At 63.0% G+C, this 56,284-nt stretch carries 52 protein-coding genes (1 of these 52 cut by a window edge); 33 read left to right on the top strand and 19 right to left on the bottom strand.

Annotation, left to right across the window (positions count from 1 at the left end; genetic code table 11):
* The 3 genes from thrC to ACK59L_RS09270 all read left to right on the top strand — a co-directional run.
* On the top strand, positions 1–1,116 hold the 3' portion of the coding sequence (thrC, locus tag ACK59L_RS09280; RefSeq protein ID WP_058603765.1) for a threonine synthase. Its footprint begins 294 nt before the window's first position; only the last 1,116 of its 1,410 coding nucleotides appear in the window; its start codon lies off the left edge, out of view; the stop codon is at positions 1,114–1,116.
* A 126-nt stretch (positions 1,117–1,242) separates the two neighbouring features.
* Positions 1,243–1,662 (top strand): response regulator, encoded by a 420-nt coding sequence (locus ACK59L_RS09275; RefSeq protein WP_409273161.1) that lies wholly within the window; start codon positions 1,243–1,245, stop codon positions 1,660–1,662.
* Positions 1,663–1,740: 78 nt separating this feature from the next.
* Entirely contained in the window at positions 1,741–2,022 is a 282-nt protein-coding gene (locus ACK59L_RS09270) for a DUF3509 domain-containing protein (RefSeq protein WP_023534040.1), read from the top strand.
* A 126-nt stretch (positions 2,023–2,148) separates the two neighbouring features.
* On the opposite strand, the gene ACK59L_RS09265 is transcribed toward ACK59L_RS09270, so the two are convergent.
* Positions 2,149–3,111, bottom strand: a complete 963-nt coding sequence (locus ACK59L_RS09265; RefSeq protein ID WP_409273168.1) for a TIGR02285 family protein — start codon at positions 3,109–3,111, stop codon at positions 2,149–2,151.
* A 2-nt stretch (positions 3,112–3,113) separates the two neighbouring features.
* Positions 3,114–4,313 (bottom strand): CaiB/BaiF CoA transferase family protein, encoded by a 1,200-nt coding sequence (locus tag ACK59L_RS09260; protein WP_409273159.1) that lies wholly within the window; start codon positions 4,311–4,313, stop codon positions 3,114–3,116.
* A gap of 132 nt (positions 4,314–4,445) precedes the next feature.
* Between ACK59L_RS09260 and ACK59L_RS09255 the strand changes: the two genes are divergently transcribed.
* From ACK59L_RS09255 to ACK59L_RS09205, 11 genes are all read left to right on the top strand, one after another.
* Complete coding sequence (locus ACK59L_RS09255; protein WP_023534041.1) at positions 4,446–4,988, top strand: YaeQ family protein; 543 nt, start codon at positions 4,446–4,448, stop codon at positions 4,986–4,988.
* Between the two features lie 8 nt (positions 4,989–4,996).
* A complete protein-coding gene (gene recJ, locus ACK59L_RS09250; RefSeq protein WP_409273157.1) occupies positions 4,997–6,706 on the top strand; it encodes a single-stranded-DNA-specific exonuclease RecJ in 1,710 nt (569 codons plus the stop codon).
* Between the two features lie 225 nt (positions 6,707–6,931).
* A complete protein-coding gene (locus ACK59L_RS09245) occupies positions 6,932–8,038 on the top strand; it encodes an NADH:flavin oxidoreductase/NADH oxidase (protein WP_409273155.1) in 1,107 nt (368 codons plus the stop codon).
* A gap of 150 nt (positions 8,039–8,188) precedes the next feature.
* On the top strand, positions 8,189–8,872 hold the full coding sequence (locus ACK59L_RS09240; protein ID WP_409273166.1) for a tellurite resistance TerB family protein: 684 nt from the start codon (positions 8,189–8,191) through the stop codon (positions 8,870–8,872).
* A gap of 142 nt (positions 8,873–9,014) precedes the next feature.
* Positions 9,015–10,637: a methyl-accepting chemotaxis protein gene (locus ACK59L_RS09235; protein ID WP_196136927.1), complete on the top strand. Its 1,623-nt coding sequence runs from the start codon at positions 9,015–9,017 to the stop codon at positions 10,635–10,637.
* 5 nt (positions 10,638–10,642) lie between these two features.
* A complete protein-coding gene (locus ACK59L_RS09230) occupies positions 10,643–11,149 on the top strand; it encodes a chemotaxis protein CheW (RefSeq protein ID WP_409273152.1) in 507 nt (168 codons plus the stop codon).
* The gene (locus ACK59L_RS09225; RefSeq protein WP_409273150.1) at positions 11,146–12,411 is read left to right on the top strand and encodes a CheR family methyltransferase; all 1,266 of its coding nucleotides are present in this window, start codon (positions 11,146–11,148) and stop codon (positions 12,409–12,411) included. The genes ACK59L_RS09230 and ACK59L_RS09225 overlap by 4 nt, the downstream gene beginning before the upstream one ends.
* The gene (locus ACK59L_RS09220) at positions 12,408–13,076 is read left to right on the top strand and encodes a chemotaxis protein CheW (protein ID WP_058603757.1); all 669 of its coding nucleotides are present in this window, start codon (positions 12,408–12,410) and stop codon (positions 13,074–13,076) included. The genes ACK59L_RS09225 and ACK59L_RS09220 overlap by 4 nt, the downstream gene beginning before the upstream one ends.
* Positions 13,073–15,376 (top strand): hybrid sensor histidine kinase/response regulator, encoded by a 2,304-nt coding sequence (locus tag ACK59L_RS09215; protein ID WP_409273148.1) that lies wholly within the window; start codon positions 13,073–13,075, stop codon positions 15,374–15,376. Before ACK59L_RS09220 ends, ACK59L_RS09215 begins: the two co-directional genes overlap by 4 nt.
* The gene (locus ACK59L_RS09210) at positions 15,373–16,386 is read left to right on the top strand and encodes a chemotaxis response regulator protein-glutamate methylesterase (protein WP_409273146.1); all 1,014 of its coding nucleotides are present in this window, start codon (positions 15,373–15,375) and stop codon (positions 16,384–16,386) included. The genes ACK59L_RS09215 and ACK59L_RS09210 overlap by 4 nt, the downstream gene beginning before the upstream one ends.
* Positions 16,387–16,437: 51 nt before the next feature.
* Positions 16,438–17,442 (top strand): PleD family two-component system response regulator, encoded by a 1,005-nt coding sequence (locus ACK59L_RS09205; RefSeq protein WP_196136922.1) that lies wholly within the window; start codon positions 16,438–16,440, stop codon positions 17,440–17,442.
* 18 nt (positions 17,443–17,460) lie between these two features.
* On the opposite strand, the gene ACK59L_RS09200 is transcribed toward ACK59L_RS09205, so the two are convergent.
* On the bottom strand, positions 17,461–18,900 hold the full coding sequence (locus ACK59L_RS09200; protein WP_196136921.1) for a hypothetical protein: 1,440 nt from the start codon (positions 18,898–18,900) through the stop codon (positions 17,461–17,463).
* A 224-nt stretch (positions 18,901–19,124) separates the two neighbouring features.
* Here ACK59L_RS09200 and prfB point away from each other — a divergent pair.
* From prfB to ACK59L_RS09165, 7 genes are all read left to right on the top strand, one after another.
* Positions 19,125–20,220 (top strand): peptide chain release factor 2 gene (prfB, locus tag ACK59L_RS09195; RefSeq protein ID WP_110606993.1). Its coding sequence is split into 2 segments (ribosomal slippage): positions 19,125–19,196 and positions 19,198–20,220, totalling 1,095 coding nucleotides; the frame shifts between segments, so codons are not numbered across the junction.
* Between the two features lie 92 nt (positions 20,221–20,312).
* On the top strand, positions 20,313–21,815 hold the full coding sequence (gene lysS / locus ACK59L_RS09190) for a lysine--tRNA ligase (protein WP_409273143.1): 1,503 nt from the start codon (positions 20,313–20,315) through the stop codon (positions 21,813–21,815).
* 189 nt (positions 21,816–22,004) lie between these two features.
* Entirely contained in the window at positions 22,005–22,709 is a 705-nt protein-coding gene (locus ACK59L_RS09185; RefSeq protein ID WP_027913840.1) for a TetR/AcrR family transcriptional regulator, read from the top strand.
* 28 nt (positions 22,710–22,737) lie between these two features.
* Positions 22,738–23,286, top strand: a complete 549-nt coding sequence (locus tag ACK59L_RS09180) for a hypothetical protein (protein WP_409273141.1) — start codon at positions 22,738–22,740, stop codon at positions 23,284–23,286.
* Between the two features lie 124 nt (positions 23,287–23,410).
* Positions 23,411–24,688 (top strand): flavohemoglobin expression-modulating QEGLA motif protein, encoded by a 1,278-nt coding sequence (locus ACK59L_RS09175; protein WP_144965239.1) that lies wholly within the window; start codon positions 23,411–23,413, stop codon positions 24,686–24,688.
* Positions 24,660–25,583, top strand: a complete 924-nt coding sequence (locus ACK59L_RS09170) for an alpha/beta hydrolase (protein WP_409273138.1) — start codon at positions 24,660–24,662, stop codon at positions 25,581–25,583. The genes ACK59L_RS09175 and ACK59L_RS09170 overlap by 29 nt, the downstream gene beginning before the upstream one ends.
* Complete coding sequence (locus ACK59L_RS09165) at positions 25,580–25,906, top strand: hypothetical protein (RefSeq protein ID WP_058639547.1); 327 nt, start codon at positions 25,580–25,582, stop codon at positions 25,904–25,906. The genes ACK59L_RS09170 and ACK59L_RS09165 overlap by 4 nt, the downstream gene beginning before the upstream one ends.
* Before the next feature lie 87 nt (positions 25,907–25,993).
* On the opposite strand, the gene ACK59L_RS09160 is transcribed toward ACK59L_RS09165, so the two are convergent.
* From ACK59L_RS09160 to ACK59L_RS09150, 3 genes are all read right to left on the bottom strand, one after another.
* On the bottom strand, positions 25,994–26,776 hold the full coding sequence (locus tag ACK59L_RS09160) for an OmpA family protein (RefSeq protein ID WP_027913844.1): 783 nt from the start codon (positions 26,774–26,776) through the stop codon (positions 25,994–25,996).
* Between the two features lie 50 nt (positions 26,777–26,826).
* On the bottom strand, positions 26,827–27,240 hold the full coding sequence (locus tag ACK59L_RS09155) for a DUF4398 domain-containing protein (protein ID WP_023534068.1): 414 nt from the start codon (positions 27,238–27,240) through the stop codon (positions 26,827–26,829).
* Between the two features lie 279 nt (positions 27,241–27,519).
* A complete protein-coding gene (locus ACK59L_RS09150; RefSeq protein WP_100852116.1) occupies positions 27,520–27,861 on the bottom strand; it encodes a pilin assembly protein in 342 nt (113 codons plus the stop codon).
* Positions 27,862–28,058: 197 nt separating this feature from the next.
* Between ACK59L_RS09150 and ppc the strand changes: the two genes are divergently transcribed.
* The 7 genes from ppc to ACK59L_RS09115 all read left to right on the top strand — a co-directional run bounded on the left by ppc (position 28,059) and on the right by ACK59L_RS09115 (position 35,276).
* On the top strand, positions 28,059–30,686 hold the full coding sequence (gene ppc / locus ACK59L_RS09145) for a phosphoenolpyruvate carboxylase (protein ID WP_409273135.1): 2,628 nt from the start codon (positions 28,059–28,061) through the stop codon (positions 30,684–30,686).
* A 256-nt stretch (positions 30,687–30,942) separates the two neighbouring features.
* Positions 30,943–31,593, top strand: coding sequence for an adenylate kinase (gene adk / locus ACK59L_RS09140; RefSeq protein WP_058603745.1), 651 nt, complete (start codon positions 30,943–30,945; stop codon positions 31,591–31,593).
* Between the two features lie 166 nt (positions 31,594–31,759).
* Positions 31,760–32,434, top strand: coding sequence for a tRNA (adenosine(37)-N6)-threonylcarbamoyltransferase complex dimerization subunit type 1 TsaB (gene tsaB / locus ACK59L_RS09135; protein ID WP_196136916.1), 675 nt, complete (start codon positions 31,760–31,762; stop codon positions 32,432–32,434).
* A gap of 129 nt (positions 32,435–32,563) precedes the next feature.
* On the top strand, positions 32,564–32,854 hold the full coding sequence (locus ACK59L_RS09130; protein WP_058639542.1) for a hypothetical protein: 291 nt from the start codon (positions 32,564–32,566) through the stop codon (positions 32,852–32,854).
* A 3-nt stretch (positions 32,855–32,857) separates the two neighbouring features.
* The gene (locus tag ACK59L_RS09125) at positions 32,858–33,727 is read left to right on the top strand and encodes a DUF72 domain-containing protein (protein ID WP_409273132.1); all 870 of its coding nucleotides are present in this window, start codon (positions 32,858–32,860) and stop codon (positions 33,725–33,727) included.
* A gap of 29 nt (positions 33,728–33,756) precedes the next feature.
* Positions 33,757–34,590, top strand: a complete 834-nt coding sequence (locus ACK59L_RS09120; protein ID WP_409273130.1) for an oxaloacetate decarboxylase — start codon at positions 33,757–33,759, stop codon at positions 34,588–34,590.
* Positions 34,587–35,276, top strand: coding sequence for an extensin family protein (locus ACK59L_RS09115; RefSeq protein ID WP_409273128.1), 690 nt, complete (start codon positions 34,587–34,589; stop codon positions 35,274–35,276). Before ACK59L_RS09120 ends, ACK59L_RS09115 begins: the two co-directional genes overlap by 4 nt.
* 2 nt (positions 35,277–35,278) lie before the next feature.
* Here ACK59L_RS09115 and ACK59L_RS09110 read toward each other — a convergent pair whose 3' ends face one another.
* The gene (locus tag ACK59L_RS09110) at positions 35,279–35,899 is read right to left on the bottom strand and encodes an energy transducer TonB (RefSeq protein WP_409273126.1); all 621 of its coding nucleotides are present in this window, start codon (positions 35,897–35,899) and stop codon (positions 35,279–35,281) included.
* A gap of 102 nt (positions 35,900–36,001) precedes the next feature.
* On the opposite strand from ACK59L_RS09110, the gene ACK59L_RS09105 reads away from it, so the two are divergent.
* A complete protein-coding gene (locus tag ACK59L_RS09105; protein WP_409273124.1) occupies positions 36,002–36,778 on the top strand; it encodes a class I SAM-dependent methyltransferase in 777 nt (258 codons plus the stop codon).
* Between the two features lie 24 nt (positions 36,779–36,802).
* Here the strand turns inward: ACK59L_RS09105 and ACK59L_RS09100 are convergent, their stop codons facing one another.
* Together ACK59L_RS09100 and ACK59L_RS09095 are read right to left on the bottom strand one after the other, a co-directional pair.
* Complete coding sequence (locus tag ACK59L_RS09100) at positions 36,803–37,882, bottom strand: RHS repeat-associated core domain-containing protein (protein ID WP_409273122.1); 1,080 nt, start codon at positions 37,880–37,882, stop codon at positions 36,803–36,805.
* Between the two features lie 95 nt (positions 37,883–37,977).
* Positions 37,978–38,619, bottom strand: coding sequence for a TetR/AcrR family transcriptional regulator C-terminal domain-containing protein (locus ACK59L_RS09095; RefSeq protein WP_409273120.1), 642 nt, complete (start codon positions 38,617–38,619; stop codon positions 37,978–37,980).
* Positions 38,620–38,791: 172 nt separating this feature from the next.
* On the opposite strand from ACK59L_RS09095, the gene ACK59L_RS09090 reads away from it, so the two are divergent.
* Both ACK59L_RS09090 and ACK59L_RS09085 read left to right on the top strand, forming a co-directional pair.
* Positions 38,792–39,889: an efflux RND transporter periplasmic adaptor subunit gene (locus ACK59L_RS09090; protein ID WP_409273118.1), complete on the top strand. Its 1,098-nt coding sequence runs from the start codon at positions 38,792–38,794 to the stop codon at positions 39,887–39,889.
* A 6-nt stretch (positions 39,890–39,895) separates the two neighbouring features.
* Positions 39,896–42,964 carry an efflux RND transporter permease subunit gene (locus ACK59L_RS09085; protein ID WP_409273116.1) on the top strand — a complete coding sequence of 1,023 codons (3,069 nt, stop codon included), beginning with the start codon at positions 39,896–39,898 and terminating at the stop codon, positions 42,962–42,964.
* Positions 42,965–43,026: 62 nt separating this feature from the next.
* Here ACK59L_RS09085 and ACK59L_RS09080 read toward each other — a convergent pair whose 3' ends face one another.
* Both ACK59L_RS09080 and plsB read right to left on the bottom strand, forming a co-directional pair.
* Positions 43,027–43,713 carry a DUF4197 domain-containing protein gene (locus ACK59L_RS09080; protein WP_058603734.1) on the bottom strand — a complete coding sequence of 229 codons (687 nt, stop codon included), beginning with the start codon at positions 43,711–43,713 and terminating at the stop codon, positions 43,027–43,029.
* Positions 43,714–43,741: 28 nt separating this feature from the next.
* A complete protein-coding gene (plsB, locus tag ACK59L_RS09075) occupies positions 43,742–46,228 on the bottom strand; it encodes a glycerol-3-phosphate 1-O-acyltransferase PlsB (RefSeq protein WP_196125280.1) in 2,487 nt (828 codons plus the stop codon).
* Between the two features lie 245 nt (positions 46,229–46,473).
* Here plsB and ACK59L_RS09070 point away from each other — a divergent pair, with 245 nt between their 5' ends.
* Positions 46,474–46,683 (top strand): cold-shock protein, encoded by a 210-nt coding sequence (locus tag ACK59L_RS09070; protein ID WP_023534051.1) that lies wholly within the window; start codon positions 46,474–46,476, stop codon positions 46,681–46,683.
* 60 nt (positions 46,684–46,743) lie between these two features.
* On the opposite strand, the gene ACK59L_RS09065 is transcribed toward ACK59L_RS09070, so the two are convergent.
* The 4 genes from ACK59L_RS09065 to ACK59L_RS09050 form a co-directional block, all read right to left on the bottom strand.
* Positions 46,744–47,124, bottom strand: a complete 381-nt coding sequence (locus ACK59L_RS09065; RefSeq protein WP_023534045.1) for a hypothetical protein — start codon at positions 47,122–47,124, stop codon at positions 46,744–46,746.
* Positions 47,125–47,141: 17 nt separating this feature from the next.
* Positions 47,142–47,954, bottom strand: coding sequence for a putative RNA methyltransferase (locus ACK59L_RS09060; RefSeq protein WP_409273112.1), 813 nt, complete (start codon positions 47,952–47,954; stop codon positions 47,142–47,144).
* Positions 47,954–49,105 (bottom strand): succinyl-diaminopimelate desuccinylase, encoded by a 1,152-nt coding sequence (dapE, locus tag ACK59L_RS09055; RefSeq protein WP_409273110.1) that lies wholly within the window; start codon positions 49,103–49,105, stop codon positions 47,954–47,956. The genes ACK59L_RS09060 and dapE overlap by 1 nt, the downstream gene beginning before the upstream one ends.
* Positions 49,106–49,294: 189 nt before the next feature.
* Complete coding sequence (locus tag ACK59L_RS09050) at positions 49,295–51,892, bottom strand: glycosyltransferase (RefSeq protein WP_409273108.1); 2,598 nt, start codon at positions 51,890–51,892, stop codon at positions 49,295–49,297.
* 118 nt (positions 51,893–52,010) lie between these two features.
* Here ACK59L_RS09050 and tcdA point away from each other — a divergent pair, with 118 nt between their 5' ends.
* A complete protein-coding gene (tcdA, locus tag ACK59L_RS09045) occupies positions 52,011–52,820 on the top strand; it encodes a tRNA cyclic N6-threonylcarbamoyladenosine(37) synthase TcdA (protein ID WP_145130327.1) in 810 nt (269 codons plus the stop codon).
* Between the two features lie 13 nt (positions 52,821–52,833).
* Here the strand turns inward: tcdA and ACK59L_RS09040 are convergent, their stop codons facing one another.
* The 4 genes from ACK59L_RS09040 to ACK59L_RS09025 form a co-directional block, all read right to left on the bottom strand.
* Positions 52,834–53,244, bottom strand: a complete 411-nt coding sequence (locus tag ACK59L_RS09040) for a SufE family protein (RefSeq protein WP_196136326.1) — start codon at positions 53,242–53,244, stop codon at positions 52,834–52,836.
* Entirely contained in the window at positions 53,241–54,446 is a 1,206-nt protein-coding gene (locus tag ACK59L_RS09035) for an aminotransferase class V-fold PLP-dependent enzyme (RefSeq protein ID WP_409273105.1), read from the bottom strand. Before ACK59L_RS09035 ends, ACK59L_RS09040 begins: the two co-directional genes overlap by 4 nt.
* An 81-nt stretch (positions 54,447–54,527) precedes the next feature.
* Positions 54,528–55,562, bottom strand: a complete 1,035-nt coding sequence (gene dapD / locus ACK59L_RS09030; protein ID WP_027913866.1) for a 2,3,4,5-tetrahydropyridine-2,6-dicarboxylate N-succinyltransferase — start codon at positions 55,560–55,562, stop codon at positions 54,528–54,530.
* 31 nt (positions 55,563–55,593) lie between these two features.
* Positions 55,594–55,941, bottom strand: a complete 348-nt coding sequence (locus ACK59L_RS09025; protein ID WP_409273103.1) for an ArsC family reductase — start codon at positions 55,939–55,941, stop codon at positions 55,594–55,596.
* Positions 55,942–56,284: the final 343 nt, after the last annotated feature.

Below are 56,284 nucleotides of genomic sequence, written 5' to 3'. Positions count from 1 at the left end.
TGGGTGCTTGAGCTGTTCCACGGGCCAACCCTGGCATTCAAGGATTTCGCTCTGCAACTGCTTGGTCGCTTGCTCGACCATGTGCTGGTCAAGCGCAACGAGCGCGTGGTGATCATCGGTGCCACCAGCGGCGACACCGGCTCCGCCGCCATCGAGGGCTGCCGTCGGTGCGACAACGTCGACATCTTTATCCTGCACCCGCACCAGCGGGTCTCGGAAGTGCAGCGTCGGCAGATGACGACGATCTTCGGCGAGAACATCCACAACATCGCCATCGAAGGCAACTTCGATGACTGCCAGGAAATGGTCAAGGCGAGCTTCGCCGACCAGTCGTTCCTCAAGGGCACCCGCCTGGTGGCCGTCAACTCGATCAACTGGGCGCGGATCATGGCCCAGATCGTCTACTACTTCCATGCCGCCCTGCAGTTGGGCGGCCCGGCTCGTTCGGTGGCCTTCTCGGTGCCAACCGGCAACTTCGGCGATATCTTCGCAGGCTACCTGGCACGCAACATGGGCCTGCCGATCAGCCAACTGGTGGTGGCCACCAACCGCAACGACATCCTGCACCGCTTCATGAGCGGCAACCAGTACGTCAAGGAGCAGTTGCACGCCACCCTGTCGCCGTCGATGGACATCATGGTCTCGTCCAACTTCGAGCGTCTGCTGTTCGATCTACACGGTCGCAACGGTGCATCGATCGCCGAGTTGATGGCCAACTTCCGCCAGGGCGGCGGCTTTAGCGTTGAACAGGACCGCTGGACCGAGGCACGCAAGCTCTTCGATTCGCTGGCCGTCACCGATGAGCAGACCTGCCAGACCATCGCCGAGGTGTTTGAGGCGACCGGCGAGGTGCTGGACCCGCACACGGCCATCGGCGTCAAAGCCGGTCGCGAGTGCCGCCGTAGCCTGGATACGCCCATGGTCGTGCTGGGTACCGCACACCCGGTCAAGTTCCCTGAAGCAGTCGAGCAGGCAGGCGTTGGCAAGGCGCTTGAATTGCCCGTGCACATGAGCGACCTGTTCAGCCGCGAAGAGCGTTGCACCGTATTGCCCAATGACCTCAAGGCAGTACAAAGCTTCGTCAGCCAGCACGGCAATCGCGGCAAGCCGCTCTGACCTTGCAGGCTCCGGGTCGGACCGATCCGGAGCCTCAGCGGTTTCAATGGTTTAATTCAGAAAAATCCTATTCTGGCCGATCGTCTTCGCGCCTAGATTAGCCGGTCCTCCCAGCAGGAGCGGCTCATGCAACAGCCCCATGTACTGATTCATCACGTGCGCCCGTCCCACCAGATCCTTCTGCACCAGGCCCTCAATGCCCAGGGCGTGTTCCAGGTGCGGATCTGTGAGGACAAGGCCGAGCTCGACGCATGCCTTTCGAGCGCATTCTCCCCGGATTTATTGATCTTCGACCATGCCATGCCCACCCGCACGGGGACTGCGATGCTCAAGCGGTTACCGCCCGCCTGCCCTGTGCTGTTCGTAGGCCAGGCAGGCGCCCGGCGGCGCAACCTTGCTGAGCAGGCCCGCAGTTTTGGCTTGCACGTCATCGCGGAGTTGCCATGGCCACTGTCTTCCCCAGCCCTGCAAAGGGCGTTGCAAATACTGCCCAGCCCGTCCGAACGTGAAAGGTCGCAGCCCATGGGAGCACTGACGGCGCATTGAACAGCATGGAGGGTTAGAACTTTCCGCTTCGCTTGCAGGTCTGCTCCTTACAACTCATCAAGCAAGCGAGTAATCCGGATGGAACGAATCTGCAGACTGCTCAACCAAGCCCTCACCCCTTACCAGGCGCACTTGGGCCTGGCCGATAGCCACGGTAACCGGCAGTTGACCGTCCACGACCACCTGGCCAGGGTGGTATTGCAACGCACGGTCAGCGAGCGTCAATTGCAGGAGCAACGCCTGCTGGTGGATATGGTCGATGGTCTGCACCGTGATCTGCAGATCGCTGAAGGGCGGCTGCAGCCTTGCGTGATTGCTGCGTTGCAGCAGCGTCAGCAACCTCAGGGAACCTTTGCCTGAGCGAGTCATCAGATTGATCAGTACAGCCGGCCACTGCTTTGCTCCCGCATGGCCACTGCTGTCGCTGGAAGCCCAAGGGCTTTCGCTTGACCCCGGACGTTCTTCCCCAGCGTCCGGGGTTTCTTTTTATCGGGGTTGGGGGTTTGGAAGGCTGGTCGACCCAGCGGTGTGGCGCTCGTCCTGTTCAGGGCGTTCGGGGTGTGCCGCCGCGTGGTCGTTGAAGAAGGCTCGGCTGTGTTCGAGGTAGTCCGCCCGCTGGGCGGAGTCGAGCCAATGCGCATACAGTTTTGGTAGCACCGTCTGGCGCAGCTGGGTCAAGACCTGATCGATGTGGACCATGGCGGCTTGTCCCTGCGGGCTGGCCGAGCAGCCCACATGCAGGAATTGGTAGGGTTTCACACCCTGAACCGGGTGAAATTGGTAGTCAGCCGGCGATCCGCCTTGTTGCTGGATCAGATAGCGAACTTCCGGCCAGTAGCCGAGCACCAGGCGCAGTCGGCCCAAGCGTTGCATCTGCAGCAGGTTGGCGGTGGCCTGGGTGCCGTAGTGCCGGCTGACGGCGGCATCTGGCAAGTTGCTCAGCGTATCGTCGATCACAGCCCCATAACTGCGCTCTGCCACCACGCCAAGGCGTAGCGATGGGTCGCTCAGCAGGCCTTGAAGATCGACCTCATCACCGTCGAGGTGGGGCGCCACCAAGGCGTGGTTCTGCTTGCGCACGACCAGGCCGCTGGTTTGCACGCCCAGCAGCGGGATGGAAAAGCGTACATAGCGGGCGCGCTCGGCGGTCCACAGCAGCATCGGGTCACAGGTAAGGCTGCTGCTGTCCTGCAGCATCTGCAAGCCACGCGCACGATTGACCCGCACGATGCTGTGCGCATATTCGGGCATCTGCTGGATCAGCTGCGGTAACAGCTGGTCGATCACCCCATGACCTTTTTCCGGGCCGTCGGATACGCTGAACGGTGGCAGATCACGCACCAGCCACAGCAGCCGCTCCTGAGCGCTTGAGGGTACGCTGAGCAGTGCAGCCAGTACGGCGCCCGTCCATGCCAACCTGGCGGGGCGCAGGCAATGGGACAGCGACAGGCTCAGACAGCGCCCGCCTGGCGCAGGGCAGCGATGGCGGCCGCATCATAGCCCAGCTGGCCCAGCAGCTCGTCGGTGTGTTCGCCCAGTGCCGGCCCGACCCAGTCGGCAGAGCCCGGGGTGCCGGACAGCTTGGGGACGATGCCCGGCATGCGGAACGCCTTGCCATCGGGCAGACGCGCCTGCAGGAACATCTCGCGCGCCAGGTACTGAGGGTCGCTGAACATGTCTTCAGCCGAGTAGATGCGGCTGGCCGGTACCTGGGCTGCGGTCAGGGCCTGCATCAGCTGTTCCAGCGGCAATCCGTTGGCCCAGCGATCGATGACCCCGTACAGCTCATCGCGGCGCAGGTCTCGCCCGTCATTGGTGGCCAGGCTCGGGTCCTCGGCCAGGTCGCTACGGCCGAGAGCCACCATCAGACGCTTGAAGATCGCATCGCCATTGGCGCCGATCTGCACATGCTTGCCGTCCGCGCTGGTATGGATGGAGGAGGGCGTGATACCCGGCATGATATTGCCCGTGCGCTCGCGGATGAAACCGAAGACGTCGAACTCCGGCACCATGCTCTCCATCATGGCGAAGATGGCCTCGTACAGCGCCACGTCGACCACTTGGCCAAGCCCCCCGTTGACCTCGCGATGACGCAGGGCCATCAGTGCGCCGATCACCGCCCACAACGCTGCAATGGAGTCGCCGATGGAAATACCGGTGCGCACGGGCGGGCGATCCTCGAACCCAGTGATGTAGCGCAAACCGCCCATGGACTCGCCCACTGCGCCGAAGCCCGGCTGCTCCTTCATCGGCCCGGTCTGACCGAAGCCTGATAGACGCACCATGACCAGCCGCGGGTTGAGCGCATGCAGCACGTCCCAGCCAAAGCCAAGCTTTTCGAGCACGCCCGGACGGAAGTTTTCGATCAGGATATCCGCCTCGGCAAGCAGCTTGCGCAGGACCTCGCGCCCGTCGGGGTGCTTGAGATTGAGGGTGAGCGAGCGCTTGTTGCGCGCCTGCACGAACCACCACAGCGAGGTGCCCTCGTAAAGTTTGCGCCACTTGCGCAACGGGTCGCCGCCGTCGGGCGATTCCACCTTGACCACCTCGGCGCCGAATTCGGCGCAGATGCGCGACGCGAATGGCCCGGCGATCAAGGTGCCGAGCTCGACCACTTTAAGGCCGGCGAGGGGTTTGCTTGACGTCGACATGGGGCATCCGTGGCAGCTGTAAAGAGCGGTGTTTTTATCACAGCTGCGATGCGGCAGATACTGCCGCGGCGCAACCGGGGACTGGATCGGTTAGACTGTGCGACTTTTCTTCAGGCAAGAAGCACCCCGACCATGGCCCAGCCGTCCACCACCTACAAATTCGAACTGAACCTGACCGACCTCGACCGCAATGTGTACGAGAACGTCAAGCAGACCATCGCGCGGCACCCTTCGGAAACCGAGGAGCGTATGGCGGTTCGTCTGTTGGCCTATGCGCTGTGGTACAACGAAAACCTGACATTCGGTCGGGGCCTGTCGGACGTCGATGAGCCGGCGCTGTGGGAAAAAAGCCTGGACGACCGTGTGCTGCATTGGATCGAAGTAGGCCAGCCAGATGCCGATCGCCTGACCTGGTGCTCGCGCCGTACCGAACGCACCAGCCTGCTGGCCTACGGTAGCCTGCGGGTGTGGGAAGGCAAGGTGGTGAGCGCGGTGAAGAACCTCAAGAACCTCAGCATCGCGGCCGTGCCCCAGGAGGTGCTCGAAACCCTGGCCACCGACATGCCCCGCAGCATCAAATGGGATGTGATGATCAGCGAAGGCACGGTGTTCGTGACCGATGACCGTGGCCAGCACGAAGTGCAATTGCAGTGGCTGCTGGGGGAGCGTGGCTGAACCTTCCCATGCGTATCGAACCCCGCCCGCTGCCCCCGACCCTGCCGTTTCTTGGCAACCTGCCACCCTTGCTGACGCGCCTGTACGCCGCCCGTGGCGTGCAAAGCGAGGCCGAGCTGGACAAAAGCCTGGCGCGCCTGCTGCCCTACCAGCAGCTCAAAGGCATCGACGCGGGCGTCGACCTGCTGCTGCAGGCTATCGACCAAGGCCAGCGCATTCTGATCGTCGGTGACTTCGATGCCGATGGCGCCACGGCCAGTACCGTCGGCGTGCTGGGTTTGCGCCTGCTCGGTGCGGCCCACGTGGACTACCTGGTGCCCAACCGCTTCGAGTACGGGTACGGCCTCACGCCGGAAATCGTCGAAGTGGCATTGCAGCGCCAACCACAGCTGCTGGTCACGGTAGACAACGGGATCTCCAGCGTCGACGGCGTCGCGGCGGCGAAGGCGGCTGGCCTCAAGGTGCTGGTGACCGACCACCACCTGCCCGGCGAGGCGCTGCCGGACGCCGATGCCATCATCAACCCCAACCAGCCAGGCTGCCTGTTTCCGAGCAAGTCGCTGGCAGGGGTCGGGGTGATTTTCTACGTCCTCATGGCCCTGCGCGCGCGCTTGCGCAGCCTGGGCCGCTACGCCACCCAGCCGCAGCCGAACATTGGCGAACTGCTGGACCTGGTTGCCCTGGGCAGTGTTGCCGACGTGGTGCCGCTGGACGCCAACAATCGCATCCTGGTGCATCAGGGTCTGGAGCGCATTCGTGCCGGACGCGCCCGGCCTGGCCTCAAGGCGATTCTGGAGGTGGCCAAGCGCGACCACCGGCGCATCACCTCCACCGACCTGGGTTTCATTCTGGGCCCGCGGCTGAACGCCGCAGGGCGCCTGGACGACATGAGCCTGGGTATCGAATGCCTGCTCTGCGAGGATCCTGCCCTGGCGTTGGACATGGCCCAGCAATTGGACGGCCTGAACCAGGACCGCAAGTCTATCGAGCAGGGCATGCAGCGCGAGGCGCTGGCCCAGTTGCGGGACTTGCCGGTCGAGTCGATGCCCTATGGCCTGTGCCTGTTCGATGCGCAGTGGCACCAGGGGGTCATTGGCATCCTCGCCTCTCGCCTCAAGGAACGCTATCACCGCCCGACCATCGCCTTCGCCGATGCCGGCGACGGCATGCTCAAGGGCTCTGCGCGCTCAGTGCCGGGGTTTCACATCCGCGATGCGCTCGATGCGGTGGCCGCGCGCCATCCACAGCTAATCAGCAAGTTCGGTGGCCATGCCATGGCGGCAGGGCTGTCCTTGCCCGAAACCAACTACCCCGCGTTCGCCGAGGCTTTCGACCAGGAGGTACGCCGCCAGCTGTGCGAGGACGACCTCAACGGGCGGCTGCTGTCCGATGGCAGCCTGGCGGTGGAAGAATTCCACCTGGACCTGGCCAAGGCGCTGCGCCAAGCCGGGCCTTGGGGGCAGCATTTTCCGGAGCCGCTGTTCCACGGCGTGTTCCAGCTGGTCGAACAACGCGTGGTGGGTGAGCGTCATTTGAAAGTCGTGCTCAAGAGTGAGTGTGGCACGGTGCGCCTGGACGGCATCGCCTTCGGTATCGACCGCGAGGTTTGGCCCAACCCGACCGTGCGCTGGGTGGAGCTAGCCTACAAGCTGGATGTGAATGAGTTTCGCGGCAATGAAAGCGTGCAACTGATGATCGCCCACATGGAGCCGCGCTGAGCCAGGCGCTGTGTGGAAAGATTCGAAAAGAGGTCAGGCTGTATTCAACGCAGCCTCACCGCGTATCAAGGCTTTTTACGCAACGCCCAGGGCATTGCGGCCAAACCCCATGGAACCTTCCCCCTACCCAATCTGGTCTAGTCTGAACACAGACCGGTACCGGGCCAGGGATGCGTGATTGACTGCCCGTGCCGGATCACTTTGCAGCCATTGGGAGGTGCCCTCATGAGCATGCTGCTCGAGCCTTACACCCTGCGTCAGCTGACCCTGCCGAACCGCATCGCCGTATCACCAATGTGCCAGTATTCCTCGGTCGATGGCCTGGCCAACGACTGGCACCTCGTGCATCTGGGCAGCCGTGCCGTCGGCGGGGCGGGCCTGGTCGTCACCGAGGCCGTGGCAGTCACGGCCGACGGTCGTATCACCGCTGAAGACCTTGGCCTGTGGGACGACGCGCAGATCGTCCCCTTGCAGCGCATCACCCGTTTCATCACCGCCCAAGGGTCAATCCCGGGTATCCAGCTCGCCCATGCCGGGCGCAAGGCCAGTACCTACCGCCCGTGGCTAGGCAAGCATGGCAGCGTCACGTCGGAGGAGGGCGGCTGGCAGCCGGTGGGGCCGTCGAAAATCGCGTTCGATCCTGAACACACCGTGCCCAGTGAACTGACCCATGCGCAGATCCAGGACGTGGTGCAGGCTTTTGTCGCCTCGGCCAAGCGCGCGCTGGAGGCGGGTTTCAAAGTGGTCGAAGTGCACGCGGCCCACGGTTACCTGTTGCACCAGTTCCTGTCGCCGCTCAGCAATCAGCGTCAGGATGAATACGGCAGCTGTTTCGAGAACCGTATCCGCCTGACCTTGCAGGTGGTCGAAGCGGTTCGTGCGGTCTGGCCGGCCGAGTTGCCATTGTTCGTGCGGGTGTCGGCCACCGACTGGGTCGAAGATGGTTGGAACCCGGACGAAACCGTCGAGCTGGCCCGATGCCTGCGTATGCTTGGGGTGGACCTGATCGATGTGTCTTCGGGCGGCACGTCCAGCAATGCCGAGATCCCGACCGGTCCTGGCTACCAGACCCGCTTTGCCGAGCGCGTGCGCAAGGAGTCGGAAATGGCCACGGGCACCGTGGGCATGATCACCGAGCCGGCCCAGGCCGAGCACATTCTGCGCACAGGCCAGGCCGACCTGATTTTCCTGGCCCGGGAGCTGCTGCGCGACCCGTACTGGCCGCTGCATGCAGACGACGACCTGGGCGGCCACCAGGCCACCTGGCCGGCGCAATATCAGCGGGCCACCAGCCGGTCGAGCCCCATTCACGAATCGGACCTGCGTGACTAAGAAGCCCTGGATGCCGGCGGCGGGCCTCTAGGCACCGGCAAGCCGCCGCCGGCCTGCGACGATGCAACATCTGGAAGCAAATCCTCTGTGGCGTGATGTGGGGCAAGTCTTACTCTGGCTGCTGACTTCCCTGATGTGGAGATGCGCATGATGAATACCCGGGGTTTGCTTGATCAATTGCTCAAATCCGGCCAGCAGCTGCTAGAAAAGCAGGCGGGCGGGGCCAAGACGGGTACAGGCGCCGGCGGGCTCGGCGGGTTGCTGTCAGGCGCAGGTGGCGGCCTGCTTGGCGGCGGTGCGCTGGGCGTGTTGCTCGGCAGCAAGAAAGCCCGCAAGTTTGGCGGCAAGGCGCTCACCTACGGGGGGCTGGCCGCGCTTGGCGTGCTTGCCTACAAGGCCTATGGCAACTGGCAGGCCCAGCAGGCCAACCAACAGGCCCCTGCAGTAGAGCCGCAGACGGTGGACCGCGTACCTGCGGCCCAGGTGGAGCAGCACAGCCAGGCCGTGCTGCGCGCACTGGTCGCTGCGGCCAAGGCGGACGGCCATGTGGATGAGCGCGAGCGTGCGCTGATCGAGGGTGAGTTCACCCGCCTGGACGGTGACCGTGAAGTGCAGCAGTGGCTGCATGCGGAGCTCGACAAGCCGCTGGACCCGGCCGAGGTGGCCCGGGCAGCCCAGACGCCGGAAATCGCTGCCGAGATGTACCTGGCCAGCGTGATGATGGTCGATCAGGAAAACTACATGGAGCGTGCTTACCTGGACGAACTGGCGCGCCAGCTGGGGTTGGCCCAGGGGTTGCGCGAGGAGCTGGAAAAGCAGGCGCGGCAGGGATAAGCCGCGCGTGCAGCTTGGCCCAATCGGGAGGATCACTGCGGTGGCGGGGCGTTCTGTCAGAATTTGACGCGCAATTCTGTAGGACGCCTGGGCTATACTTCGGCGATTTTTCCTGCTCGTAGTGAATCCCTGAGGGCTGAATGTGAAGAACTGGACGTTGCGCCAACGGATCCTGGCAAGTTTCGCCGTGATCATCGCCATCATGCTGCTGATGATCGTGGCGGCCTATTCACGCCTGGTGACCATCGAATCTGCCGAGCAGGAAGTTGGGGCCGACAGCATTCCGGGGGTCTACTACAGCTCGATGATCCGCAGCGCATGGGTGGACAGTTACGTCACCAGCCAGCAGTTGGTCGGGCTTTCTGACCGGCGCGAGATCAGCTCAGCCGACATCGAACTCTTCAAGAGTTTCGAAGACCGGCTCAAGCAACACATGGCCAGTTACCAGACCACCATTCGCGATGGCGAGGACCAGGCCCGCTTCGACGCCTTCGTGAAGCTCGAACAAGCCTACATGCAGAACGTCAATCAGGTGCTCGATGCGTATCGAGAACGCAATTATGCCGAAGCCCAGCGCTTGATCGCCCAAGTGCTGACCCCCACCTGGGTCGAAGGGCGCAAGCACCTGAACGAGGTGATCGAACATAATCGCTTGGCCGCCGACGCCGCCACCCGGGAAATCGTCAGCGCGGTGAACACGGCCAAGGGCAGCATGGTCGTGTCGCTGTTGCTGGCCATCGTGGCTGCCGGTATCTGTGGCCTGCTACTGCTGCGCGCCATTACCTCGCCCATGAGCCTCATCGTGACTGCGCTGGACAGGCTTCGCTCGGGTGACCTGAGCATGCGCCTGAACCTGGACCGCCAGGACGAGTTCGGTGCGGTTCAGGGCGGCTTCAATGAAATGGCCGAGGCCCTGGCCAATCTTGTGGCACAGGCGCAGCGCTCGTCGGTGCAGGTCACCACCTCGGTGACGGAAATCGCGGCCACCTCCAAGCAGCAGCAGGCTACCGCCACCGAGACGGCTGCGACCACGACCGAAATCGGTGCCACGTCGCGTGAAATCGCCGCCACGTCCCGCGACCTGGTGCGCACCATGACCGAAGTCACCTCGGCCGCCGATCAGGCGTCGAGCCTGGCCGGCTCTGGCCAGCAGGGGCTGGCGCGCATGGAAGAAACCATGCACCAGGTCATGGGTGCGGCCGACCTGGTCAACGCCAAGCTGGGCATCCTCAACGAGAAGGCCAGCAACATCACCCAGATGGTCGTCACCATCGTCAAGGTGGCCGACCAGACCAACCTGCTGTCGCTCAACGCGGCCATCGAAGCCGAGAAGGCCGGGGAATATGGCCGCGGTTTCGCCGTAGTGGCCACCGAAGTGCGCCGCCTGGCCGACCAGACGGCGGTGGCGACCTATGACATCGAGCAGATGGTGCGTGAGATTCAGTCGGCCGTGTCGGCCGGGGTCATGGGCATGGACAAGTTTTCCGAAGAGGTGCGCCGCGGCATGTTCGAGGTTCAGCAGGTCGGTGAGCAACTGAGCCAGATCATCCATCAGGTCCAGGCACTGGCGCCGCGGGTACTGATGGTCAACGAGGGCATGCAGGCCCAGGCCACCGGTGCCGAGCAGATCAACCAGGCGCTGGCGCAATTGAGCGACGCCAGTACCCAGACTGTGGAGTCGCTGCGCCAGGCCAGTTTTGCCATCGACGAGCTGAGCCAGGTCGCCGCCGGTCTGCGCGGCGGCGTGTCGCGCTTCAAAGTCTGAAGACGATGATCGACATGCAACCGCGCGCCGTGCCGGCAGGCCACGACAACGGCGCGCTGTACCTGCAGTTTCACCTGGGTGACCAGCGTTTTGCCCTGTCCGTGCAGGAGGTAATCAAGGTGCTGCCCCGTCAGCCTCTCAAGCCAGTGCTGCAAGCGCCGCATTGGGTGGCGGGTGTTCTTGCCCACCGTGGCCAGTTGGTGCCGGTGGTGGACTTGGCTGCCTTGTGCATAGGGCGGCCGGCGCTGCAACGTACCAGTACCCGCCTGGTGCTGGTGCGCTATCGCAGCGCACTGCAACTGGGCCTGATTCTGGAGCACGCCACCGAAACCCTGCGCTGCCGTGCTGATGAATTCAAACCCTATGGCGTGGACAATGACCCCGCACCTTACCTGGGGCCGGTCCGCCAGGATGCCCAGGGGCTGGTGCAGCGCATCGAGGTCGACCAGGTGTTGCCCGAGGCCGTGCACCGTGTGCTGTACCCTGACGCACAGGGCGGGACCTGCGCATGAACGAGCGGCATTTCTTTCATTTTCTGCGTGAGCGCATAGGTTTGGACGTCGAGTCGGTGGGCGCATCGATGGTCGAGCGTGCCCTGCGTCAGCGCAGCGCGGCGCTGGGTGTCAGCGGTCTGGACGACTACTGGCTGCGCCTGCAGCAATCGCCGGCCGAGCAGCAGGCGCTGATCGAAGCGGTGATCGTGCCGGAGACGTGGTTCTTCCGCTACCGCGAGTCCTTCACTGCCCTGGCAAGCCTTGCGCACAAACGCCTGGCCGAATTGGCCGCCGCTCGCCCTGTGCGCTTGCTCAGCCTGCCTTGTTCGACAGGGGAGGAGCCCTATTCGCTGGCGATGGCGCTGCTCGATGCCGGCATCGCCCCGGCATCCTTCCTGATCGACGGTATGGACATCAGCCCTGCCTCTGTGGCCAAGGCCAGCCAGGGTCTTTACGGGCGCAACGCGTTTCGTGGCGACGACCTGGGTTTTCGCGAACGGTACTTCGATGCCATCGACGAGGGCCATCGCGTGCATGACCGTGTGCGCCAGCAAGTGACCCTGCACGTCGGCAATGTCCTTGATCCGGCATTGGCCAGCCGGGAGGGCCTCTACGACTTCGTGTTCTGCCGCAACCTGCTGATCTATTTCGATGTGCCCACCCAGCAACGGGTGTTCGAAACCCTCAAGCGCCTGCTTCACCCCCAAGGCGTGCTGTTCATCGGGCCCGCCGAAGGCAGCCTGCTGGCTCGCCTTGGCATGCGTCCGGTGGGCATTGCCCAGTCTTTTGCCTATGTGCGCCAAGACGATTTGGCTCAGCAACGACCGGCGCCGGCCGTGCCGATTCAACGCGAACCCATCAAGCCGTTGACCGGCCACCGGCCGACCAATGTCCCCCTGCCACGCATGCGCGGGTCTCTTGGGTCTGTGCCTGACCGGCAGGCCGTCGAAGCTACCGGGCTCGGCGCCCGCGAATTGCTGGCAAGCATTGCCGAGCATGCCAATGCCGGCAATAGCCAGCAGGCGCGTGATGCCTGCCAGCGTTACCTGCGCCAGTACCCACCGTCGGCCCAGGTGTACTATTGGTTGGGTCTGCTCAGCGACACCGAAGGTGATTTGCAACAAGCACAGGTTCACTACCGCAAGGCGCTGTACCTTGAGCCGCAGCACCCCGAAGCGCTCGTTCACCTGGCCGCGCTCTTGCAGGCCCAGGGTGACCAGGCCGGGGCCCAGCGTCTGCAAAGCCGTGCCATGCGTGCGGGTCGGGAGGCCGACCGATGAACGATGAGGCTGTGACCGACCTGCTCGCCGAAACCGATGTGCGCATCGATGACTGCTGGAATCGCATCGGCGTGCATGGCAACAAGCAATGCCCGCTGCTTGAGCGTCATGTCCATTGTCGCAACTGCGAGGTGTACGCCGCCGCGGCCACGCGCCTGCTGGACCGCTACGCACTGGTGCAGGACACCGACGCACAGCCGGACCTGGAGGCGGTCGAGCAGGCCTGTACAGGGCGCTCGATGCTGTTGTTCCGCCTGGGGGAGGAGTGGCTGGCGTTGCCTACGGCATGCCTGGCCGAAATCGCGCCCTTGCAGGCCGTGCATTCGCTACCCCATCAGCGCTCGCGCGTGCTGTTGGGCGTTGCCAATGTGCGGGGTGCCCTGGTGCCGTGCCTGTCGTTGCAGGAGCTGCTGGGTACCCCAGGCGGCGTGACTGAACAGCGCAACAATCGGGGCTTGCCACGCATGCTGATCCTGGCAGCCGAGGGTGGTCCGGTGGTCATGGCCGTCGAGGAAATCGACGGTATTCACCGGCTTGATCGGCCCACCGACCCTGCTCACGACGCCATGCGCTTTACGGCAGCGGTGCTGCAATGGCGCGGGCGCAGCGTGCGTGTGCTGGATGAGCAACAGCTGTTGTCTGCCGTACAGCGGAGCCTGTCATGACCCCTGAGCAAATGCGCGACGCCTCGTTGCTCGAACTGTTCAGCCTTGAAGCCGAGGCCCAGACGCAGGTGCTCAGCGCCGGGCTCCTGGCACTGGAGCGCAACCCTACCCAGGCCGACCAGCTGGAAGCCTGCATGCGCGCAGCCCATTCCCTCAAAGGGGCTGCACGCATCGTTGGCGTGGATGCCGGTGTCAGCGTTGCGCACGTGATGGAGGACTGCCTGGTGGCGGCCCAGGAAGGCCGCCTGCGCCTGAGCGCTGAGCACATCGACGCGCTGCTGCAGGGCACCGACCTGTTGATGCGCATTGCTACGCCTGGCGACACGGCCGCCCAGGACGGTGTGCCCGGCTTTCTGGTGCTGATGGCCGCCGTGTTGGAGCCCGGCAGGCCGAGCGCTGCACCTGCCGCCCCCGCGCAGGCCCGTCCACCGATGGCGCCACCGCCGGTTGCGAGCCAGACACCGACCGCGCCGCCTGCACCGGCGTCTGAGCCGACGGCCGATGTCGAGCCCGCCCCACGTCGCAAGGCCGGCAAGCGCACGGTCGAAGGGGGCGAGCGGGTGCTGCGAGTGACCGCCGACAGGCTCAACAGCCTGCTCGACCTGTCCAGCAAATCCCTGGTGGAAACCCAGCGTCTCAAGCCTTACCTGGCCACCTTGCAGCGCCTCAAGCGCATGCATGGCCAGGGCATGCAGGCGCTTGATGGCTTGCGCCTGCAACTCGAAGACAGCGGCCAGGGTAACGAGGTACTCGAAGCCTTGGCCCAGACCCAACGCTTGTTGGCCGAGACCCAGCAGATCCTGCGTCAGCAAGCGGCCGATCTGGACGAATTCGGCTGGCAGGCCAGCCAGCGCGCGCAACTGCTCTACGACACCGCCCTGGCCTGCCGCATGCGCCCGTTTGCCGATGTGCTGGCCGGGCAGAGCCGCATGGTGCGCGACCTGGGGCGCGCCCTGGGCAAACCGGTGCGCCTGGTCATCGAAGGCGAGAAAACCCAGGTCGATCGTGACGTGCTGGAAAAGCTCGAGGCTCCGCTGACCCACTTGCTGCGTAACGCGGTGGATCATGGCATCGAACTGCCAGACAGGCGGCTGTTGGCGGGCAAGCCCGAAGAGGGGCTGATCCGCCTGCGCGTCTCGCACCATGCCGGGATGCTGAGCCTTGAGCTGATGGACGACGGTGCCGGTGTGGACTTGGATCGCCTGCGTGCCAGCATCGTCGAGCGTGCCCTGTCTCCAGCCGAAACCGTCGCGCGGATGAGTGACGATGAATTGCTCACGTTCCTCTTCCTGCCAGGCTTCAGCCTGCGGGACACGGTGACCGAAGTGTCTGGGCGAGGTGTGGGCCTTGACGCCGTGCAGCACATGATTCGCGAGTTGCGCGGGGCAATCGAACTGACCCAGACGCCCGGACTGGGGTGCCGCTTCCACCTGCAGGTACCGCAGACCTTGTCGGTCGTGCGCAGCCTGGTCGTGGAAGTCGGCGGGGAAGCCTATGCCTTCCCCCTGGCGCATATCGAACACACCCTGGCGGTGGACGCCAACGACATCGTGCAGATTGAAGGGCGGCAGCATTTCTGGCATGACGGCCAGCACATCGGTCTTGTAGCGGCCAGCCAGTTGCTGCACCGGCCGGCCGGGCAAACCGACCAGGACAGCCTGCGGGTTGTGGTCATTCGCGAGCGCGAGCGCTTGTATGGCGTGGCCGTCGAGCGCCTGATCGGCGAGCGGGTGCTGGTGGTGATGCCGCTCGACCCGCGTCTGGGTAAAGTGCAGGACATTTCTTCAGGGGCGCTGCTGGACGACGGTTCGGTGGTGCTGATCGTCGATGTGGAGGACATTCTGCGCTCGGTCGACAAACTGCTCAGCACCGGCACGCTCGAGCGCGTCGAGCGCGGCGGTGCCGGCGCCTCTGGTCTGGCGCGCAAACGCGTACTGGTCGTCGACGACTCGCTGACTGTGCGCGAGCTGCAGCGCAAGCTGCTGGGCAATCGCGGCTACGACGTCGCGGTGGCGGTCGATGGCATGGATGGCTGGAATGCCCTGCGCGGCGACGATTTCGACTTGCTGATCACCGACATCGACATGCCGCGTATGGACGGCATCGAACTGGTTACCCTGCTGCGCCGGGACCAGCGCCTGCAATCGCTGCCTGTCATGGTGGTTTCCTACAAGGACCGGGAGGAAGACCGACGGCGTGGCCTGGATGCCGGGGCCGACTATTATTTGGCCAAAGCCAGTTTCCACGACGATGCGTTGCTCGATGCTGTAGTCGAACTGATCGGAGGTGCTCACGGATGAAGATCGCCATCGTCAATGACATGCCCTTGGCAGTGGAGGCCTTGCGCCGCGCCGTCGCGCTGGAACCTGCCCATGAAGTGGTGTGGGTAGCCAGCAACGGTGCCGAAGCTGTGCAACGCTGCCAGGAACGGCAGCCGGACCTGATCCTGATGGACTTGATCATGCCGGTGATGGATGGCGTAGAAGCGACTCGTCGGATCATGGCCGATACCCCGTGCGCCATCGTCATCGTCACGGTCGATCGCAAGCAGAATGTGCACCGGGTATTCGAAGCCATGGGGCATGGTGCGCTGGATGTGGTCGATACACCGGCGCTGGGGGCTTGCGACGCCCGTGAAGCCGCCGCGCCATTGCTGCGCAAGATTCTCAACATCAGCTGGCTGATTGGCCAGCAGCGCCCGCCGACGCCCAGGCCGGTTGCCGCACCGCTGCGTGAAGCAAGCCAGCGACGAGGGCTGGTGGCTATCGGTTCATCAGCAGGTGGCCCGGCGGCCCTGGAGGTACTGCTCAAAGGGGTGCCAGCAGGGTTTCCGGCCGCGATCGTGCTGGTTCAGCATGTGGATCAGGTATTTGCCGCCGGCATGGCCGAATGGCTCAGCAGTGCAGCCGGGCTGCCAGTGCGCCTGGCACGCGAAGGGGAACCACCGCAACCTGGCCAGGTGCTGTTGGCCGGAACCAACCACCATCTGCGTCTGCTACAGAACGGGCAACTGGCCTACACTGCCGAACCGGTCAATGAAATCTACCGCCCCTCGATCGACGTCTTCTTCGAAAGCGTGGTGCGCTACTGGTCAGGCGAGGCGGTGGGGGTGCTGCTCACCGGCATGGGACGTGACGGAGCACAGGGGCTCAAGATGATGCGCCAACGGGGTTTTCTGACCATTGCCCAGGACCAGGCCAGCAGTGCTGTCTATGGCATGCCCAAGGCTGCTGCGGCGATTGATGCCGCAGTGGAAATCCGCCCGCTTGAAGGCATAGCCGGGCGTCTGACGGAAGTTTTTGCACAATGACGAAGTGTAACGAATCATGCCGCCTGGCCGGCCGTGTTCAGGTGAACAGTCATGACTGAGCTCCCCATCGAAGGGTTCGCCGCCGCCGATGAAAACTCGGCGATGGTGCTGCTGGTAGACGATCAGGCCATGATCGGCGAAGCCGTGCGGCGGGGCCTGGCCCATGAAGACAACATCGATTTTCATTTTTGCGCCGACCCGCACCAGGCGGTGCAGCAGGCCATGCGCATCAAGCCCACGGTAATTCTGCAGGACCTGATCATGCCGGGGCTCGATGGCCTGACGCTGGTGCGTGAGTACCGCAGCAACCCGGCCACCCAGGACATCCCGATCATCGTGCTGTCGACCAAGGAGGACCCGCTGGTCAAGCGCGCCGCGTTCGCGGCCGGGGCCAACGATTACCTGGTCAAACTGCCCGATACCATCGAGCTGGTGGCGCGCATTCGCTATCACTCGCGCTCCTACCTCACCTTGCTGCAGCGCGACGAGGCTTACCGCGCCCTGCGGGTCAGCCAGCAGCAGTTGCTCGATTCGAACCTGATGCTGCAACGGCTGATGAACTCCGATGGCTTGACGGGGCTGTCCAATCGACGCCATTTCGATGAGTACCTGGAGCTTGAGTGGCGACGGGCGATGCGCGAGCAGCAACAGTTGTCGTTGTTGATGATCGACGTCGATTATTTCAAGGCCTACAACGATACCTTTGGCCACCTGGCCGGTGACGAAGCGCTGCGGCGCGTGGCAGAAGCCATCCGTGGCTCGTGCTCGCGGCCCAGTGACCTTCCGGCCCGCTACGGCGGCGAGGAGTTTGCCCTGGTGTTGCCCAACACCTCCCCAGGTGGCGCCAGGCTGGTCGCCGAGAAACTGCGCCAGAGCGTGCAGGGCCTGGCGATCGAGCACATGGCACCGTCTGCCGGGGCGCACCTGACCGTCAGCGTGGGCCTGGCCACGCAGGTTCCGCCCATCGGCAGCCACTGCCGGCAATTGATCTCGGCGGCGGACAAGGGGCTGTACCAGGCCAAGAACAGCGGGCGTAACCAAGTTGGGGTTGCTTGAGCTTTCCAATGAGGAGCTTCATCGCGAAACGGCTTGGTCCGTGTCGGCATAAGTGAAGGGATATCCTTTCACTTGGCGCAGGTCTAGCGCGACGATCGGCACCCAGAGGTTGGTCCTTTCTTTATATTTGCGCTGAAATGTCTTGGCGTCGTTCAACGATGTGGCGTCATTTCGGCGATAGAAAAAGGCCTCGATCGGCAGGCGTGTGCCGATTGTGCTGGATTGCGCCGCGTTCAAGGGCAGCGTTTCACCATTGGCCAGCCAGATTTTCGCCACAAGTTCATTCCATCTGGCCATTTGCAGGTTGGGAAACGTCGACTGCGGGAGGTTGCGTACAGCTACGCTGAGTGCAAACTGCCCGGCATTCATCGTGCTGAGCGAGCATTGGTAGGAGATATGGGAAAGCCCCTTTGTGAATGCCACCCAACTTTGATAGGTCGTTGCATTCACCGCTTCGCAACTGCTGTTGTCGCCCGGGGTCAGTGCCCTGGTTCTGCGGCCACAGCCGTGTTTCTGGCGCTCGCCTGCAAAGGTCCAGGCGTCATGAGCATAGATGCACTCGAACTCTACAGCTCTGCCCTGGCGGAGTGCCTCGCGTTGGGGAAAGAAGATGAAGCCGGCCCTGCGGTAGAAGTCGGTGACCGCTGAGTCGATTCTGTAATAGGAAAACGAAATACCCTGTACTTGAAGGGCCGAGGGGCTGGGTAACCAAGGGTCGAATGCACCGTTGTCCACTGAGCGGATGACGATGCCGTTGCAGTAGTAAGCCGGGTAATCGTTTCTTCCAGAGTAAGAACAGCGGCTGGCGGTATTGCGATAGCGGGTATTGAGGCTGGCGGCGACGTCATTCCCGCTGGTGGCTACGACCGAAATCGTTCGCGGGCGTGAGTACACCAGGCGATTATTGCCCCTGCCAATAGCGACGGTAATATCCGCTTCACGCCCGACGTAACTTGCCAATTCGCGTATCGGCAGGACAAGGCTTATCGGTCCGGCCCCATAGGAGGTCATGGGTTTGGAGACGAAGGTGGTCTGTCGAGATCCTTTGGGCGCCAGGCTGATGCTCAAGGTGTCGCCTTGACGCATGCGAGGGTTACTGTAGCTGATGCTGACGAACTGGCCAGCGCGGGAGATATTGATGCGGTTTCCACCGCGCACGCCCAGTGTCCTGAGCGTCGAAAGCTCGCGAGCCTCGGCTGCTGGGTCGTTCGAGGGAGGCAAGGGGTTGTCTGCGGTTGTCTCTTCGACTATTGCTACAGGTGGGTCTTCCAGTTCCAGCCCAGGTTCTGGCATGTCCTCGGCTGCGGGGATGATTGTCAGGGTATTCGTGTCATGCGACGGCTTACCGGCTTCCAGCGCATTTGTTGTCGTGCTTGCCCAACTCAAGGCCAGGACGATCAATGAGGGTAGTAGTTTGGGATGAGTGCGCGAATACAGAGGATGTGAGAGCGCGTGCATGATAGCGGTCCGTACTCAGTGGATTGACGCATTTAGTAATGCGTAAAATCCATGATCGAGAAACTGGCAAAAATATCAGGTGCGCATCAGGACAAGACTCGGGCTGATCGATCGGGCGATTTGAGCGCGGCTGCCCGGCGGGGCTGCCCGGCGGGACTGCCGCCCTGGCATGAATGGCGTTATACTCGCAGGCTTTTCACCGAATTCGCACGAGTAGCCTGCCCATGGAAATCCAACCGATCCTGAACACCATCAAGGACCTCTCCGACCGCTCCCAGTCCATTCGGGGGTATCTTTGACTACGATCTCAAGCATGACCGCCTGATCGAAGTCAATCGCGAGCTGGAAGACCCCAACGTCTGGAACAAGCCTGAGTATGCCCAGGCCCTGGGCCGTGAGCGGTCCATGCTGGCGCAGGTCGTCGAGACCCTGGACAAACTGTCCAACGGGTTGGCTGACTGCAAGGACCTGCTGGACATGGCCGTGGAAGAGGGCGACGAAGGCGCTGTCGGCGACGTCGTGACCGAACTGCAAGGCCTTGAAGAAAACCTGGCCCAGCTCGAGTTCCGTCGCATGTTCAGCGGCGAGATGGACATGAACAACGCCTACCTCGACATCCAGGCCGGCTCCGGCGGTACCGAGGCGCAGGACTGGGCCAACATCCTGTTGCGCATGTACCTGCGCTGGGCCGACAAGCGTGGCTTCGACGCTACCATCATCGAACTCTCCGAGGGCGAAGTGGCTGGCATCAAGGGCGCCACCGTGCACATCAAGGGCGAGTACGCCTTCGGCTGGCTGCGCACCGAGATCGGCGTGCACCGCCTGGTGCGCAAGAGCCCGTTCGACTCTGGTGCCCGCCGCCACACCTCGTTCTCGGCCGTGTTCGTCTCGCCCGAAATTGACGACAAGGTCGAAATCGAGATCAACCCATCGGACCTGCGCATCGATACCTACCGCTCCTCGGGCGCCGGTGGCCAGCACGTCAACACCACCGACTCGGCAGTGCGTATCACCCACGTGCCGACCAACACCGTGGTGGCGTGCCAGAACGAACGCTCCCAGCATGCCAACAAGGACACCGCCATGAAAATGCTGCGGGCCAAGTTGTACGAGCTGGAAATGCAGAAACGCAATGCGGCCTCGCAGGCGCTGGAAGACAGCAAGTCGGACATTGGCTGGGGCCACCAGATCCGCTCCTACGTGCTGGACGACTCGCGCATCAAGGACCTGCGTACCGGCGTGGAACGCAGCGATTGCCAGAAAGTGCTGGACGGTGACCTTGACCAGTACCTGGAAGCGAGCCTCAAGCAGGGGCTGTAAGCCACACCCTATCGCCGCGCCACCGGCCCCTTGCCGGTGACGCGCGCCCTGCCCGCCAAGGGCAACGAATACCTGATGGAAACAAAGACGACATGAGCGACCTGAAGACCGAATCGCAAGACCTGCAACAGGAAGAGAACGCCCTGATCGCCCTGCGCAAGGAAAAGCTTGCCGCAGAACGCGTCAAGGGCAATGCCTTCCCCAACGACTTCCGTCGCGACAGCTACTGCAACGACCTGCAGAAACAGTACGCGGACAAGACCAAGGAAGAGCTGGAAGCAGCCGCGATCCCGGTCAAGGTAGCGGGCCGTATCATGCTCAACCGTGGCTCGTTCATGGTCATCCAGGACATGACCGGCCGTATCCAGGTCTATGTCAACCGCAAGACCCTGCCCGAAGAAACCCTGGCTGCGGTCAAGACCTGGGACCTGGGCGACATCATCAGCGCCGAGGGCACCCTGGCCCGCTCGGGCAAGGGTGACCTGTACGTCGAGATGACCCAGGTGCGCCTGCTGACCAAGTCGCTGCGCCCGCTGCCCGACAAGCACCACGGCCTGACCGACACCGAGCAGCGCTACCGCCAGCGCTACGTCGACCTGATGGTCAACGAAGAAACACGCCACACTTTCCGCGTGCGCTCGCAGGTCATCTCGCACATTCGCAAGTTCCTCATCGAACGCGACTTCCTCGAAGTCGAGACGCCGATGTTGCAGACCATCCCGGGCGGTGCAGCGGCCAAGCCGTTCGAAACCCACCACAATGCCCTGGACATGGCCATGTTCCTGCGTATCGCGCCTGAGCTGTACCTCAAGCGTCTGGTCGTCGGTGGCTTCGAGAAGGTCTTCGAAATCAACCGCAATTTCCGCAACGAGGGGGTTTCGACGCGCCACAACCCTGAGTTCACCATGCTCGAGTTCTACCAGGCCTATGCCGACTACCGCGACAACATGGACCTCACCGAGGAACTGTTCCGCGAGCTGGCGCAGCTGGTGCTGGGCTCTACCGATGTGCCGTACGGCGACAAGGTCTTCCACTTCGGCGAGCCGTTCGTGCGCCTGTCGGTGTTCGACTCGATCCTCAAGTACAACCCCGAGCTGACCGCTGCCGACCTGCAGGATGTCGACCGCGCCCGCGACATCGCCCGCAAGGCAGGGGCCAAGGTGCTGGGCCATGAAGGCCTGGGCAAGCTGCAGGTGATGATTTTCGAAGAGCTGGTCGAGCACAAGCTGGAGCAGCCGCACTTCATTACCGAGTACCCGTTCGAGGTTTCGCCGCTGGCCCGTCGCAACGACGAGAACCCTGCGGTGACCGACCGTTTCGAACTGTTCATCGGCGGGCGCGAAATTGCCAACGCCTACTCCGAGCTCAACGATGCCGAAGACCAGGCCGAGCGCTTCCTGGCCCAGGTGGCCGAGAAGGATGCCGGTGACGACGAGGCCATGCACTACGATGCCGACTTCGTGCGCGCGCTGGAATATGGCATGCCGCCAACGGCGGGCGAGGGCATCGGCATCGACCGCCTGGTGATGCTGCTGACCAACTCGCCATCGATCCGCGATGTGATCCTGTTCCCGCACATGCGTCCGCAGGCCTGAGTGAAGTCGAAAAAGCCGCCTTTTCAGGCGGCTTTTTCTTGCCCGAAGCTTTATGTTGTCATCACCGGCCCGCTCGCGATTCAATCCTTGGCCAAGTGAATCTACGATTCCAATGCCTGGGGCCAGATCGGACGCGAACGGGCATGCTCCGACCAGACACCGTACATGAGGTACTCCATGACAACCGCCATGGCTCAACAAGGGGCTGCCGGCATCGCCACCGCCGTTGCCGAAAGCGTGCGTTACCAGGGTCGCAAGACGGCCCGGCAAGGCAGCGAACAGCGCCGCCAACTGATTCTGGACGCCGCCATGCGCATCGTGGTGCGCGATGGCGTTCGGGGCGTGCGACACCGTGCCGTCGCCGCAGAGGCAGGGGTACCGCTGTCGGCCACCACCTACTACTTCAAGGATATCGAGGACCTGCTCACCGACACGTTCGCCCAGTACGTCGAGCGCAGCGCCGCCTACATGGCCAAGCTCTGGCTCAACACCGAAGCGGTGCTGCGCCAACTGCTGGCCCAGGGCGACGGCAGCCCCCAGGCACGGGCAAAACTGGCCGATGAGGTGGCGCGCATGACGGCCGATTATGTGCAGCGCCAACTGCTCACCCGCCGTGATTTCATGATGGCCGAGCAGGCGTTTCGCCAGGAAGCGCTGTTGTGCCCACGCCTGGCCGAGCTGGTGTGTGCCCACGAGCAGATTCTGCTGCACGGTACGCGCCAGCTGCTACAAGTCGTTGGCTCGCGGCAGCCGGAACAGGATGCACAGATGTTGACGGCGATTATCGAGCAGATGGAATATCAGGGCCTGCTCAAGCACGCCGAGGCGCAGGCCGATGGGCCGATGCTGGCGATGCTTACCCGATACCTGCAGTTGGTGCTGGCGTCGGCTTGAGCCCGACCTTTTCGAGGAAGAAAACCTGATGAAAGCCTGGCGTGTGGTGCTATTGACGCTGTCATTCCTGATGCTGGGCGGTTGTCTGGTGACATTTTCCGAACCGCTGCCAGGCAAGTCCTCGGCACCCAAGGGGCTTGTGGGCAGCTGGACCACCAAGGACGCCTGGGGCGAGCCGCTGAAGCTGGTCATCACGCGTGCCGACGCAGGGGCCTACAGGGCGGTGGCTACACCCAAGGGCAAATCTGCGCAGACCTATGTGTTCAACGTGGCCCAGCAGGGTAATCGCTGGTACCTGTCGGCGCGGGTGCCGGGCGAACTTGGGGGCAACTACGTGATCGGTGGTTTCGATATCGTCGATGGCAAGGAGCTGGTGGTCTATAACCTCGATGTGCAGCAAGTGCAGCAGGCCTTGGGCAGCAAGGAATTGAGCGGGCACAGCACCGAAGTGGCGCAGGACAACGGCGAGGGTGTGCTGGTGGACAGCCCGCCAGAGCGAGTCCTGGCCTACCTCAACGACCCCGCGAATTCGGACCTGTTCGTGGAGGCAGTGCGTTTCAAACGCGCTGGCAAGTGACAGGGCAGGTCTCGGGTGATTCGCGGGTGCGTCAACGGCGCGCGCCCACCCAGGCTGCTCGACACCTGAGTGGCCCGACACGAGCGGGACATGGCTTGGCCTGACGGCCGATAAGGATTTCTTTGTGGACGAGTACCAGCAAACCATTCGCGCCCTGTCCGACCGTATCGTGGCCGCGCAAACGCCGATTCGCGTGCTCGATGCAGTCAAGTGGGACGATGGCATCCGCCGCGGCTTCTTCGAGGCCAAGGGCAAGGTGCCGCCTGCCGTGGACCGCGCCTATTACCAGGCGCGCTCACTTGGGTTCGACTCCAGCGCAGTGAAAGCGGAGTTCCAGGCCATCGAGCGTGACATCATCCGCCAGCTTGGCCAGTTCAGCCCCGTGGGGCAGATCATGAAACGCATGTGCCGCGAGTACCGCATGGTAGTGCGCATGCTCGAGGCCAGGGGCACGGAAGATTTCGGTCTGATTTCCCAGGAGCTGTACGGCGCTGCCTCCGACGTTTTCCATGCCGGTGACCCGACCCTGGCCGACCTTGGCTTGATGCTGTCGGACTACCTGAACAACATCGATGGGCGCGGCGACCTCAAGGACGAGCCGAAGAACCTGACGGCCAAGCAAGCGGTGGATATTCTCCAGTGCCGGTTGAACAAGGTGTTCGGCGAAGCCGAAGGGACCATCCGCGTGTTCGAGTCCGACGGCATCGTGGCCGATGCCGCCGCCGGTGCCGACTACATCAAGGTGCGTGCCGATGCCATGTTCAACGCGCGTGATGTACGGGCCTTGGAAGTCCACGAGGGGCTGGTGCATGTGGGCACCACACTCAACGGCCTGAACCAGCCTATCTGTACGTTCCTGGCCAAGGGCCCGCCTTCCTCGACGGTGACCCAGGAAGGCCTGGCCATCCTGATGGAAGTCATCGCTTTCGCGTCCTACCCCAGCCGCCTGCGCAAACTGACCAACCGGACCCGTGCCATACACATGGTCGAGGACGGTGCGGACTTCATGCAGGTGTACCAGTTCTTCCAGGAACAGGGCTTCGACATGGGGCAGAGCTACAGCAATGCCAGCCGGGTATTCCGTGGGTCGGTGCCCAATGGCTTGCCATTTACCAAGGACTTGTCCTACCTCAAGGGCTTCATCATGGTTTACAACTACATTCAGTTGGCCGTGAAGAAGGGCAAGCTGGAGCAGATACCACTGCTGTTCTGCGGCAAGACCACCCTCGAAGACATGCGCACCCTGCGCCAGCTCGTCGAGGAGGGCTTGGTGGAGCCGCCCAAGTACCTGCCTGAGCAATTCCGGGACCTGAACGCCTTGTCGGCCTGGATGTGCTTTTCCAACTTCCTCAACCACCTGAGCCTGGACCGTATTGAAACCGACTACGCGAACATCCTTTAACGGGCTGCGCCTGCTGACGGCAGGCATGCTGCTGGTGCTGCTGGGCGGGTGCAGCGGCTTGCTGTTCTACCCTGAGCGAGGCCAGGCGTTCACGCCTGAGCGGGCCAGGCTCGCTTACAGCGATGTCACCCTGGTTGCCGCCGACGGTGTGCGCCTGCACGCCTGGTGGCTGCCGGCCAAGCAAGGTGTGGCGGTCAAGGGCACGGTGCTGCACCTGCACGGCAATGGGGGCAATCTGCCCGGTCACCTGGGCGGCAGCTACTGGTTGCCGGAGCAAGGTTACCAGGTGCTGATGATCGACTACCGAGGCTACGGGCTGTCCGAGGGCAAGCCGCGGCTACCTGAGGTCTATCAGGATATCGCTGCCGCCATGGCCTGGCTCGATCATTCCCCGCAGGTCAAGGGCAAGCCTCTGGTGTTGCTGGGGCAGAGTCTGGGCGGTGCCATGGCCATCCACTACCTGGCGGCCCATCCCGAGCAGCGCGAACGCTTCAGCGCTCTGGTGTTCGACGGCGTTCCTGCCAGCTACCGAGCGGTGGGCCAGTACGCCTTGAGTACCTCGTGGATGACCTGGCCACTTCAGGTGCCCTTGTCCTGGCTGGTGCCCGATGCCGATAGCGCCATCGAGTCCGTCGGGCAGCTGACCAGCCCGCCCAAGCTCTTTTTCCACAGCATCGATGATGACCTGGTGCCGATGAACAATGTCATCCGCCTGTATCAGCAGGCGCCGCCGCCTCGAGTGCTGCAGTTGACCCGAGGTGGGCACGTGCAGACGTTCGCCGACCCCACCTGGCGCGAAGTGATGCTGCGTTTTCTGGATGATCCCAGCCATTTCACCGGCCTGCGGCGGCTTGCCGAAGTGCCCAATGCCTATGACGAGAAGAACCCGCAATGAGCGAAGAACGCAACGCCATACCGCTGATCCTGACAGGAGTCGGCAGCATCATCGTGACGGTGGGGGCCCTGTGGTACTACGGTTACCTGCACTTCGCCAAGCCTGAGGATGCCTTGTTGCTGCAAGACTTCACCATGCTCAAAACGGTACCCGGCGAAGACTACAAGGTGTCATTGGAGCCGGCAGCGCAGGTGGCCCAATGCGCCGAGGGTGTGCTGGTCCTGTTCGACACCCAGCAAAAAGGCCTCAGTGGCGTGCTGGTCGACAGCCGTAAGCGCGCCGTGCGCTGTGTGGGCGCAGACACGCCGCAGCAGGTGCGATAGGTCTTCGTGGCTAACCGGTAGCACCAAAAAAGAACCCCGCGCTGGAGGGACGCTCCAGCGCGGGGTTCTTCGTCCTGCCGTGCGGCGTTATTTCATCGAAGAACGCGGTGCAACAGGCTGGTTGTCGTTGGAGATGGTGACTTCCACGCGACGGTTTTGGGCGCGGCCCGAGTTGCTGGAGTTATCCGCTACCGGATACTCCTTGCCGTAGCCTTGGGCAACGATGCGAGCTGGGTCTACGCCTGCGCGGACCAGTGCCATGCGCACGCTGCCGGCGCGACGCTCGGACAGGGACTGGTTGTAGCTGGCCGAGCCGACGCTGTCGGTGTAACCCTCGACGATCACCTTGCGCTCAGGGTTTTCCTGAAGGAACTGAGCCAGCTTGGTGATGTTCGGGTAGGCATTGCTCTTGAGCTCAGCCTTGTTGAAGTCGAACAGCACGTCGCCGAAGGTCACCAGGGTGCCGCGTTCGGTCTGCTTGGCGTTCAGGCTCTGCTGCAGCTTGGCGATCTGGGCGTCACGGGCGTCCAGCTTGGCCTGTGCGCGCAGCGCGGCGGCGTTTTTCAGGTCGCCTTCGGCGGTGCGCAGGGCGATGGTCTGCTTGGCCACTTCAACGCGCTGGTTGGTCAGGTAGGCCAGTTGGTCGACCTTCTGCTCGTCTTCACGGTCCATGTAGGCCTTGTCGGCCTTGTTCAGCCAGTCCTGGGCGTCCTTGGTTTCAAGGGCAGCCACTTTGCTGGCCTGCGGATCGCTCTGCAGGGACGAGAAGTTGGTGCGAGCCGCTTCCAGGTTGGCGTTCGGGTCGTGCGAGCAGGCAGCGAGACCGACGCTCAGGGCCAGGAGGGCGGGAATCATGACGTGTTTGCGCATAGTGTTCATCCTTTGATCGAGTGCGAAGGCTAAGGGAGACAGGGCAGGGCTCACTGAGCGCTGCGCAGGCCTTCCTCACGTACGTCCTGGGCGCCTTGACGGGCGTCCTGCACGGCCTTCTGGGCCTTGGCCGCCTGGGCCTTACGTTCGGCGAGACGCGCGTCCCATTCGGCCTGTTCGGCCAGACGCTTGGCTTCGTCGTACTTCTTGTCATGCATGGCGATTTCGGCCTGCTTGAACTTGTCCTGAGCGGCTTTCATTTCGACAGCAGCGTACTCGGTGCCGCCTGCGCTGACGGCAGAGTTCACGGCGGACTGGGTCACGGCGTACTGTTCGGTGGGCGGGTTGCCTGCACAGCCAGCCAGGACCAGGCTACTGCCCAGGGCCAGCGCGGCCAGCTTGAACCCGCGCACGTAAGTGGATGAAGGTTTGACAGTGCGGGTTTTCATGGTGGTCAGCTCCATTGGATCACTCCTGATAATGACGATGTCCGTAGCAGTCCATCGCTCATCCCCCGGACCGTTTTCATGCGCTTGAGCTCAATGGCGCACAAGTACCGGTGTGCAGGGTTTTAGCGTGATGGCTATTGGCTCCGACTGGAAGAATTTTCGAATAGTTCAGTAAAAAGTCCAGATTACGAGTAACTCTTTCTGACTAATCGGTCAGCTGCAATCCAGCGGAACTTTTGCCTGCTCAAGCGGTTTTAGTCCTGATCTGCAACCGAAATTGTGGCCGAGCGAAGATCATTTCTCATCGTTCTCAGGCTCATTCAGCGCATGCAGGTGCTGCCGTGAAAGGGCGAGAAAGCGGGGTGTGGGACCTACATCTTCGTACAAGGGATCGCCTTCCTCATCTGTGGCGATGACCTGATGCCCCTGCACGTAGGGGAAGCTTGCCTCCAGCTCCTCCAGCGCGGCTCCGACCAATTCGCCAAGCAGCGCTTCGGCGGTACGCTTGGGGTACATGTCGATGAGCGCCGCCAGGCGCGCTTCGGACTCCAGATCAAGGTGCAACACATGTTCGGTACGGCTGAGGGTGCCGGCCGCGTTCTGTTCCCAGTGCTGGGCGAGTTCACGAATTTTCATGATGACCTCTGTTGGCGCCTGCTAGGGCATGCAAGGCATGAGAGTGGTGACCATCAACATTAGTTTGCTTTGGGTCCGCATGGCTTGCCATCGCCGCCTTGCTCTTGGCACTCTGGCACAAGGTCGCGGCCTTACAGGCGGCGCGATGAGCCTAACAAGGCATGCCAGGCGCTCGAGCTGCGCCACGGAGAGGGCCAATGACCGATATCGATGTGCGTCTGCGTGAAGATGTCCATGTGCTGGGAGAGTTGCTCGGCGAGACTGTTCGTCATCAATATGGCGATGAGTTTTTGCAGAAGATCGAGGACATTCGCCACAGTGCGAAAGCTGATCGACGCAGCGCAGGCGAAGAGCTCAGCTCGACCCTGGGTGACCTGGATGATGATGAGCTGTTGCCGGTGGCCAGGGCGTTCAACCAGTTCCTCAACCTGGCCAACATGGCCGAGCAATACCAGCTGATACGGCGTCGCGATGCCGATCAGCCCGAGCCTTTCGAGGCGCGCGTGCTGCCTGAGCTGCTGGCCCGCCTCAAGCAGGCCGGCCATGACGATCAGGCCCTGGCGCAGCAGCTGGCTGACCTGGATATCCAGCTGGTGCTCACCGCGCACCCTACCGAAGTCTCGCGACGTACCCTGATCCAGAAGTACGACGCCATCGCCGCCCAGCTGGCCGCCCAGGATCATCGCGACCTGACGCCTGCTGAAACCGCGCAAATCCGCGAGCGCTTGCGCCGTCTCATTGCCGAGGCCTGGCATACCGAAGAGATCCGCCGTACACGCCCGACGCCCGTGGATGAGGCCAAGTGGGGCTTCGCCGTGATCGAGCACTCGTTGTGGCAGGCCATCCCCAACCACCTGCGCAAAGTCGATCATGCCTTGCACGAGGCGACCGGCCAGCGTCTGCCACTGACGGCAGCCCCCATCCGCTTCGCTTCGTGGATGGGCGGCGACCGGGACGGCAACCCCAATGTCACCGCCAAGGTCACCCGAGAAGTCCTGCTGCTGGCGCGCTGGATGGCAGCGGACCTGTTCCTGCGCGACATCGATGCACTGGCGGCAGAACTTTCCATGCAACAGGCCAGTGCTGCCTTGCGCGAGCACGTGGGCGACAGTCCGGAGCCTTACCGTGCGTTGCTCAAGCAACTGCGCGACCGCTTGCGGGCAACACGCAGTTGGGCGCATTCGGCTCTGTCTGCCAGCGTACCGCCTGGGCCTGACGTGCTGGTGGACAACCGCGAGCTGGTTGCACCGTTGCAGTTGTGTCACCAGTCGCTGCATGACTGCGGCATGGGCATCATTGCCGATGGCCCGCTGCTGGACTGCCTGCGCCGGGCCGTGACCTTCGGCCTGTTCCTGGTCAGGCTGGACGTGCGCCAGGATGCCGCGCGCCACCGTGATGCGTTGAGCGAAATCACCGAGTACCTGGGCATGGGCCGGTATGCCGATTGGGATGAGGAACAGCGTATCGGCTTCTTGCAACAGGAGCTGGCCAACCGCAGGCCACTGCTGCCAGCCCACTTCGAGCCTCAGGACGAGACGGCCGAGGTTCTGGCCACCTGCCGGGAAATCGCCGCTGCGCCAGGCGCCTCGCTGGGCTCGTATGTGATTTCAATGGCAGGTGCGGCATCGGACGTGCTGGCGGTGCAATTGCTGCTCAAGGAGACCGGCCTGGCCCGCCCGATGCGGGTGGTGCCGCTGTTCGAAACCCTGGCCGACCTGGATAACGCGGGCCCTGTGATGCAGCGGCTGTTGGCGCTGCCTAGTTATCGCGCCGGGCTGCACGGCCCTCAGGAGGTCATGATCGGCTACTCCGACTCGGCCAAGGATGCGGGCACCACGGCCGCTGCCTGGGCCCAATACCGCGCGCAGGAAAGCCTGGTGCGCATTTGCGCCGAGCACCAGGTCGAGTTGCTGTTGTTCCATGGCCGAGGCGGTACGGTGGGGCGCGGCGGCGGCCCGGCTCACGCCGCCATTTTGTCGCAACCTCCGGGTTCGGTGGCGGGGCGATTCCGCACCACCGAACAAGGGGAGATGATCCGCTTCAAATTCGGCTTGCCCGGCATAGCCGAGCAGAACCTCAACCTCTACCTGGCCGCCGTGCTTGAAGCCACACTGCTGCCACCGCCGCCCCCGCAGCCGGCCTGGCGCGACCTCATGGACCAGATGGCTGCCGATGGGGTCAAGGCGTACCGCGACGTGGTGCGTGAGCACCCGGATTTCGTCGAGTACTTCCGCCAGTCGACCCCCGAGCAGGAGTTGGGGCGCCTGCCGTTGGGCAGTCGCCCGGCCAAGCGACGTGCCGGCGGTATCGAAAGCCTGCGCGCCATCCCCTGGATTTTCGGCTGGACCCAGACCCGACTGATGCTGCCAGCCTGGCTGGGTTGGGAAACGGCACTGAACAATGCGCTGGCCGCCGGGCAGGGCCCGTTGCTTGCGCAGATGCGCGAGCAGTGGCCGTTTTTCCGCACGCGCATCGACATGCTGGAGATGGTCCTGGCCAAAGCCGATGCACAAATTGCAGAGGCCTACGACCAAAGTCTGGTGCAACCGCACCTGCTGCCTTTAGGTGCGCAACTGCGCGACCTATTGTCGCAGTCGTGCCAGGTGGTGCTGAACCTGACTGGGCAGCAGGTGCTACTGGCGCATAGCCCTGAAACGCTGGAATTCATCCGCCTGCGCAACACTTACCTGGACCCGCTGCATCGGCTACAGGCAGAACTGCTGGCCCGTTCGCGTAACCGCCAGGCCGCTCTGGACAGCCCGCTGGAGCAGGCATTGCTGGTGACCATCGCCGGTATTGCCGCAGGGCTGCGCAACACCGGTTGAGGGGAGGGGGCAGGGCTGCTCCAGAACGGCGCAGGGGGGCACCGAACAGCTACGGTACGGGGGTTGCGCTGGGCGCAACTACTTGCCCGCTCGACCTGAAGTGGTGCATTCATGCAACTTTGGGACGCTTGTCGGGCTGGCAGGCGCTGTGTATCTTGAGCAGCCTTCTGACCGATTCATGGTCATACCGAATTTCCGGACTTGGCCCTGGTTGCCGAATCCATTGAATTGCATACAAAAATTTGAGGAGCACAAGATGCGCGTAATTCTGCTGGGAGCTCCCGGGGCCGGTAAAGGTACTCAGGCAAAGTTCATCACCGAAAAGTTCGGTATTCCACAGATCTCCACCGGTGACATGCTGCGTGCTGCGGTCAAGGCCGGCACGCCCCTGGGCCTTGAGCTGAAAAAAGTCATGGATGCCGGCCAGCTGGTCTCCGACGAGTTGATCATCAGCCTGGTCAAAGAGCGCATCGCCCAGCCTGATTGCGCCAACGGTTGCCTGTTCGACGGTTTCCCGCGCACTATCCCGCAGGCAGAGGCCATGGTCGCTGCAGGCGTGGATATCGATGCCGTGGTCGAGATCGCCGTGGACGACGAAGAGATCGTTGGCCGCATGGCAGGCCGCCGTGTGCACCTGGCCTCGGGCCGTACCTACCATATCCAGTACAACCCGCCGAAGGTCGAAGGCAAGGACGATGCCACCGGCGAAGACCTGATCCAGCGCGATGACGACAAGGAAGAAACCGTTCGCCATCGCCTGTCGGTCTACCACAGCCAGACCAAGCCACTGGTGGACTTCTACCAGAAGCTGTCGGCTGCCAACGGTGGCAAGCCCAAGTACAGCCACATCGAAGGTGTGGGCTCGGTTGAGGCGATCACTGCCAAGGTGCTGGCCGCGCTGAGCTGATCGGCACGTTGTCATTGAACGACGGCCCGCTTGCGGGCCGTCGTCGTTTTTGGCCTCGTGCGATGCTGTGGTATCCCTGGCGGCCCACACGGCGGGCCTTTGGGACACGAAGGCGCCGCTGCTCTATACTCCCGCTTTTTTCCACTCACACCTGGATACCTGTTCGATGACCACCTTGTTGGCCCTGGATACCGCTACCGAAGCCTGTTCCGTTGCACTGCTGCATAACGGCGAGGTAACCAGCCACTACGAAGTGATCCCGCGCATGCATGCCCAGAAGTTGCTGCCGATGATCAAGCAGCTGCTGGCCGAGTCCGGCGTCGCCTTGGGCACGGTCGATGCCATTGCGTTCGGCCGTGGCCCGGGTGCGTTCACTGGCGTGCGCATTGCCATCGGCGTGGTACAAGGGCTGGCTTTCGCCCTGGAGCGGCCCGTATTGCCGGTGTCCAACCTCGCCGCGCTGGCCCAGGGCGCATTGCGTCAACAGGGTGCCCAGCAAGTGGCCGCCGCCATCGACGCGCGTATGGACGAGGTGTACTGGGGCTGCTACCAGGCCGTAGCGGGGGAAATGCGTCTGCAAGGCGATGAAGCGGTACTGCCACCTGAACGCGTGGCGCTGCCAGCCGGGGCACAAGGACCCTGGTTTGGGGCAGGCACAGGCTGGGGCTATGCCGAGCGCCTGGCGGTCACTGTTGGCGCAAGCGACCCCTCTGCCTTGCCCAGCGCCCTTGATGTACTGAGCCTGGCCCGCTTTGCCTGGGACCGGGGTGACGCCATCGCAGCTGAGCAGGCCCAGCCGATTTACCTGCGTGACAACGTGGCCACGCCCAAAAAACAGTGAGGCTGTTCGTCGGGCGCTCTCGATAGTGCTACAACCTTTTGCACAAAGTGTGGTCAAGTTCTCAATAGAGCGTTAGCGGCGGGCCATCAATGCTGCTAAATTGCCATCATTGGTTCCGGATGCCCTGCCATGCGTGTCGACGGTTTCTCATCACAGTCCTTTCCGATCAAGCGCACGCCGCGCAAGGCAGCCGTGCATGACGACGTGGCCGATGATGTCGAACTGGTAGAAGAGGCTGCCATGGCACCTCAGGAGCCTGCTGCTCGTCGCCGTGCCAGCACGCTGCCAGCCCGTCAGCAAGACATGGTGTTCCCCCGCGCCCGTGACCGGCGCACCGCCTCGGCCCTTGCCAGTTACCTGAGCACAGCAGGCTTTACTGACTGGGACATGGAAGTACTGGGGCTCGACCTGTACATTTGACGGATGAGCCTGCCGTCCATCCCCTATTTCATTGGTTGCCCGTCGTGGAGCGAAAACGCCTGGCGTGAGTACCTGTACCCTGCCGACGCCAGCGCCGCGCAGATGCTTGGGCTGTACAGCCAGGTATTCAATGCCGTCGAAGGCAACACGACGTTCTATGCCAGGCCATCACCTGCCACGGTGGCCCGGTGGGCGGCAACGATGCCGGCGCATTTTCGCTTCACGGCCAAGTTCCCCCGCGACATCAGCCACGGCGGCGACCTGCGCGACCATCTTGAACCTGCCTTTGACTTCATTCGCCTGATGGCGCCGCTCGGGGCACGCGTGTCTCCTTACTGGCTGCAGTTGCCCGCTTCGTACGGGCCGGGGCGACTGGAAGAGCTGCGCCAGTTCCTGCAGCAGGTAGGCGTGAGCGTGGCAGTGGAAGTGCGCCACCCGACGTTCTTCGCCAAGGGCGAGGAAGAGCGCGCGCTCAACCGACTGCTGGCCGAGTTGGGCGTCGAGCGGGTATGCCTCGACCCCCGGGCGCTGTTCAGCTGCACCTCCTCGGACCCTGCCATCGTGCACGCCCAGTCCAAGAAACCCAATGTTCCACCACGACCAGCTGCTTTCAGTCAGCATCCGCAGGTGCGCTTCATCGGCCATCCGGCGCTTGAATACAACGAACCCTTCCTGACCCCTTGGGTAGACAAGCTGGCCGCATGGATCGAGGAGGGGCGCAGCCCGTACATCTTCTTGCATACGGCTGACAATCGCCTGGCGGCCGCGTTGGCTCAGCGTTTCCACCAGCGGCTCATGCAGCGCCTGCCCGGCCTGGCCGCACTGCCGGAATTGCCGCGAGCGCCGGATGTCGAACAGCTGGGTTTACTTTGATTTCTTCACGACTGCCGGAGTGCTTGATCATGGATGTGCAAACCCTGCGAGCCGAAGCCTTCAAGGCCTTGCATCAACGCGATGGTGTCTTCGTCATGCCCAACCCCTGGGACGCCGGTTCAGCCAAGCTGCTGGCCAGCCTGGGTTTCGAGGCCTTGGCCAGCACCAGCGCCGGGCTTGCCTTCAGCCTGGGGCAGCCGGATGCCGAAGGGGCGCTGAGCCTCGATGACGTGCTGGACAACGCAGGCGAAATCGTCGACGCCACCGCGTTGCCGGTCGCTGCGGACCTTGAGAACGGCTTCGGGGATTCGCCCGAGGATTGCGCCCAGGCCATCCTGCGCGCTGCAGAGGCGGGGCTGGTCGGTGGCTCCATCGAGGACGCCAGTGGCCGCGCCGCCTCACCCATCTATGACCGGGGCCTTGCGGTGGAGCGTGTCCGTGCTGCCGTGCAGGCGGCGCGCAGCCTGCCGTTTCCCTTCACGTTGTGCGCGCGCGCGGAAAACCTGCTGCACGGTCGCCAGGACCTGGACGACACCATCGAGCGCCTGCAAGCGTTCGCCGAGGCGGGCGCCGACGTGCTCTACGCCCCTGGCCTGCGTACGGCCGAGGAAGTGCGGGCAGTGGTGCAGGCGCTGGCCCCGCGCCCGGTGAACGTGCTGATGGGCATGGCGGGGGTGCCGTTGTGCGTCAACCAGCTTCAGGACCTGGGTGTACGGCGCATCAGCGTGGGTTCGTCAATGGCGCGTGTGGCCTTTGGCGCCTTGCAGCGTGCAGCGCAGGAAATCCGTGAACAGGGTACTTTCGGCTACGCCGAAGAGGCCTTGCCGTTCGACCAGCTCAACGACCTGTTCCGTCGCGGATGAAGGTCGTTCTGGCGCTTCTGGGCGTACTGGTGCTGGCGGCCGGCCAGGCGTGGCACCTGGGCTGGCGCCCGCCTGCGCAGTGGAACCCGCTGGCCCCTTTGGACGTCAGCCAGCCGCCCAACTGGCTCACTGGCTTCAAGCTCAAGCGCTTGCGCGACGACCCGGCGCTCTGCCAGCAGGCGCTTCAGAGCAGTCAACTGCGCTACCGGGCGCAGGCTGACAGCCCCGCTTCGGCCAAGTGCCCGCTGAGCAATGTCTGGCGTATCGAGGGTGGCCAGGCCCGCCTGAGCAGCAGTTTCCTGGCCAGTTGCCCGCTAGCGGTCGCCTACGCCTTGTTCGAGCGCCACGGCCTGCAGCCGGTGGCTCAGCGCGTGTTGGGCCAGCCGGTGGTGCAGGTCGATCACCTGGGCAGCTTTGCCTGCCGCAACGTCTACAACCGCAAGGCAGGGCGCTTGAGCCAGCATGCCAGCGCCAACGCCCTGGACATTGCCGGTTTTCGTCTGCGCGACGGTCAACGTATCGTTCTGGCGCGCGACTGGCAGGGGAGCGGGGACAAGGCGGTGTTCCTGCGTGAGGTACGTCAGGCGGCGTGCGAGCACTTCAGCACGGTTCTGGGCCCGGATTACAACGCCGCGCACCGCGATCACTTTCACGTGGACATGGGCCGTTGGCAGGTGTGCCGTTAGCCTCAGGCGTAGGCGCGCACATTGTTCAACACCACGGGGCGCGCCCAGTGCATGTCGAAGGCCAGGTCGTGCTGCTGGCGTGCCAGGGTCGGCTCATCGAACGGTTCGGGGGCCGGGTCCAGCAGGGTGATGTCGAATTCGGCGATCGGCAGGAACAGCGGCCGTGGCGCAGGGCCGGGACCCGGCTCGGCGACCGGTTGGCCCTGGCGGGCGACCACGGGCCGAACCCAACTGTTGTCGATATCGAGCTGACGCTGCTGCTCGATCATTTCCAGCGCGCCGAACGGCTCAGGGGCAGGCGGCAGCAGGCTGGCCTCCAGTTCGGCCTTGGGCAGGAACAACGGCTCGGGCGGCGCGACCACCGTGTCTTGCACCGGGCAGGCGCGTTGGGCGTCGATCAGCGCCAAGGCACGCGCGCCGCCAACAGGTTCTCCGCTGTCCCGGTCGTACTGCACGAATGACTGGCTGACGCTGTCGACGGGCGTTTCAGGCTGCTCGGCCATTGCCCGGGCGAAGAAATCCTGCCACAGGTGGCTGACGCCCCCCAGTGCCTGGGTATTGTGCTGACTGTAGTTGTCGACAGGCGACAGGTAGGTCAAGCCGATAGGAAGAATTTCTGACATGGCAGTCGCGCGCGTTGTGCTCTGGCAGAATAGCGGGATATTGCCTGTATCGGCCGTGGCTGCTGATTCATTAAGGCTTGGTTTGATTTTTAGGTGTAGACGATGGAAGAGCAAGGCGCGGGTATCAGGGTCGAGGCGATGTCGGCTGAGTATGCGGAGCAGGCCAAGGGTTGGGCTGAACGCCTAGGCCTGCCGCTACAGGACGAGAGTGCCGGCTTCGCCGTGCAGATCGGCGCTGACGGCTTGCAGATCCAGCAACTGGGCCCACACGCACCAGGGCCGGTGCGGGTCGACTTCGTCGAAGGCCAGGCCGCGCACCGGCGCCAGTTTGGCGGTGGCAACGGGCAGATGATCGCCAAGGCGGTGGGCATCGCCCAAGGCATACGGCCGCAGGTGCTGGATGCCACGGCGGGGCTGGGCAAGGATGCGTTCGTGCTGGCCAGTCTGGGTTGCCAGATGACCCTGATCGAGCGCCAGCCGCTGATTGCCGCGTTGCTGGAGGATGGCCTGGCGCGTGCCCGTGCGGATGAAGAGGTGGGCCCGATTGTCGGGCGCATGCGCTTGCTGACCGGCAACGCCATCGAGCGTATGCGCGCCTGGGAAGGCGAGGCACCACAGGTCATCTACCTCGACCCGATGTTCCCGCACCGCGACAAGAGCGCTCTGGTGAAAAAGGAAATGCGCGTGTTCCGGCCCTTGGTGGGTGATGACCTGGATGCCCCGGCCCTGCTTGAAGCTGCCCTGGCGCTGGCCAGCCACCGGGTGGTGGTGAAGCGCCCGCGCAAGGCACCGATCATCGACGGGCCGAAGCCGAGCCATAGCCTGGAGGGCAAGTCGAGTCGGTATGACATTTACCCCAAGAAAGCGTTGAAAGCTTAAAAGGAAATGTATCGGCCAGTGTGATCATTCCCGAAGTCTGCGGAGATCTTCCCGTAGTGCATCCATAATTGCATCCTCGTTTTCCTCATAGAATGCGAGACTAACTTGGGAGTCGACGGAAGGTCGGCGACTTGGACTTGAACTCGGACTTGGACCTGGAGGCGGGGTTTGGGAGTCAGGTACCAGAGCCCTGCTGACGTCCACCTCGTTCCGCGTATATCGCCAGTTTGACGAGCGTAAAGCCGAATACATGTCGTATAGTATTTTTTCTTTATCAAGCCTCTCGATAATATGATTTGCGTACTGGATATTCTCTACGCGCCCTCGAGAGGTCGCATCACCCAGCATAGTACTTGCACCTGATAGGCGTTTCTTTAGCGATTTGCCGAGCGCGATGTGTTCGTTAGCGGACAAGCTTGAGTTGGGGGTGTATAGCTTGGGTGAAAGCTTCTGATACGAGTATCCGCCTTTTCGCCACTTGAAGAACGAACTATATCGGCCACTTGGGTCCGACCGGTTAACCGGGTCATTGCTGCAGTAGGCGTAAGCATTGATTCCCCCATTTCCAAATGGTGACAAGCTGTCCACACTGTAAAAGCGCATCAGCTCTGGATTGAACAGGCGGTGACCATTACCCAGCAAGTAGCCTATGGCGGCGGGTAACCAACTCTGGCCTGTGAATCGAGATAACAAGGGATTGTCAGGCGGGCTACTATCATTGCCATAGGGGCCATAGTCAATGGTCGTCTGGCTTTCTGAGACAACGTTGACGGTTGACGATTGTGCGTCTGTAGCCAGGAGGCTCGCTTGCGAAGGTAGGCTTGTCGTTTCGCATAGATTCTGGTTATTGGCGCTGAGCACCGTCAGGTGATTAATGCCTGTATACAACGTCGAAAGCTTATTGCCTTTGTAAAAGATCTTCAGTGTTTGCGTTTTCATGGGGGTGTGCTCATAGTCGTAGACGATACGAGCTTGTTGAAGAATTTCAGGGTTGACCACTGGCAATAATGCCAGGTAGTCATGGGCGTGTTTGTTAAACAGGCTCTGGCCAATTGGCGAGCTTGGTTCGCGCAGGAGCGGCTTTGTGTCGCGAAAGGGCTGCAAGGCAGCCCGTGATTCCAGCGTTGTCGCGAGTATTGCTGGGGCCGCTCTACGGCCTTTTCGCGACACAAGGCCGCACACAAAGGCCCGTTTACGCCTCAGGGTTTGAATGCCCGCAAGAATACCCCCACCACCTCGCGTACATGCGCCTCGGCCTCGTCCCCCTCCAGCGGCGCTGCGCACCCCAGCAACAACCGGTAATCCGGCGCCCCCTTGACCAGGCAAAAGAAGTGCTCCGCCGCACGCAGCGGGTTGTCTATGCGCAGTAGCCCGCGCTCATGGGCCGCATGCAGCAGCGCTTCCATTCCGGCCAGCACACGCTTGGGCCCGGCTTCGTAGAAATACTCGCCAAAGCTGGGGTCCTGGCTGCCTTGGGCCATGATCAGGCGGCTGAGCTTGACCGCTTCGTCACTGCTGATCAGTGCCTGGAAACCACGGGCAATGGTCAGCAGTACCTCTTCTACCGGTACACCTTCGGGGTACTCGAACAACAGGTCAGGCAGCTGGATCTGGCAGGTGGCCATGACCGCCGAGCAGAACAAGGTCTGCTTGTCGGTGAAGTGGTTGTACACGGTGAGCTTTGAAACACCTGCCGCCGCAGCGACCGCATCCATGCTGGTGCTTGCGTAACCCAAGCTCAGAAACAACGACTTGGCTGCTTCGAGAATGGCCTGGCGCTTGGCAAGGTCCTTTGGGCGGCCTGGGCCGCTGGAGACGTCATTGGGCATTGGGATCTGCATCTACCTTGAAGGTTGCCTATCTTATACGGCTAGAGCTGGGCTCGCTGTCCTTGACCGCAATACCGTGAAAACGCTCCAAAAAAACTCGGGACACTCTTCCCGCCCTCTGACGGCTGACTTACTATACCGGCCAGTTCAAATATTCGATCAGCATTTTGCGAAGGGATTCCCGATGTTGCACCGTGCCCTCAGCCTTGCCCTGCCCATGGTCTTCTTGATGCTCACAGCGTGTAATCAGAAACCCGCCTCACCTGCGGTGGTCCGCCCCGCATTGGTGGTTCAGCCGCAGCCAGCCGAGGCGGTGGCGGATAATTACCCAGGTGAGGTCAGGGCGCGACTGGAACCGGAACTGGCTTTTCGCATCGGTGGCAAGGTCAGCAAGCGGCTTGTCGAAGAAGGGCAACGGGTCAAGCTCAACCAGCCGCTGGCCGAACTGGACCCGCAGGATGTGCGCCTTCAGTTGGAGGCTAACCGCGCGCAAGTAGCCGGTGCCGAGGCCAACCTGGCGCTGGTGCGCACCGAGCGTGACCGTTACCAGAAACTGCTCGACAAGCAGATGATCAGCCACTCGCAGTACGACAACGCCGAAAACCTCTACCGCGCTGGAATCGCTCGGCTCAAGCAGGCCAAGGCTGAGTTCGACGTGGCCGGCAACCAGGCGGACTACGCGGTGTTGCGTGCGCCCCAGGCAGGGGTGATAGCCAGGCGCCAGGTTGAAGTCGGCCAAGTCGTCGCTGCGGGGCAGACGGTACTCACCTTGGCAGCTGACGGCGAGCGCGAAGTGGCCATCGCCGTTCCCGAGCAGCAATACGCCCGCTTCGCCGTGGGCCAGCCTGTCACCGTGGAGCTGTGGTCGCACCCGGGGCAGCGCTTCGAAGGGCGGATCCGCGAGCTGTCGCCGGCCGCTGATCCTCGCTCCAGAACCTACGCGGCTCGGGTTGCCTTTACCTCCGCCGACGTGCCGGCGACCCTGGGTCAGAGCGCCAGGGTGTTCATCGCCCATCCAGGTCAGGCGGCGCTGTCGGTTCCCCTGTCGGCCGTCACGGCTGAAGCCGGCCAGGCGTACGTCTGGCGGGTCACTGGCGAGCACCGTGTGCAGCGGGTCACGGTGCAGCTTGGCGCCTACGGTACTGACAGCGTGCCTGTGCTGGCGGGGCTTACGGCTGACGACTGGGTGGTGGCAGCCGGCGGCCATGTACTGCGCGAAGGCCAGCAGGTGCGACCCGTGGACCGCGCCAACCGTGCCGTCGTCCTGACGGGCAAGGAGTAACTCACGATGGGTTTCAACCTCTCTGCCTGGGCGCTGCGCAACCGCCAGATCGTGCTGTTCCTGATGATAGTGCTCGCAGGCGTTGGTGCGCTGTCCTACACCAAGCTGGGTCAGAGCGAAGACCCGCCCTTCACCTTCAAGGCCATGGTCATCCGCACCTTATGGCCCGGGGCCACCGCTGAGGAAGTGTCGCGCCAGGTCACAGAGCGCATCGAGAAAAAGCTCATGGAAACCGGCGAGTACGAAAAGATCGTCTCGTTCTCGCGCCCCGGTGAATCGCAGGTGACCTTCATGGCCCGCGATTCCTTGCACTCAGCCGATATCCCGACATTGTGGTACCAGATACGCAAGAAGGTCGCCGACATCCGCCACACCCTCCCGCCCGAGGTGCAGGGCCCGTTCTTCAACGATGAATTCGGCACCACGTTCGGCAACATCTATGCGCTGACAGGGCCGGGTTTCGACTACGCGGTGCTCAAGGACTATGCAGACCGTATTCAGATCCAGCTGCAGCGGGTCAAGGATGTGGGCAAGGTCGAGCTGATCGGTTTGCAGGACGAGAAGATCTGGATCGAGCTGTCCAACGTCAAGCTGGCCACCCTAGGCATCCCCTTGCAGGCGGTGCAGCAGGCGTTGCAGGAGCAGAATGCGGTAAGCACGGCCGGGTTCTTCGAAACGCCCAGCGAGCGTGTGCAACTGCGGGTGAGTGGGCGGTTCGACAGTGTCGAGCAAATTCGCCAGTTGCCGCTGCGCGTGGGGGAGCGCACGTTTCGCCTGGGCGACGTGGCGCACGTGTACCGGGGCTACAACGATCCGCCTGCGCCACGGATGCGCTTCATGGGCGAAGACGCCATCGGCCTGGCGGTGTCGATGAGGGACGGGGGTGACATCCTGACCTTGGGCAAGGCCCTGGAAACGGAATTCGAGCGCCTGGCCCGCGGCTTGCCGGCCGGCATGTCGCTGCACAAGGTGTCTGACCAGCCCGCTGCGGTGAAGGCAGGGGTTGGTGAATTCGTCCAGGTGCTGTGCGAGGCACTGGTGATCGTCCTGTTGGTCAGTTTCTTTTCGCTAGGCCTGCGCACGGGGTTGGTGGTAGCCCTGGCCATCCCCCTGGTGCTGGCCATGACCTTCGCCGCCATGTACTACTTTGGCATCGGCCTGCACAAGATCTCGCTGGGTGCGCTGGTGCTCGCCCTGGGGTTGCTGGTCGATGACGCCATCATTGCCGTGGAGATGATGGCGATCAAGATGGAACAGGGCTTCGACCGCCTCAAAGCGGCAAGCTATGCCTGGACCAGCACGGCCTTCCCCATGCTGACCGGCACCCTGATCACTGCAGCTGGGTTTCTGCCCATTGCCACGGCTGCCTCCAGCACCGGCGAGTACACACGTTCGATCTTCCAGGTGGTGACCATTGCGTTGCTCACCTCCTGGGTGGCCGCCGTGCTTTTCGTACCCTACCTGGGCGAGCGGTTGCTGCCGGACCTGGCCAAGCGACACGCCGCTCGCCACGCTAACGGCGGCGCTGCACCGGACCCGTATGCCACGCCCTTCTACCAGCGCGTGCGCCGCGTGGTGACATGGTGCGTACGGCGCCGCAAGACCGTCATCGTGCTGACCATCGCCGCGTTCGTGGGCAGCGTGTTCCTGTTTCGCTTCGTGCCGCAGCAGTTCTTCCCGGCCTCTGGGCGTCCTGAGCTGATGGTCGACCTTAAACTTGCCGAAGGCGCATCGCTGGTCAACACGGGCGAGAAAGTCCGGCAACTGGAGCAGTTGCTCAAGCAGCAACAGGGCATCGTCAACTATGTCGCCTATGTCGGCTCAGGGTCGCCGCGCTTTTATCTGCCCCTGGATCAGCAACTGCCTGCAGCCAGCTTCGCCCAATTCGTGGTGCTGGCCGACTCCATGCAGGCACGCGAAAACTTGCGCAGTTGGTTGATCAACACGGTCGAGCAGCAGTTCCCTGATCTGCGCGCGCGCATCACTCGGCTGGAGAACGGTCCACCGGTGGGCTACCCCGTGCAGTTTCGGGTGACAGGCGAGCATATCGAACAGGCCCGCGCCCTGGCCCGGGAAGTGGCAGAAAAGGTGCGGGAGAACCCCCATGTGGTCAACGTGCACCTGGACTGGGAAGAACCCAGCAAGGCCGTGTTCGTGGAAATCGATCAGGACCGCGCCCGCGCCCTGGGCGTCAGCACCCGCCAGTTGTCCAGTTTCCTGCAAAGCTCGCTGACGGGCACCGCGGTCAGCCAGTACCGAGAAGACGATGAACTGATCGAAATCCTGCTGCGAGGCACCTCACAGGAACGCAACGACCTGAGTCAGCTTGCAAGCTTGTCGCTGCCCACGGACAACGGGCGTAGCGTGGCCCTGTCACAGGTGGCCACGCTGGCCTACGGCTTCGAGGAAGGCATCATCTGGCACCGCGATCGTTTGCCGACGGTGACCGTGCGCGCCGATATCTATGACAAGGTGCAGCCGGCCACGGTGGTCGAGCAGGTACAGCCTACCTTGCAGGGCATCCGGGCCAAGTTGCCCGATGGCTACCTGCTGGAGGTGGGCGGCACGGTGGAAGATGCCGAGCGCGGGCAGAAATCGGTGAATGCCGGCATGCCCTTGTTCATCGTGGTCGTGTTGAGCCTACTGATGATTCAGCTGCGCAGTTTCTCGCGCACGATCATGGTCTTTATGACGGCGCCGCTGGGCCTGATTGGCGTGACCCTGTTCCTGCTGGTGTTCAACCAGCCGTTCGGGTTCGTCGCCATGCTGGGGACCATCGCCCTGGCAGGCATGATCATGCGCAATTCGGTCATTCTGGTGGACCAGATCGAGCAGGATATCGCCTCTGGGCTGGGGCGCTGGCAAGCCATTGTCGAAGCCACCGTGCGCCGTTTCCGGCCCATCGTGCTGACCGCCTTGGCGGCTGTGCTGGCCATGATCCCGTTGTCGCGCAGCGTGTTCTACGGGCCAATGGCCGTGGCGATCATGGGCGGGCTGATCGTCGCTACCGCCCTGACCCTGTTGTTTCTCCCAGCGTTGTATGCCGCTTGGTTCAAGGTCAGGGAGAGCGACTAGCGGCTTTGATGCTTCGATGTAAAAGGGGCGCACTTCACGAAGGAGCCCCTTGCAGGGTGCGATCAGAGTGCGCCAAACACTTTCTTGGCCAGGCTCGTGGCGGCCTGGGCAGGGTTCTGCCGAATGCTCTGCTCCTGTTTGGCGATCATCTCGAACAAACCGTCCATGGCCTTTTCCGTCACGTAGCTTTCGATGTTGGCGTCATTCTTGATCAGCCCCAGGCCTTTGGCCTGTGCGGCAAAGGCGTTGTACTGCTGGGCCACGCCGACCTGGTCGGTCGCTTGCTTGACGATCGGCAGGAATTTGGCACGGATCTGCTCACGGCTGCTTTTGTTCAGGTACTGGGTCGCCGAATCCTGACCGCCGCCAAGGATGCCCTTGGCATCGGTCACGGTCATGTTTCTCACGGCGTTGACGAGAATGGCCTGGGCCTGCGGCACAGCCGCTTCGGCGGCCTTGTTCATGCCGGCTTCGAGCGCGTCCACCTGCTCGCCTTTGCCGAACATTTTCATGGCCTTGGCTGCCTTGCCCAGGTTGCCGGGCAGCTCGATACGCACGTCCGGGTTGTTGCTGAAGCCGCCCGGCGTGCTTAGCTGCTTGACGGCCAGTTGCGCGCCTTGGGTCAGTGCGTCTTTCAGGCCACCGGTGGCGTCCTTCTGGCTGAGGTCGCCAAGCGACAGGGCAAAGGCGCTGGCCGATAGCAGCAGGCCGGCGCACAGGGTGGTCAGACGCAGGGAGGAGCGGGTCATGGCAGTGTCCTTGTAATCAGAAAAAGGGTCATAGGGTCGCTGTTGCCAGGCCGTCATCCCGGTGCAGGGCAACCTGGCGGATCGACAAGCGCAGCTCGGCCGACAGCACGCGCTTGGCCACGCCTTCGGCCAAACCGCCTAGCTTGTTGCTGTAGCTCAGTTTGCCGTGTGCATTGACGCGCAGCACACCTTGGTCGATCAGCGTCTGGATAAAGTGGCGGAACAGGCTTTTGTCGAAAAATTCCGGTGCGTTCAGACCATGCAAAATAGAAAGGCGCTGGGCCATCGTCACGCACAGCGCTTCGAGCGCTTCGGCGCTCAGGGTACCTTGGCCGCTGTTGAGCAGCAGCGAAGTCGCCATGTAGAAACGCTGCAGGGTCTGGGTGATGCTGCGCGCCAGTAGGGTCAGCAGCACGAACTGACGAGAACTGGGCGCGGCACGGACAAAGATGTCATTGTCCTGGCGAAGCAAGCCTTGCTCCACCAGGGCGCCCAGCCATTGGTCGATCACCTCGTCGAGCTGCTCAGGTTCCCAGCGCAGGAACAGCTCTGCCTGCAAGTAGGGGTACAAGGCATGGACATATTGGCCTAGCAAAGCGCGGCTCATGCGCGAGCTGCTGAGGAAGAAACTTGCCAGCAGGGCCGGCAGGGCAAAGATGTGCAGGACATTGTTGCGGTAATAGGTCATCAGTACCGCGTTGTTTTCATCCAGGTACAGAATGCGCCCGAGCGCGTCTTTCTGTTCTGCCACCAGGTCCATCCCGCGCACATGCTCGATCAGGGCCTGACCGTCGCCTTCGGGCAATGTGGTATGGGCGGAGTAGGGCACCTGGCGCATCAACGCCAGGTACAGGTCGAGCACGCGCACCAGCGCACGTTCGTCCAGGGCCAGCTTGCTGGTGGAGAGCAGGGCCAGCGCCACCAGGTTGACCGGGTTGATGGCCGCTGCGCCGTTCAAGTGTCTGGCCACGGTATCGCCCAGGCGCGTCGTGGTTTCGCTGAGCCAAGCCGGGCGGTACTGCGGCCCGTGGTCCTGGTCTCGCCAGCCGGGTTGCTGCTGGTCGAGAAAGCCGGCCAGGCGGATAGGTTCGCCGAAGTTGACGTAGACCTGGCCAAAGCGTTGCTTGAGCGCACCCAGCACTTTGAAAATATCGAAAATGGATTCTTTCTTCTTGCTCGCCCCGCGCAACTCACCCAGGTAGGTGCGCCCTTCGAGAACGCGCTCGTAACCAATGTAGACAGGCACGAACACGATTGGCGTGCGCGAGGAACGCAGGAAGCTGCGCAGGGTGATGGCCAGCATTCCCGTGCGTGGCTGCAGCATGCGCCCGGTACGCGAACGCCCACCCTCGACGAAGTACTCCACCGGGAAGCCTTTGGTGTACAGCGTGTGCAGGTATTCGTTGAACACGGCGGTGTAGAGCGGGTTGCCCTTGAACGAGCGGCGCATGAAGAAGGCGCCACCGCGGCGCAGCAGGTTGCCCACCACGGGCATGTTCAGGTTGATGCCGGCCGCCACATGCGGGGGTGTTAGGCCATTCTTGAACAGCAGGTACGACAGCAGCAGGTAGTCGATGTGGCTGCGGTGGCAAGGGACGTAGATCACCTCGTGGCCCGGGGCGATGCCCTGCACCTGCTCGATGTGGTTGACCTTGATGCCGTCGTAGATCTTGTGCCAGAACCAGCTGAGCACCACTTCAAGGAAGCGAATGGCCGTGTAGGTGTAGTCCGAGGCAATTTCATTGCCGTAGTGGCGAGCCTGTGCCTCGGCCTTGGCTTGGGGCACGTGCTCGCGCTCGGCGTGCTCGGCGATGGCCTGGCGCACCAACGGCGCATGGATCAAGCCTTTGACCAGGTTGCGTCGGTGGGAGATGTCCGGCCCGATGACCGCTGTCTTGAGGTTGCGCAAGTGCACGCGCATCAGGCGCTGGGCCATGCGCACGGTGCGGGCGTGGCCCTTGTTGTGCTGCACCAGTTCGCGCAGGTGGATCGGGGTGGAGAACTGCACCCGGGTCTTGCGCCCCAGGATCAGTACGGTCAGCAAGCGGCGCAAGCGCCCGGTCACCGCCCAGCTGTCGGCGAACAGCAGCTTCCACGGGCTCGACTCGCTGTCGGGCGACTGTCCCCAGAACACGCTTACTGGAATGATCTGCGCATCTTCCTCGGCGTGCTGGCCGAGCACTTCTACCAGACGCTCCAGGGTAGGCGGGGCGCCGCTTTTGTCATGGCGCCCCAGCCAGTCCGGATCAGGGGTGAGATAGAAGAACGCAGCCGCCTCGTGCAGGGGGCCGACGACCACTGGCAGTACCGGGCGTGGCAGCCCTGCCTTGGTGCATTCGTGGTCGAGCACCGCCAGGTCCGTGAGCGCAGGCGAAGGCAAGGCATAGAAAACAGGGCGACTGCGGTCGAGCTTGAGGGTCAGGGCCGACTGATTGATGGTTTCGGAGCGCACCCACAGGTACAACAATCGGCGCAGAACACCGAATACCAAGCGGTGCAGGGGGGAACGGGTCATGAAGAGGGGCCCTGGTTGACGGTGATGAATGCTGGGCGCAGCGATCGCTGCGCGGTTGGCCCATACAGGCCAGTCGTTCGCGTTGCGCCTAGCTTGCCGTGCACCTCGCCGGTCTTCAAATTTTTTATGCGCCAGCACCGTTCAGGCCTGCCGCTTGCAGGAGATTTACGCACGCGGCGCTGATTCGGGGCGATTGTCTCGTGTCTGCAAGGCGATTTTCACAATAAAAATCCGGAGTAGTGCAGATGTCGTCTCGTGAGACTGGGAACGTGAAGTGGTTCAACGATGCCAAGGGCTATGGCTTCATTCAACGGGAAGGGGGCGCGGATGTCTTCGTCCACTACCGGGCCATCCGGGGTGAGGGGCATCGCAGCCTGGTCGAGGGCCAACAGGTCGAGTATGCCTGCGTGCAGGGCCAGAAAGGCCTGCAGGCCGAGGATGTCGTGGGGCTCTGAGCGGCCAGGCTCAAGCCTGAAGCTGCAAGCCGGTTGTGCTTGCAGCTTCAGGGACGCCCGTCAGGGCGATGTACGCCAGGTGATTTCCTCTTCGCCGTCGGCACTGATACGCACCCAGCGGTCAGCATCCTCCTCGCCGTCTTCCTCCACCCAGCCGCCGGGTGCACAGCGTACTTCCACACCCAGGGCTGCGTGGGCATCACGCCCACAGGCGATATCATCGGCCCAGGGCGTCTGGTCGCTTTCCAGGTACAGGCTGTTCCATTTCCCTACAGCCTTGGGTAACCAAGTGACCGGAATGTTACCGGCCTGGCACTTGTAGGTCTGGCCTTTCTGCTTCCATTCGGTGCACGGGCCGATGGCCTGGGTCAACCAGGCTGCAATCTGCTTGTGATCGACTTCGGCGTCCTTGAGGTAAATCTCGATATCAGGTTGGCGCATAACACCTCCGGGTGTGCTCATGCTTGGCGCACGAAATAGTCAAAACGCATGGAGACGGTGACCTCGAACGGTTCCGGCTGCTCGACCACTTGCGCCCGACGCTCTGCACTGGCACGCCAGCCGTGCGGGGTCATGGCGAGCAACGCAGCACGGGCTTGAGGTTCGGCCAGACTCAGGCGAAATTCCAGGACCTCGCCATGGGCGTGGTACATGCCTTGGGGCACCAGGGCCAGATGCTTGTCGTCAGCATAGGGGCGCACCTGGTCGTAGAGTACTTCGCGCAGCTCCATCAGGTGGCCGCTGGTAGGGCCTACGCGCATCAGGCCGCCGCCTGGGCTCAACACCCGGCTGGCTTCGGCCCAATCCAGCGGGCTGAAGACGCTGGCGACGAACTGGCAGCTGGCATCGGCCAACGGCACGCGCGCCATGCTGGCTACCATCCAGGTGACGTCCGGTGCGCGGCGGCAGGCACGCTTGACCGCCTCACGGGAGATGTCCAGGGCGTAGCCATTGGCATCAGGCAGTGCCTGGGCCAATTGCGCGGTGTAGTAGCCTTCGCCGCAACCGATGTCCAGCCACGCGCCGGGCTGGTGCTCGGCCGCCAACTGCGCCAGCCGTCCGGCCACAGGTGCGTAATGGCCAGCGTCCAGAAAATGACGGCGTGCCTCGACCATGGCCTGGTTGTCACCTGGGTCGCGACTGTTCTTGTGCTGCACCGGCAGCAGGTTCAGGTAGCCCTGGCGCGCGCGATCGAAGCGGTGGCCGGCTGGGCACACCACGCCGTTGTCCAGCGGGCTGAGGGCAGCCTGGCAGAGTGGGCAGGTCAGCATCAGGCGAGCAACCGTACCAGGGTCTGGTAATAGATTTCGGTCAGCAGGTCCAGGTCGCTGGCCAGGATGCGCTCGTCGACCTGGTGGATGGTGGCATTGACCGGGCCAAGCTCGACCACTTGGGTGCCCATGGTGGCAATGAAGCGGCCATCGGACGTGCCGCCGCTGGTGGAGGGTTGGGTATCGCGGCCGGTGACGCCCTTGATGCTGGCCGAAACCGCATCGAGCAGCTCGCCTGGCTCGGTCAGGAACGGCAGGCCGGACAACGCCCACTCCACTGACCAATCCAGTTCATGCTTGTCCAGGATGGCCGAGACCCGAGCCTTCAGGCCCTCTACGGTGGACTCGGTGGAGAAGCGGAAGTTGAACAGCGCTGTCAGTTCGCCGGGCACCACGTTGGTTGCACCGGTCCCGGCATTGAGATTGGAAATCTGGAAGCTGGTCGGGGGGAAAAAGGCGTTCCCCTGGTCCCAATGTTCGGCAGCCAGTTCCGCCAGCGCTGGCGCGGCCAGGTGGATCGGGTTGCGCGCCAGGTGCGGGTAGGCAACGTGGCCCTGCTTGCCGCGTACAGTCAGCGTGGCGCCGAGCGAGCCACGACGGCCATTCTTGACCACATCGCCCAGCACGGTGGTGCTGGAGGGCTCGCCGACGATGCACCAGTCAAGGCGCTGGTTGCGCGCCTTGAGGCGTTCGACCACGGCCTTGGTGCCGTGATGGGCCGGGCCTTCCTCGTCACTGGTGATCAGGAAGGCGACCTGGCCCCGGTGCTCGGGGTAGTCACGCACGAAGCGCTCGCTGGCCACCACCATGCACGCCAGGCTGCCCTTCATGTCGGCCGCGCCACGGCCACAGAGCATGCCGTCGGCATCGATCAACGCCTGGAACGGCTCGTGTTGCCACTGCTGGACGGGGCCGGTGGGCACTACATCGGTGTGACCGGCAAAGCACAGCACCGGGCCTGGCTGGGTGCCGTGAGTGGCCCAGAAATTGTCGACGTCCTCGATGCGCATCGGTTCCAGCTCGAAGCCCACGGCGCCCAGGCGCTGCATCATCTGCGCCTGGCAATCGGCGTCGACGGGGGTGACCGAGGGACGACGGATCAGGTCGCAGGCCAGTTGAAGGGTAGGCGAGAGCTCGGCAGGGGCCGTCATGGGGAACTCCGGGGCAAGGCAAGGCGGGAAAACTGAGGGGCGTTATCTTATATCAAACGATGCTGGGCTTCACGGCCCAATCGCCGGCAAGCCGGCCCTCACCGGTCCTGCACGCATCCGAACAAAACGCGTTGTGTGCAAGCCGGCTTGCCGGTGATGGCCGGCAGGTCGGCCTGCACGCCCTGGAGCCTAGTGTGTCTCGGCAGCCTTATCTGCGGCCTTCTCTTCAGGCTTGGGCAGTGATGATAGAAGCGCCATCACCAACGCGGCCAGGTAGGGCAGCGACTGCACCAACAGCATGGCGACCCAGAAGCGCATGTCCGAGCTCGGCAAGCCCTGCACCAGATAGATCCCGGCTGCAGCGCCCCACAACAGCAGCATGATGAACAGTTCCTCCCGCGCTTCGGAAATCGCCACCAGCAAGCCATGGCTGTCGGCATGCTTCGGTGTGCGGATGAACGGCATGCTGCTGGTGAAGAACCCGTACAGCACGGCCTTGGCGATGGTGTGCGACAACGCCAGCCCGGCCAGCGCAGCCGCCAGGGCATCCTTGAGGTTGACCCCCACGGCGCGGCGATACAGGAACACGATCTTGCCGACCTTGAAGAAGAACAGCGCCAGTGGCGGGATGGCGAAGATCATCAGCGGCGGGTCCACCCGGTGCGGCACGATGATCATGGCGGCAGACCACAACAAGGCCCCCACCGTGAAGAAGATGTTCATGCCGTCGGCAATCCACGGCAGCCAGCCGGCCAGGAAGTGGTAACGCTGGCCCCGGGTCAATTCGCTGCCTTTGCCGCGCAGCAGGGCCGCGGCGTGGTGCTTGATGATCTGGATGGCGCCATAGGCCCAGCGGAAGCGCTGTTTCTTGAAGTCGATGAAGGTGTCAGGCATCAGGCCCTTGCCATAGCTGTTGTGGGCGTAGGCCGCCGACAGGCCCTTCTCGAACACCCGCAGGCCCAGTTCGGCATCCTCGCAGATGCACCACTCGGCCCAGCCCAGTTCGTCCAGCACACTGCGCCGGGTCATGGTCATGGTGCCGTGCTGGATGATCGCATCGCGGTCATTGCGGGTGACCATGCCGATGTGGAAGAAGCCCTTGTACTCGCTGTAGCACAGCTTCTTGAAGGCGCTCTCGTGCTGGTCGCGGTAGTCCTGCGGCGACTGCACCACGGCGATCTTCGGATCGGCGAAATGCGGCACCATGTGCTTGAGCCAGTTGCGGTCTACGCAGTAGTCCGAGTCGATCACCGCGATCACTTCAGCATCCTTGGCCGTGAGCGGGAGCAGGTAGTTGAGCGCGCCGCCCTTGAAACCAGCCAGGGGGGCGACGTGGAAGAACCGGAAGCGCTCGCCGAGCTGTTCACAATGGGCCTTGAGCGGCTCCCACACGGCCGGGTCCTTGGTGTTGTTGTCGATGACCAGCACTTCGTAGTCCGAATAATCCAGCGCGGCCAGGGCATCGAGGGTCTGTTTGACCATTTCCGGCGGTTCGTTGTAGCACGGCACATGCACCGACACTTTCGGTCGGTAGGCACTGTCGCCGTGCACCGGCAGGAATTCGCGCCGCCGCTTGTGAGTCCATACCGCCTCGGCCAGTTCATGAGCCTCGGTCAGCAGCACGATGAACACCCCCAGTGCGCCGAGGGCCAGGAGCACGCCGACCGTAAGGCTGAACCAGGTGCTGTACTGCTGGCTGTAGTCGTAGGCGATCCACACCAGCACAGACCCGCACAGGAACGTGATGAAGGTCAGGAAGGTGCGTCCACGCTGACGCAGGGCCGAGCCATCGATGAACAGCACCATCAGTGCGATCATCGCCAGTACCACCGAGGCCACTGCCAGGGCTCGCCATTGGGGAATGGCGACCACGGGGCCTTCGAAGTTGAATTTCTGCTGGCGTTCGGCGTTGAACACACCCCAGTAGGCCCCGACCGAGCCTTCATCGCTGGCTTTCCAGGGTTGGTCGTAAGCTTCGATCACAAAATAGTTGAAGCCACGTCGATTGAGCGTATTGACCAAGGTGCGCAGGTAAATCGCCTGGTCGGCCTGGGTGGCATCGGCACCGCCGCGCATCCGGCCATTGCTTGGCCAGCCCACTTCCGAGAGCAGCAGCGGCTTGCGGGGGAACTGGTGTTTCAACTCGCGGGCACGGTCGAGGACGAACTCGACCGAGTCTTTCATGGGCACGAATTCCCAATAGGGCAGGATGTGGGCGGCGATCAGGTCCACGTGCTTGGCGAGCTGCGGGTTCTGTTTCCAGATGTGCCACTGCTCGCTGGTGGTCACCGGCACTTTCACGGCCGCGCGTACACGGTCCAGGTACTGGATGAGGTTTTCCGGCGTCACTTCCTCGCGGAACAATGCTTCGTTGCCAACCACCACCCGTACCACGCTGCGCGAGGTGTTGGCCAGTTCGATGGCCGTGGCGATCTCGCGCTCGTTACGCTCCAGGTCCGGGCTGATCCAGATGCCCACCGTCACCCGCAGGCCGAATTCCTCGGCGAGCTTGGGTATGTGCGCCTGAGTGCCTTCGACGGTGTAGATACGGATGCTGTCGGTGAGCTTGCTCATCTGCTCCAGGTCCTGACGCATCTCGTTGTCGTCCGGGTACTGACCCTTCTGCGGACTTTCACCCAGGCGAAACGGCGAATAGGAAAAGCCGGAGATCTGTTCGGGCCAGGCCGGTGCCGATACCGGGCGATTGATCAGCGCCCAGAAACCGGTGAACAGCGCTGCGATGGCCAGGACCACTACCAGGTTCAGGCCGAATTTACGTGAAGACATTGTCGTCCATAAGTGTCGAAGTGTTACGACATTAAAGCAGGGTTAAGGTGTCTTTCCTAACCGTGCAGGCCATGGCCTGGCTGGCCTATAATGCGCGCCGGTTTTTTGAGGTACTGACATGAGCACAGAAGATCCACGATTTGCAGGGGTGGCACGCCTGTATGGCGACCAGGGTTTGCAGCGCCTGCAGCAGGCCCATGTGGGCATCGTCGGGATTGGTGGGGTGGGCTCATGGGTGGCCGAAGCCCTGGCCCGCTCGGGGGTGGGTGAGATCACCTTGTTCGACCTGGACGATGTATGCGTGAGCAATACCAACCGTCAGGCCCACGCGCTGGAAGGGCAGGTGGGCCGGCCCAAGGTCGAGGTGATGGCCGAGCGCCTGCGGGCCATCAACCCGGCGTGCAAGGTGCATGCAGTGGCCGATTTCGTCACCCGCGAGACCATGGCCGAGTACATCACCGAACAGTTCGACTACGTGGTGGATTGCATCGACAGCGTCATGGCCAAGGCAGCCCTGATAGCCTGGTGCCGGCGGCGCAAGATCGGCATCGTCACCACCGGTGGTGCAGGTGGCCAGATCGATCCGACCCAGATCCAGATCGCGGACTTGAACAAGACCTTCAACGACCCGCTGGCCTCACGGGTCCGCTCGACCCTGCGCCGCGACTACAACTTTTCGCGCAATGTCAGCCGTAACTATGGCGTGCCCTGTGTGTTTTCCAGTGAACAGCTGCGTTATCCCAAGGGGGATGGCAGCGTGTGCCTGCAGAAGAGTTTTGTGGGTGAGGGCGTGCGGCTGGACTGCTCCGGCGGCTTTGGCGCGGTGATGATGGTGACGGCCACCTTCGGCATGGTGGCCGCCAGTAAAGCTGTGGAGAAGCTGGTAGCAGGTGCCAGGCGGCCTTCGGAGCGTGTCCGGCCAGCGTGAGTGCGTGCTGGCATCACTTCCCTGAGGCCAGCACCGCCATGCGCTGCACCACGGCATGCAAGCCATTGCTGCGTGAGGGCGACAACTGGCGCTCAAGGCCCAGTTGCCCGAACCAGTCCTGTACGTCCAACGCCAGCAGCGCCTCACTGTTCAAGCCCTGCACCCTCACCAGCAGCAGCGCCAGCAGACCGCGCAGCAGGCGTGCATCGCTGCTGGCCTTGAATTGCCAGTGGCCGTCCACGGCATGGGCCACCAGCCAGACCAGGCTTTCGCACCCGTGCACGCGATTGGCTTCGGTTTTCTCGGCTTCGGCCAGCGGTTCCAGCCGCTCCCCCCACTGCATCAACAGCCGCGCACGCTGTTCCCAGCCCTTGCTCTGCGCAAAGGCCTCCAGTGCCTGATGGGCTTGGGCCGGCAAGGTCATCGCAGTAGCTCCAGCGCCTGGTCCAGCGCCTCGAAGAAACGTTGCAGGTCGGCCTGATCATTGTAGAGGCCCAGCGACACGCGGATCGCCCCGTCCAGGCCCAACCCCTGAAGCAGTGGCATCGCACAGTGATGGCCTGCCCGCACGGCGATGCCCTGCTCGGTGAGCAGGTGCGCGATATCGGCGTTGTGCACGCCTTCCACGACAAAGCTGGCCAACGCGCACTGCGGCAGGCCTAGCAGGCGAATGCCTTCGCGTTGCGTGAGGCCCTCGATCAGCCGGGCATGCAAGCCGGCCTCGTGAGCCAGCACCGCCGCCGTGTCCAGGCCCGCGAGGTAATCGAGCGTAGCGCCAAGGCCGATCACCCCGGCGATGGGCGGGGTGCCGGCTTCCAGGCCTAACGGCGCCGGCCTGAAGCTCGCGCGCTGGTACTCGGCCAGTTGCACCATCTCCCCGCCAAACTGCCAATGGCGCAGCAGGCCCAGCGCCTGATTGCGCCCGTACAGTATGCCCACCCCGTCCGGCCCGTACAGCTTGTGGCTGGAGAACACATAGAAGTCGCACCCCAGTTGCTGCATGTCCTGACGCCCATGCACCACACCCTGGGCGCCGTCCACCACCGTCAGAGCACCCTGTGCGCGGGCATGGGCGAGCAGGGCCGGCAGCGGCTGCCAGGTGCCCAGCACGTTGGACAGCTGGCTGACGGCGAGCACACGAGTGCGTGGCCCGATCATCTGCAGCGCTCGCTCCAGGTCGATGAAGCCGCGCGTATCGACCGGCAATATCACCAGGCGCAGGTTGCGCCGGTGTGCCAGCTGCTGCCAGGGCAGCAAGTTGGCATGGTGTTCAAGGGCGCTGATGGCGATCTCGTCGCCGGCCTCGAAACGAGACTCCAGGCCATAGGCCAGCAGGTTCAGCGCAGCCGTGGCGCCGTGGGTGAACACGATCTGCCCGGTCTGGCCGACATTCAACCAGCGGGCGACCTTGTTGCGGCTGGCTTCGAAGGCCTCGGTCGCCCTTGCGCCAGGCAGGTGCTGGGCACGGTGGACATTGGCCGCGCCGCTGCCATAGTAATGGCCCAGGGCGTCGAGCAGCGCCTGGGGTTTCTGGGCGGTGGCGGCGCTGTCCAGGTAGGTCTGGTGCTGGCTTTGCAGGGCGTCGATGGCTGGAAAATCGGCACGCCAGGGGGAGGGCTGGAACATATTCGCGGGGCCTGGAATGAAAATCGGGTCTGGCGTGGAGGCGCCAGACCCGATCTTAACACTTCATACCCGGTGGGGTTTTCAGTTGTGTGCGTGCAAGGCTTCGTTCAGCTCGATGGCTGACTTGTGGGTCTTGCACTCGACGGCGCCATTGAGCGAATTGCGGCGGAACAACAGGTCGGCCTGGCCAGCCAGGTCGCGTGCCTTGACGACCTTGACCAGTTCGTTGTGCTCATCCAGCAGGTTCACCTTGGTCCCGGCGGTGATGTACAGACCCGCTTCAACAGTATTGCGGTCACCCAGCGGGATGCCGATACCGGCGTTGGCACCAATCAGGCAGCCTTCGCCCACCTTGATGACGATGTTGCCGCCACCGGACAGGGTTCCCATGGTCGAGCAGCCGCCACCGAGGTCCGAGCCCTTGCCGACGAAGACGCCGGCCGAAACACGCCCTTCGATCATGCCTGGGCCTTCGGTGCCGGCGTTAAAGTTGACGAAGCCTTCGTGCATGATGGTGGTGCCTTCGCCGATGTAGGCGCCCAGGCGTACCCTTGCAGTGTCGGCGATGCGCACGCCGGCCGGGACCACGTAGTCGGTCATCTTCGGGAACTTGTCCACCGAGAACACTTCCAGCAGCTCACCACGCAGGCGCGCTTCGAGTTGCAGCTCGGCGAGCTCGGCCAGGTCCACGGCACCGATGTTGGTCCAGGCCACGTTTGGCAGCAGGGGGAAGATACCGGCCAGGCTCACGCCGTGCGGCTTGACCAGGCGATGGGACAGCAGGTGCAGTTTGAGGTACGCCTCGGGCGTGGAGGCCAGGGCGGCGTCTTCGGCCAGCAGAGTGGCTACCAACGGTTTGTGGCTTTCTGCCAGACGCGTGAGCAGGGCGGCTTGAGCGGCATCGACGCTTCTGACGGCGTCGGCCAGTTGCGCGGCCTGGGCGTTGCTGAAGGTGATGGCCTGGTTGCCACCTTCATAGCCAAGGATCGGTGCGATGGCAGCGACCAACTCGGGGCTCGGGTCGATCAGGGGCTGTGCGTAGAACACTTCCAGCCAGGCGCCCTGGCGGTTCTGGGAGCCGACACCGAAGGCCAGGCTGAACAGGGAATTGGACATGTAGTTACCTCGTACTAAATGGGGTAGGGACTCAGGCCAGGGCTGCGGCGTACAGGTCGGGCTTGAAGCCCACCAGCGTGCGCATACCCAGGTCGAGTACCGGACGCTTGATCATCGAAGGCTGGGCCAGCATGAGCTCGACGGCCTTGGCCTGGTCGAGATCGGCTTTGCTGGCGTCGTCCAGCTTGCGGAACGTGGTGCCGGCGCGGTTGAGGATGGTTTCCCAGCCGTGCTCGTCGCACCAGCGGTTCAGGCTGTCACGGTCGATGCCTTGAGTCTTGTAGTCATGGAATTCGTAGGCGATGGCCTGGTCGTCGAGCCAGGTGCGAGCCTTTTTCATGGTGTCGCAGGCTTTGATGCCATAAAGGGTGTAAGTCATTGATTTAAAAAGGAGGGTAAGGTCTTCCCCATTTCCCCCCCAATACCTCCCCAAAATTTCGAGACAAATTATCCCTTATCCAGGCGAATCAGAATAGGGCAAATCCCGAGCATGTGGTGCCAACGAGCTAGCCAAAGGCATTTCCATGCCTTATGATGATTTCCCGTCAAAAATGACGGATTATGGGTTTTAGCTGAGGTTCTAATGATTTATAGCTACGGTGCGCGCAACTACTTTTCCTTCAAGGAAGGTCTGAACGCTTCCTTTCAGCTCACAGCTAAGGTACCCGCCCTTGTATCCCAAGGACGAAAAATAGCCACTGTGCTTGGAATCAAGGGCGGAA

The sequence above is a fragment of the Pseudomonas sp. KCJK9111 genome (assembly GCF_046231935.1).
GTDB classification, from domain to species: Bacteria; Pseudomonadota; Gammaproteobacteria; order Pseudomonadales; family Pseudomonadaceae; genus Aquipseudomonas; species Aquipseudomonas parafulva_B.
Note: the sequence above shows the minus strand (reverse complement) of the source record. Positions and strands in the feature narration are given on the sequence as shown.

Coding starts and splice junctions, on each gene's coding strand:
- ACK59L_RS09275 (WP_409273161.1), top strand. CDS start 1,243: ATGCAACAGCCCCATGTACTGATTCATCACGTGCGCCCGTCCCACCAG.
- ACK59L_RS09270 (WP_023534040.1), top strand. CDS start 1,741: ATGGAACGAATCTGCAGACTGCTCAACCAAGCCCTCACCCCTTACCAG.
- ACK59L_RS09260 (WP_409273159.1), bottom strand. CDS start 4,313: ATGTCGACGTCAAGCAAACCCCTCGCCGGCCTTAAAGTGGTCGAGCTC.
- ACK59L_RS09255 (WP_023534041.1), top strand. CDS start 4,446: ATGGCCCAGCCGTCCACCACCTACAAATTCGAACTGAACCTGACCGAC.
- recJ (WP_409273157.1), top strand. CDS start 4,997: ATGCGTATCGAACCCCGCCCGCTGCCCCCGACCCTGCCGTTTCTTGGC.
- ACK59L_RS09245 (WP_409273155.1), top strand. CDS start 6,932: ATGAGCATGCTGCTCGAGCCTTACACCCTGCGTCAGCTGACCCTGCCG.
- ACK59L_RS09240 (WP_409273166.1), top strand. CDS start 8,189: ATGAATACCCGGGGTTTGCTTGATCAATTGCTCAAATCCGGCCAGCAG.
- ACK59L_RS09230 (WP_409273152.1), top strand. CDS start 10,643: ATGATCGACATGCAACCGCGCGCCGTGCCGGCAGGCCACGACAACGGC.
- ACK59L_RS09225 (WP_409273150.1), top strand. CDS start 11,146: ATGAACGAGCGGCATTTCTTTCATTTTCTGCGTGAGCGCATAGGTTTG.
- ACK59L_RS09220 (WP_058603757.1), top strand. CDS start 12,408: ATGAACGATGAGGCTGTGACCGACCTGCTCGCCGAAACCGATGTGCGC.
- ACK59L_RS09215 (WP_409273148.1), top strand. CDS start 13,073: ATGACCCCTGAGCAAATGCGCGACGCCTCGTTGCTCGAACTGTTCAGC.
- ACK59L_RS09210 (WP_409273146.1), top strand. CDS start 15,373: ATGAAGATCGCCATCGTCAATGACATGCCCTTGGCAGTGGAGGCCTTG.
- ACK59L_RS09205 (WP_196136922.1), top strand. CDS start 16,438: ATGACTGAGCTCCCCATCGAAGGGTTCGCCGCCGCCGATGAAAACTCG.
- ACK59L_RS09200 (WP_196136921.1), bottom strand. CDS start 18,900: ATGCACGCGCTCTCACATCCTCTGTATTCGCGCACTCATCCCAAACTA.
- lysS (WP_409273143.1), top strand. CDS start 20,313: ATGAGCGACCTGAAGACCGAATCGCAAGACCTGCAACAGGAAGAGAAC.
- ACK59L_RS09185 (WP_027913840.1), top strand. CDS start 22,005: ATGGCTCAACAAGGGGCTGCCGGCATCGCCACCGCCGTTGCCGAAAGC.
- ACK59L_RS09180 (WP_409273141.1), top strand. CDS start 22,738: ATGAAAGCCTGGCGTGTGGTGCTATTGACGCTGTCATTCCTGATGCTG.
- ACK59L_RS09165 (WP_058639547.1), top strand. CDS start 25,580: ATGAGCGAAGAACGCAACGCCATACCGCTGATCCTGACAGGAGTCGGC.
- ACK59L_RS09160 (WP_027913844.1), bottom strand. CDS start 26,776: ATGCGCAAACACGTCATGATTCCCGCCCTCCTGGCCCTGAGCGTCGGT.
- ACK59L_RS09155 (WP_023534068.1), bottom strand. CDS start 27,240: ATGGAGCTGACCACCATGAAAACCCGCACTGTCAAACCTTCATCCACT.
- ACK59L_RS09150 (WP_100852116.1), bottom strand. CDS start 27,861: ATGAAAATTCGTGAACTCGCCCAGCACTGGGAACAGAACGCGGCCGGC.
- ppc (WP_409273135.1), top strand. CDS start 28,059: ATGACCGATATCGATGTGCGTCTGCGTGAAGATGTCCATGTGCTGGGA.
- adk (WP_058603745.1), top strand. CDS start 30,943: ATGCGCGTAATTCTGCTGGGAGCTCCCGGGGCCGGTAAAGGTACTCAG.
- tsaB (WP_196136916.1), top strand. CDS start 31,760: ATGACCACCTTGTTGGCCCTGGATACCGCTACCGAAGCCTGTTCCGTT.
- ACK59L_RS09130 (WP_058639542.1), top strand. CDS start 32,564: ATGCGTGTCGACGGTTTCTCATCACAGTCCTTTCCGATCAAGCGCACG.
- ACK59L_RS09125 (WP_409273132.1), top strand. CDS start 32,858: ATGAGCCTGCCGTCCATCCCCTATTTCATTGGTTGCCCGTCGTGGAGC.
- ACK59L_RS09120 (WP_409273130.1), top strand. CDS start 33,757: ATGGATGTGCAAACCCTGCGAGCCGAAGCCTTCAAGGCCTTGCATCAA.
- ACK59L_RS09115 (WP_409273128.1), top strand. CDS start 34,587: ATGAAGGTCGTTCTGGCGCTTCTGGGCGTACTGGTGCTGGCGGCCGGC.
- ACK59L_RS09110 (WP_409273126.1), bottom strand. CDS start 35,899: ATGTCAGAAATTCTTCCTATCGGCTTGACCTACCTGTCGCCTGTCGAC.
- ACK59L_RS09105 (WP_409273124.1), top strand. CDS start 36,002: ATGGAAGAGCAAGGCGCGGGTATCAGGGTCGAGGCGATGTCGGCTGAG.
- ACK59L_RS09095 (WP_409273120.1), bottom strand. CDS start 38,619: ATGCAGATCCCAATGCCCAATGACGTCTCCAGCGGCCCAGGCCGCCCA.
- ACK59L_RS09090 (WP_409273118.1), top strand. CDS start 38,792: ATGTTGCACCGTGCCCTCAGCCTTGCCCTGCCCATGGTCTTCTTGATG.
- ACK59L_RS09085 (WP_409273116.1), top strand. CDS start 39,896: ATGGGTTTCAACCTCTCTGCCTGGGCGCTGCGCAACCGCCAGATCGTG.
- ACK59L_RS09080 (WP_058603734.1), bottom strand. CDS start 43,713: ATGACCCGCTCCTCCCTGCGTCTGACCACCCTGTGCGCCGGCCTGCTG.
- plsB (WP_196125280.1), bottom strand. CDS start 46,228: ATGACCCGTTCCCCCCTGCACCGCTTGGTATTCGGTGTTCTGCGCCGA.
- ACK59L_RS09070 (WP_023534051.1), top strand. CDS start 46,474: ATGTCGTCTCGTGAGACTGGGAACGTGAAGTGGTTCAACGATGCCAAG.
- ACK59L_RS09065 (WP_023534045.1), bottom strand. CDS start 47,124: ATGCGCCAACCTGATATCGAGATTTACCTCAAGGACGCCGAAGTCGAT.
- ACK59L_RS09060 (WP_409273112.1), bottom strand. CDS start 47,954: ATGCTGACCTGCCCACTCTGCCAGGCTGCCCTCAGCCCGCTGGACAAC.
- dapE (WP_409273110.1), bottom strand. CDS start 49,105: ATGACGGCCCCTGCCGAGCTCTCGCCTACCCTTCAACTGGCCTGCGAC.
- ACK59L_RS09050 (WP_409273108.1), bottom strand. CDS start 51,892: ATGTCTTCACGTAAATTCGGCCTGAACCTGGTAGTGGTCCTGGCCATC.
- tcdA (WP_145130327.1), top strand. CDS start 52,011: ATGAGCACAGAAGATCCACGATTTGCAGGGGTGGCACGCCTGTATGGC.
- ACK59L_RS09040 (WP_196136326.1), bottom strand. CDS start 53,244: ATGACCTTGCCGGCCCAAGCCCATCAGGCACTGGAGGCCTTTGCGCAG.
- ACK59L_RS09035 (WP_409273105.1), bottom strand. CDS start 54,446: ATGTTCCAGCCCTCCCCCTGGCGTGCCGATTTTCCAGCCATCGACGCC.
- dapD (WP_027913866.1), bottom strand. CDS start 55,562: ATGTCCAATTCCCTGTTCAGCCTGGCCTTCGGTGTCGGCTCCCAGAAC.
- ACK59L_RS09025 (WP_409273103.1), bottom strand. CDS start 55,941: ATGACTTACACCCTTTATGGCATCAAAGCCTGCGACACCATGAAAAAG.